A 57157-nucleotide genomic window follows, 5' to 3' on the forward strand; every position below is an offset into this window, starting at 1 on the left:
CTGTAATGTCTTGCTGTGCTTTTTGGAGTTTTGCTTGATAGCTGATACTTTGGTAGAGTTGCTGAAGTGTGGCGAGTTGTTTTTGCTTGTGTGAAAAAAACTGCGTGATTTGGGATTCAAAATGCTCCGTGATACTATCAAGATTTTGGAGCCATTCTTTAGAATCTGGCAAAACCATCTCCATACAAGCCGAAGGTGTCGGTGCGCGCAAATCAGCCACAAAATCGCTAATCACAAAATCTATCTCATGCCCTACCGCAGAGATTATAGGCGTTTTGGCGTTATAGATCGCATCAGCGACTATTTCTTCATTAAAAGCCCACAAATCCTCTTTGCTTCCACCACCACGCGCGATGATGATGATGTCAAAAGCCTGTTTTGTGCCAAAAAAACTATCAGCAAATTGGATATTATTTGCGAGCATAAATTTGGATTCTGCGCCTTGCACGAGCGTGTCAATAGCCACGATAGAGATAAGATTCCAGCGCGATTTTGCGACTCTTAGCATATCTTGGAGGGCAGCACCTGTGAGAGAGGTTAGGATAGCTATTTTTTTGGGAAATGGTGGAATGGATTTTTTATTTTCAAAATAGCCTTTGGATTTGAGTTTGGCTTTGAGGAGCTCGTATGCCTTGGCAAGATCGCCCGCACCACTTGGCGTAAGCGATGAGCAGAGAATCTGATATTCACCCCTTGGGCTATACACGCTAAGTCCCCCACAAGCGATTATTTTTTGTCCGTTTGTAGGCGTGAAATTTAGCGATTTGGTATTGCCTTTAAACATCACACATCGAATGCTGCTTTCTTCATCTTTGAGGCTAAAATAAATATGCCCGCTTGTGTGAATCGTGCAGTTGCTTATCTCACCTTCAACGCGCACTTCCAAAAAGGTGCTCTCAAGCAAGGCTTTGATTTGCGCATTTAGAGAGCTTACGCTAAGAGGCTTCATCGCATAAGCCTTATGATGTCATTATAAGTGCCTAGAATCATCAAAAAAATAAGTATGCCAAACCCAGCTGCACTTAGTCGATAAAGCATTTTTTGGCTGATAGGTTTGCGCATTATGCCCTCATACAGACAAAACAAAATCTGTCCACCATCAAGGGCAGGAATAGGCAGGAGATTAAGCACAGCAAGATTGACAGAGATAAGTGCCACAAGAAGCAAAAACGCGCTCATACCACTTGGCGCAATATCTGCCATTACATTTACAATGCCTACAACCCCGCCAACTTGCTCAAGTGGCACGACTCCGATGATGAGTTTTTGTAATCCTTGAAAAATAAGACTAGCGGATTTTTTGGTCTCACAAAACGCATACTCAAGAAGCTCAAATCCCCTAAAATGCAGCACGCCAATATCGCCATTTGATCGCACTCCAATCATTGGTCGATAAATGGTTTCATTAAATATCGAGGTGGCTTTCATAAGCTTTGGCGTTATGGTTGTGTGGATAATCTCTGTGCCTCGCTTGAGGGTGAGTGCTAGTGGGGTAGATTCTAAAAGTGGGGCAGAATCTAAAAAATGGCGAGCAGAATCTGAAGCAATAGAATCTGAAGTGAAACCAGAAGCAGAATCTAAAGTGAGGCTAGAGGCAGGATTACTAGAATCTATATGAGAATCTACACTAGATTTTTTGGATTCTATGATTTTAGATTCTGCAAATCCAGAATCTATGGAATCCAGACTAGAATTTGGCTTAGAATCTGTGTGGGCGGTTTTAGATTCTGCGTTTATTTTGGATTCTGCACCAGCCATGCTAGAATCTACACGAGTTGTTTGAGATTCTAAAATCGCTTCATTGAGATCCTCCCAGCTTTTGATTTGTCGGTTGTTGATGCTAATGATTATATCGCCTTTTTGGATTCCAGCAAGCTGCGCAGGAGAATTAGCACTCACTTCTCCAATCGTTGGCAAAAGTGTCTTTACGCCCATAAATCCAACGATACCATATAAGCCAAATGCTAAGATGAAGTTAAAAAATACCCCAGCAAAAAGAATGATGATTTTTTGCCATGTTTTTTTGGAGGTGTAGCTATCGCTATCAGGGTTTGATTCTAAAGGGTTAAGATCGTTTTGTCCTTTGAGCTTGACATAGCCACCAAGCGGAATGAGCGAGAGCGCGTATTGGGTATTTGCGATAGTTTTTGTGATAAGCTTTGGTCCAAATCCAATGCTAAAAGTCTCAACCCTAACACCAAAGATTTTGGCTGCGCTAAAATGTCCTAGCTCGTGAAAAAATATCAAAAAACAAAGAGCTATAATCGCTTCGACAAAACCCATTATTTCATACTTTTGTAGTATTTTATGCTGTAATCAATGCCCGAATAAAACGTGATAAAAGTCGCTAACCACAACAAAAAAGTGCCTCCGGGGAAAAAATCCGCAAGCAAAAACGCAATAGCGGCAATTTGTGCGCCTGTTTTGTATTTGCCAAGATTGCTTGCAGCGATTGATTGCCCAGAGCTAGCGACGACAACACGCAATCCTGTGATAAAAAACTCTCTACTTAAGATAATAAATACAGCCCAAGGGTTTGCCCTCTCTATCAACAAAAGCCCGATAAAAGCACTCAAAATAAGCATTTTGTCAGCGAGTGGGTCAAACACTTCGCCAAAGATTGATTTGAGATTGTAGTTTCTAGCGATATAGCCATCAAAAAAATCCGTCAATGAGGCGATACAAAAAATAATACACGCAAAAAAATTTACCCAGCTTGAATCCACCCAATGTGGCAAAAATAAATCACTATGCAGTAAAAATAAAAGAAGAAAAATAGCCAAAAAAATACGGCATAAAGTAAGAGCGTTTGGTAAATTTTTCATTGTTTTTTTATGATTCTTTCATTATTATTGATTTTATTTTTTTATTACTTTTATTTTTGACTGCCATTGCTAATAAATGCGACATTCTCAAAAGTCTCATTCTAATGCTATTTAAGCTTTGTTTTGTGTTTGCTTCATTGCTTCATGATGTGGATTCCAAAAGCACAAGAAAGCATAAGAAAAAGCACAAAAAGCAAAGCTTGGTTTAGTTCTCTTGCAGATTGTTTTCTTGCAAATCTATCTCTTGTGCCATAGACATAAATGTTTGCACATCATGTTCGAGGTTACTAATAATAGATGAGTCAATCAGCCCCGAGAATCTTTTTAGGATTTGATAGGTTTTAGAGTCTGCGCTTTGTCGGATTAGATCAAGCTGCTTTTGACTGATATTTGGCAGGGATTTAAATAGATTCCTTAAGTGTCTATACGGAATGCCTCTTTTTGTTTTCATTACAATCCTTTAAGCTAAATTTATTTAGAGTAGTAAAAAATGAATAGCATTGTATCTTTTTTATCTTAAATTTTGATTCTAATTTGGTCTGAATTGAGAATTTGTAAAGATTTTAGTGTTTTGTAGCGCGAGTTTATTGTTTGAGATTTTGTGAATTTAGCTTCAAAAATTATGACAATTTGATAAATTTTAATTATTTTTTAGCGTATAGATATTGTTTGTGCTATAATTCAAGCCTTACAGTTTTTGAGTCATATTATATATAGAGATAGAGTTTTTGGGATTTGGTAGGTTCTAAGCCATATCAGATATTTAAGGATTGCGTGATTTAAGGTAATAAACAAAAAAGGAATACAAAATGAAAAGTCTAAAATATATCGGTATTTGTATAGTTGTATTGGGGTTATTTATCGGCGGAATGCTTGCGAGTTATTTTATCGCATATCCAAAGCAAAATGCGATGATGGCACAAACGCAGATCCAGCAGACATTGCAAATCTCAACAGAGGTTGTTTATGAGGATTATGAAAGTAGCATTAGACTCAATGCGCTTCCTTTGCTTAGCACCAAAGCCACACTCACGCAGCAGGAAAAAGCTCAAATCCAGCAGCTTTTTAGTGATGTTTTAGAACATGCCAAAAAAGATAATTTTTGCCAAAAAGGAAACTTCAACCTTGCGCCAACTTTTGACTACAAAGATGGACAGCAAGTCCAAAAAGGACACAAAATCGAAGGCGCATTAGAATGTGAAATTAAACAACAAGATCTTACACAATACAATGCTTTGCTGAAAGATCTTGATTATCTCGCACTTAAAAGTCATTATGCAAGCCTATCAAGCTCTGGGCTAAGGGCAACCATAAAGCCTAGCCAAAAGTCAAAAGTGCTTGAGCAAAGCTATGATGAAGCATTAAAACAAGCCAATCAGTTTGCAGAGCATTATGCGACATTATTAAAGAAAAAATGCTCTGTTATAGCACTTGATTTGCGCTCAGATGCAATAAGCCCAATGAGCCCTAGATATAGCGCAGTTGCTTTGAGTGGCGATAGTAGCAATACAATGGAGATTATGAGTGAATTACCCCTTGATACAAAAACAAATATTAATTTATTAGCAAATATCAGCATTGCATGCCAGTGATTTAGGGGTTGGCATTACACAAAAGGAAAGAAAATGCGGTTTAATCAATGGTTAGAGAACATTGCTGTATATGAGGCAGGAAAGCCGATTGAAGAAGTTGTGCGAAAATTTGGAATCAAAGAAGAGGATATAATCAAGCTCGCAAGCAATGAAAACCCCTATGGAAGTTCACCAAAAGTCATAGAATCTATCAAACAAAATAGCACCAAAGCAAGCGTGTATCCTGATGATTCTATGCTTGATCTCAAAAATGCTCTTGCTACAAAAATGAATATTTCAGTAGAGAATCTTATCATCGGTGCTGGAAGCGACCAAATCATTGAGTTTTGCCTTGCAGCCAAGATTAATCCCCAAAGCAAAATCCTTATAGCGCGCACGACATTTGCGATGTATGAAATTTATGCGAAACATTTTGGCACAGAGGTGATAAAAACCCCAAGCCACCAGCATAACCTTCAAGAATTTTTGCAATATTATCACCAATACAAGCCAGATGTTATTTTTTTGTGTGCTCCAAATAATCCCATTGGTGAATGTTTAGATTCTGCAGATATTGTTGATTTTATCGCTCAAATAAATAATGATACTTTGGTAGTTATAGATGGCGCGTATCAGGAGTTTGCAGCACATAAAGATGTCAAGAAAAAAATAGAGCCAAATACACTTATCCAGTCTTTTTCAAATGTCTTATATCTTGGAACTTTTTCAAAAGCCTATGGACTTGGGGGTATGCGAGTTGGGTATGGAATAAGCTCTCAAGAAATCATACAAGCCCTTTATAAAGTGCGACCACCTTTTAATATCACGACTTTAAGCTTAGTAGCAGCTATTGCTGCACTTCAAGATCATGCTTTTGCACTTCAAGGCATTGAAAATAATTTCAAACAAATGAGACATTATGAAGAATTTGCGCAAGAAATGGATATAGAGTTTATCCCCTCTTATACAAATTTCATCACTTTTGTGTTAAAAGAGCCACATGATAGCACTTTGATTTGTGAGTATTTATTGCAAAAAGGTGTTATTATACGCAATCTCAAATCTTATGGAATGAATGCTGTGCGTATCACTATCGGCACGCAAGAGCAGAATCTAAAAGTTTTGCGATTACTGCGCGATATTTTTGAAGCTAGAGGTTGATTTTGGATATAAAAACATTTTTTGATCACATTACAAAAATCTATAACAAACTCAATAAAAAACAAAAAATTATTATTGGTTTAACCATTGTTGTATTGGTTGCTTTTTTTGTGTTTTTGGTGTTTTTTTCGAGCAAAAAAACTGATAGTTCGTATGGTGTGTTATTTGAGGGTATGGACGCGAGCGATAATGCGCTTATTGTTCAATATCTCAAAGACAATCAAATTCCCTATCGTATCCCAAAAAGTGATGTAATAGAGATTCCAGCGCATTTGGTAGCTGAAGAGCGCATATCTTTAGCTGCACAAGGTATCCCCAAAACCTCAAAAGTCGGATTTGAAATCTTTGATACAAATAATATCGCAGAAACAGATTTTACACAGCAAGTGAAGTTTTTGCGCGCGACTGAAGGTGAGCTTACAAGGACGATAGAAGCCCTAGAGCCAATCCTCAAAGCCAATGTCCAAATAGCAAACCCAAAAGAAAGCCTTTTTGTCTCAACTTCCATTCCACCCACAGCTGCTGTGATGGTGCAAATCAAGCCCGGAAGCACGCTCTCTCCATTTCAAATCACAGGTATCAAAAATCTCGTCTCCGCAGCCATACCAAAGCTCAATCCAGAAAATGTCAAGCTCGTTGATGGAAATGGAAATCCATTAGGAGAGGATAATGAGCTCACCGGGCTAAATGAGGTATTGAAGCAACAATACGCATTTGTGCATAAAGAAGAACAGAAAAAAGCTGATGATATTGTCCGCTTGCTTTCTCCTCGCGCAGGTGGGGCAAATAAAGTTGTTGCTATCGTGCATTTGCAGTATGACTTCAGCCAGCAAGAATCTGTCAAGCAAACATTTGATGGCTCACAAGTTTTGCCAAAATCTCAAAAAGATTATGAAAGAGAGAAAAAAGGACCCGGTGAAAAACAAATAGGCGGAATTCCCGGCGTTGAAAGCAATGTAGGACCAGTGCAGAATCTAGATTCTCAAGGCGAGGTTATAGAGCGAGAGTCAGAGACTATCGTCAATAACGAAATAGGCAATGAAACAATCAAGACAAAATTTTCTATCGGCAAGCCCATACGACTTACCGCATCAGTCCTTGTCAATGGCGAGCATCAGCTCATCAAGCAAGAAGACGGACAGGAAAAGCTAGAATATGTTCCGCTCACTCAAGATGAAATCGCTAAGCTTGAAAAGCTCGTCAAAGACGCGATTGGCTTTAATGCTGATCGGGGAGATTCTGTAACTGTTTCAGATTGGGATTTCTCAAAATCCGAAAAAGCGCAAGCACCACAAACATTTACCCAAAAAGTAACACAAATCATCGGACAATATGTGCCATTGCTTAAATATGTGCTGATTGCTATTGTGATCTTTATTTTTTACAAAAAGATCATTGCGCCATTTGCTGAGCGAATGCTTGAAGTGCAAGATGCAGAAGATGAGAAAATCGAGTCGCTCTTTGAAATCGATGAAGATGATGATGAAGACAGCTCGCGCTTTGGTGAGCTTAGAAAACGCGTGGAAGAACAGCTTGGCATTAGCGGTGGATTTAGCGAAGATGAAGTAAAATACGAAGTGCTACTTGAAAAAATCAAAGCAACAATTCAAGAAAAACCAGAAGAGATTGCCTCATTATTCCAAAAGCTCGTGCATGATGAAATTGGAATTGAGAAATCAAGTTAGGAGAGACAATGAGTTTGCAGTTAAACCCAAGACAACGTGCGCAATATGATGAATTGTCAATGTCTGAAAAAATAGCGATTTTGTTGATACAAGTCGGCGAAGATTTGACAAGTGAGATTTTTAAAAATCTTGATATAGATGGTATTACTGAAATCTCAAAGCAGATTATGCAGCTCAAAGGGACTGATAAGGCTATCGGTGGGGCTGTTTTGGAGGAATTTTATGCTATTTTTCAATCTAACCAATACATCAATAGCGGTGGGTTGGATTATGCGCGTGATTTATTGACAAAAGCATTAGGACCAGAAGAAGCGCGAAGGATTTTAGATAAGCTTGCAAAAACTATGCAATCTGCCAAAAACTTTGCATATCTAAGTAAAATCCGCCCGCAACAACTTGCTGATTTTATTATCAACGAGCACCCACAAACCATTGCTTTGATTCTCGCGCATATGGATCCAAGTAGCGCAGCAGAGACATTAGAGCATTTTAGTGATGATAATATGAAAGCAGAAATCGCGATTCGTATGGCAAATTTGGGTGATATTTCACCAAATGTCGTCAAAAGAGTCTCAACCGTGCTTGAAAACAAACTTGAATCACTCACAAGCTACAAAGTGGAAGTTGGAGGACCTCGAGCGGTGGCTGAGATGTTTAACCGCCTCGGACAAAAAGTTGCTAAATCAACCCTATCATATATCGAGCAAATCGATGAGCAGCTCGCAAGCGAAATCAAAGAAATGATGTTTACCTTTGAAGATATTATCAAGCTTGACAAAAACGCGATTCGCGAGATTCTCAAAGTCGTGGATAAAAAAGATCTCACTATGGCACTTAAGGCAGCAAATGATACACTCAAGCAAAAATTCCTCGATCAAATGTCTACGCGTGCAAGCGAGCAATTCATCGAAGAAATGCAGTTTTTGGGTGCGGTTAGAATGCGCGATGTAGAAGCAGCACAAAGAAAGATCGTTGAGGCTGTTCAGACCTTATCAGAGCAAGGATTAATCCAAGTTGGTGAAGAGGAGGATGTCGTTGAGTAGTTTTGATGATGATAGTTTGATTGTAAAAAACCAAGTCGATGAGCATCGCGTGTCTAAATTTGAGTTTCGCCCAATCACAAGTGATGAAAAGATTGTCCAATCTAGCCCAAAAGAAGCCACGCCCACTGAAACTGCACAATTGCATATCGATCACAAAGCGATAGAATCCTCTATCGAAAAAGAGCTCATTGAAAAACTTTTGCAAAAAACAGATGAGCTTTCAAGCTCTCTTGCAAAGCTTCAGATTCAGTTTGAAAAACAACAATCAGAAATGGAAGAGCAGATTAATACTGCTAGAAATGACGCGTATAAAGATGGGTTAAGAGATGGGGAGCAAAAAATCAAAGATGAGCTAGAATCTGATTTGCAAAAGCAAAAGCAAGCCTTAATCAATGCGACAATTACTCTAGATGGCGTAATGAAAAACTCTCAAGCCCATTTGCATGATCTCGAAAAAGAATTAAGCGCGATTGCAGTAGATATCGCTAGAGAAGTTATCGCCAAAGAAGTAGAGCAAGATAGCGCAGCCATAGCGACTGCTTTAGCAAAAGAATTGCTAGGCTCCATAGCCAATACAACAGATGTTTGCCTAAAAGTCAATAATCTTGATTATCCAGAGTTAAGCACAGCACTAAAAGATTATCAAAAGATAAAAATAGAAGCTGATAATGCAGTTACGCGTGGGGGTGTGATTATCTCAAATGGCGGAGGCATTATCGATGGAAGTATCTCTAGCCGTTATAAAGCACTCAAGCAAAGTGTATTAGACAATCTCAAAGATATTTAAGCTGTATTTTATGGAAGAGTATATCGCAAATAAAATTCCACAAATGAATATGCAAGAAATTGCGACTTTGTGCGAGCAAATCAGACAAAAAATATTAGAAGTTGTCAGCACAAATGGCGGACATTTAAGCTCGACTCTTGGGGCGGTTGAAGTGATTGTGGCTATGCATTATGTGTTTGATTGCAAGGCAAATCCTTTTATCTTTGATGTCTCTCATCAAGCCTACGCGCACAAGCTCCTTACAGGAAGGTGGAATGAGTTTTCAAGCTTAAGGCAATTTGGCGGGATAAGTGGATTCTGCAATCCACGAGAATCTGATTTGGATTATTTTATCGCCGGGCATAGCTCGACTTCTATTTCTCTTGGGGTGGGGCTTGCTAAAGCGATACACTTAGAAAAAAGACAGGGTATGCCTATTGTGTTTATCGGCGATGGAAGTATGAGTGCAGGACTTGTGTATGAAGCACTCAATGAGCTTGGAGATAGAAAATACCCGATGCTTATTATCCTTAATGACAATGAAATGAGTATTGCAAAGCCTATTGGTGCGATTAGCAAATACCTCTCTCAAATCACTTCGCACCCGATGTATCAAAGCTTTCGCTCAGCTACGAAAAAATTTTTAGGCAAAATGCCAGATTCTGCGACATATCTTGCTAAGCGATTTGAGGAGTCTCTCAAGCTCATCACACCCGGAATCTTATTTGAAGAATTGGGGGTAGATTATATAGGTCCTATTGATGGGCATAATGTAGAGGAGCTTATTTTGTGCTTTAAGCGCGCAAAAGAGCTTAAAAAGCCCGTTATGGTGCATATACAGACGATTAAGGGCAAAGGATACAAAATCGCTGAAGGTCCGTATGAGAAATGGCATGGCGTTGGTCCTTTTGATATACAAACAGGCAAATCTCTAAAAAAAGCCTCAATAAGTCCTACGCAAGTGTATTCTGATACGCTTTTAAGTCTTGCAGACAAAGATGAGAGAATCGTTGGCGTTACTGCAGCTATGCCCGGTGGTGTGGGCTTAGGACAGCTTATAGATAAATATCCTGATAGATTCTGGGATGTTGGTATTGCCGAGCAACACGCAGTAACTTCAATGGCAGCACTTGCCAAAGAAGGCTTCAAGCCATTTGTCAGCATTTACTCAACCTTTTTGCAGAGGGCATTTGATCAGATTATCCATGATGTCGGGATAATGTGCTTGCCTGTGAGATTTAGCATTGATAGAGCGGGGATTGTTGGCGAAGATGGCGAGACGCATCAAGGGCTTTTTGATATTGCATATTTGCGTATCATTCCGGGATTTACTTTGTTTGCGCCAAGAGATAATGCCACTTTACAAAAAGCCATTGAATATGCGTATAAGCATTGCGATTCGCCTTGTGCTTATCGCTATCCGCGCGGTCAATTTATCCTAAATGATGGGATTTTCAAAGCGAGTGATTTTGTTTTGGGTGAGTGTGAGGTTTTGCAAAATGGAGTAGATATTTTATTAATAGGATATGGAAATGGTGTCGGTAGGGCATATCTTGTGTGTGAGGAGTTGAAAAAACTTGGATTAAATCCTACGCTTCTAGATTTGCGCTTTGTCTCTCCACTTCCTTTGCGTCTCAAAGACTATCTTCTCTCTCATACGCATATTTTTATCTTTAGTGATAGCTACAAAAGCGGTGGCGTGGGAAGTGCGATTGGCGAATTTATGGCAAGTTGTGATATTGTCAAGCCATATTATAGCCTAGAGATAGAATCTCAATTTGTCAGACATGGAGATGTCAAAAGTGTGGAGAGATTTTTAGGCATTGATACGATAAGTTTGGTTGATAAAATCATAGCATATATACAATCAGACAAATCAAGCAAGCCAAAAAAGATATAGCATGCAAGATTTTAGTTTTAGATTCTCATCAGAGGCGTGCAAAACTTGTGGCGGAAAGTGTTGCACAGGAGAGAGTGGATATATTTTTTTGACATTGCAAGAAGCCCAAAACATAAGCGCATTTTTGCAGATTCCATTTGAGGATTTTGCATTGCGATACCTCAAAAAAGTCGGCTATCGTTTTTCGCTTATAGAAAAGCCATATAACGGACAATGGGCGTGTGTGTTTTTTGATGAGCAGAAGAAAAATTGCTTAGTGTATGAATACCGCCCAAAACAATGCAGAACTTTTCCTTTTTGGGAGAGCTATAAGCAAAAAGCCAATCTCAAAGAATTGCTTGAAATTTGCCCGGGCGTTAAATATATAAGCTAAATATAAAGGCTAAATGTGGGGATTAAAGATGAGGGTTAAACATATAAAAGTCAGATATGAAAGATATAGAAAGGAATTTATGAAAGCAAAATTTGCTTGTTTGGTTTTTTGTGTGGTTGGTGGATTTTATGTGCTTAGTGCGAGTGAAGTTAATGCCAATAACGCTAATGAAGATATGATGATTGTTATGGGATTAGATAGCTTGTATCATAATGACTTTGCAGAATCTAGAGATGATTTTTTATTGTTGTTTGAAGAGACCAAAAACCCATACTACGCCAAGCTAGCAGCACAAGCAGCCGCAGCGATAGGAGATTTGCAAACAAGTATGAATCTTGCATTGCTCTACCAAAAACTCACCGGCGATACAAATGATTTGCAGATAAATAAAGTCCTAGCTGATGGCTATACAAAAAATGGCGATATTAATAAAGCCATTGAGGTATTAGAAAAAGTCAAACAGCAAGAGCCTTCATTGCAAGTTTTAAAGATTCTAGCAAATCTTTATTTACTTCAAAAAAATCTTCCCAAATCATTGGAGCTTTTTGATGAGATATACAAAGAAGAAAAAGATGAGGAATCATTGGTGAAGATGATTTTGATACATATCACACAAAACCAGCCACAAAAAGCAATTGATATGCTTTCTGCTCATCTTCTTTCTTATGGTTGTAGTGATATGTTTTGTGAGGAGAGTTTAAAGATATATTCTGATTTGAATGCACTTCAAACAGCCAAAGAAGTGTTTAAGCAAATCTACACAAAAAACCCGACCATTCCAAATGCGACAAATTTTATGCGTATTTTGGTAAGTCTCAAGCAATACCAAGAAGCGCAAGGCATAGCAGAATCTTTTCCATTTGATAAGGGTTTGTTGCTTGATCTGTATGTGATGCAAGGGGATTACACAAAGGCATACAAGCAGGCTGAGAGATTTTACAAAGAGAGTAAAAATCCTAAATTTTTGGCATTGCAAGCAGTGTATGAAATCAGCGCAAATCAAAACATCTCAAAGCAAAAAGCCATAGAAGCGAGCAAAAAGCTAGAAAAAGCGATCAAAGAGAGAAAAAAAGAATTACAGCAAGCCAAACAAAAGCCAACGACACAAGATGCGTTTTTTTATAATTTTGTGGGGTATTTGATGATTGATTATGAGATTGACATCAAAAAAGGCATAGCTTATGTCAAAGACGCACTCGCACTAGAATCTAACTCTGTGGCATATCTTGATTCATTAGCGTGGGGGTATTATAAAATAGGGCAGTGCAAAGAGGCATTGAATGTGTTTTTGAGGATTCCTAAAAATGCGATAGAAGCAGATTCTGAGCTTAAAGCACACGCTGTGCAGATACAATCTTGCACGCAATAATTTTATTTTGAAATTTTTTAATTGAGATATTTTAAATTCTTAAACTTTTAAACTTTTTAAATCTTGCAAAACCTTGCTTTTTAATCATCATATAAAGAAAAAAAGCTATAATTTTGTTTTCTTTATATGAGATACATCGGAGTATAGCGCAGCCTGATTAGCGCGCACCCTTGGGGTGGGTGAGGTCGTGGGTTTGAATCCCGCTACTCCGACCATTAAATCTTTAATCTTTGACAATTTCAAGCCTTTTTACCTTAATCATTATAAATATCAAAATACATTCAAGCCAAAATTTAAAATTATTCTGCTTAATGGAATCTAATTGTCTTTTTATTTGCCACATAAGAACAAGTCTTGCTTGTAATTGTGTTTTATCATTCTTAAATGCGAGCAAAAATTCAGAGAGAATCAAACCAAAATCCATTTTAGATTCTAGAATCTCATTATCTCAACTCAAATCTAATCCTGCTTGTATTCTTGTGCCATACTTTCGACTTCGGCGACAAAGTTTTCGAGCAATTCATTTTCTGGAAGTTTTTTGAGCACTTCGCCTTTTTTTATGATGAGTCCGGATTTGTTGCCAAATGCTATCGCAATATCAGCGTGTTTGGCTTCTCCTAAGGCATTTACAGCACAGCCCATGACACTGATTTGCAAAGGGGTTGTGATGTGTTTGAGTCTTGTTTCAACTTGCCTAACCATGCTGACAAGATCAGCTTCAATGCGCCCGCAAGTAGGGCAGGAGATAATTGTAATGCCTTGTTTTTGACGCCCACTATATCGCAAAATAGCCCGAGCAAGCGCGATTTCTTGCTCTAATTCGCCTGTGATAGAGCAGCGCATCGTATCGCCAATGCCCTCCATAAGTAAGCCTCCAAGTGCCATTGAGGACTTGATAGTGGAGTGAAACATCGTGCCTGCTTCTGTAACGCCCAGATGAAAGGGGTATTCTACAAGCGGGCGCAACCCACGATACGCAGCCATTGTGCGCTCTACATCGCTTGCTTTGAGCGAGACTTTGATATTGTTAAAGCCAAAATCTTCCAAAAGCTTGATGTTATACAGCGCAGATTCTATCATTCCTTTTGGTGTAGGACCATATTTTTGCTCAAATTGCTTCTCTAAGCTTCCTCCATTGACGCCGATACGAATGGGAATCTTGCGCTCATTGCACGCATGAGCCACGGCTTTGATTTTTTCTTTTGAGCCTATATTGCCCGGATTAATGCGTATGCAATCCACAGATTCTGCGGCGATGAGGGCGTATTCATAGCGGAAATGAATGTCTGAGACAAGCGGGAGAGGCGAGACTTTTTTGAGCTCTTTGAGTGCGTGTGCGTCTTTGAGATCACTTACAGCCACGCGCACGATGTCAGCTCCTGCGAGAGCGAGTCTATCAAGTTGGGCTTTGGTGGCTTGTATATCGCGCGTTTTGGTAAAAGTCATACTTTGCACTGAAATAGGCGCATCACCGCCAATGGCGACATTACCGACAAAAATTTGCTTTGTTTTGTAGCGCGGATGGAGAGTGGAGCGGGCAGAATGAGTGGAATGGGTAGAATGGGTAGAGGAAGCAGAATGAGTAGAATCAGTAGTCGCAAATTGCGCAGAATCTAATGCAGAATCTTGCCTAGAATCTACCTTAGATTCTGCATTGTGCGCGGGGTTTGTAGTGTTTGTGTTGGCAGTATTTGTGTTTTGTTGTTGAGCCATATTATTCCTTTAAATTGTTTGATATGGTGGTGTTTTAGGCATTAAAATTTTGTGATTATATAGCAAACAGAGTAAAACTTTGATATTTAGTGTGCTAAAATTAATCAAAAAGTAAAAAAATGCACGAATATTCAGTGGTGAATGATTTATTAGAACAATGCGATATGTATGCTAGAGATAATAACGCACTTTGTGTGGAGCGCATTATTATAAGCATAGGAGAAAGAAGCGCGATAGAGCCTTCGCTTTTGTTGAGTGCATTTGAGACATTTAAGCAAGAGAGTAGATTCTGTGCAAAGGCAGAGCTTGAGATACAGATCCAAAAAGTCAAACTGCAATGTTATGATTGTGGTGCGGAGTTTGAAGTGGAGGCGTTGGATTATGCAAGCTGTAAGCAATGTGGCACACAAAATGTCAAAATCATCGCCGGATCTGATATGCTTCTTTTGAGTATAGAAATGAATGTAGAAGACAATGTAGAAAATATGTGAAGCTAGAATGCGAAATTAAGTTAGGAAAGAATATGGAAAAACATAACGCTAATCAAATACAGCAAGAAGTGCTAAAAGAAATCGCCAAAAAATCAGATACGATAGGCTTGCAAGACATCAAAGAGGGTTGGGAGATTATGAGTGCTATCAAAATAAAAAGCGATACTTTTGCCAAAGAAATCAAAAGTTATAAAGATGAAATCAATGCTTTGCAAAATCAGCTCAAAACAATGCGCAAAACCATCAAAACAACCCAGCAGCAACTCCTTACCCTCGAATCCCAAAAGCAAGCAACCACTGAGGAGCTTCAATCTTTGCAAAAAGACTTCAATATAAAAAAAATCCAAGCCCAGAGCAAAACCCAGCACCAAAAAATCCAAGAAAATCGCTCTGCAATCCTGCCCGGCGCACTCAAAAATGTTGAAATCTATCTTAAAGATGGCTCAATCACCAAAGCAAAACCCGCGCAAAAAGTTTTTGGCGAGGATTTGTATAAAAAATACAGAGTCGAACTCAAAGAAAATCGAGTTTTAAAAAATAAAATCTCTGAATTAGAGCTTGAAAACAAGCGACTTGAGATAGAGCTTAGAGATTTTTATGCTGAATTGCAGCTTGAAGGTATAGGCGCGCTAGAGCCACTACATAAGATACACAAAGAAATCACACACCAAAACCAGCAGTCAAATACCACAGCTTCAAGCTTTACACATCTTTTGGATTTGGAATTACAACTCTCTAAGCAACTCTCCAAACACCCTTCCAAATATCAGCAAAAAACACCCCAAACTGATACAATCCAATCGCTTGCTACATTAAATACGCATTCAGATACACATCAGGATAAACAATGAAACTGCTTGTGAGCGCATTAGAGCCAAGCTCAAATCTGCATTTAAAGTCATTAGTAAAATATTTAGGCAAAGATATTGAATTTATAGGGATTTTTGATGAGAGTTTGAGTGCGTTTGGCACGCCTTTGTATAGCCCAAAAGATTTTTCTGTAATGGGGTTTGTTGATGTGGCAAAAAAATTATCGTTTTTTTGGCAGGCACACAAGCAAATGTGTGATCTCGCACATAGCGCAGACAAAATACTTCTTATGGATTCTTCCTCGTTTCACATTCCTTTGGCTAAAAAGATCAAATCACTTCACATGCACGCGCCCGTGTATTATTATATTTTGCCGCAAGTGTGGGCGTGGAAAAAATGGCGCGCCAAAGGCATTTGGCAGCATTGTGATGCATTGCTTGCGATTTTGCCATTTGAGGTGGATCTCTATCCGTCCAAAGCACGATATGTAGGACACCCATTGCTTGATGAGATTCCAGAATCTAGGGTAAATACAAAAGGCAGTGGCGTGGTTTTTATGCCCGGAAGCAGAAAGGGCGAAATTAGGCGCATTTTTCCGGAATTTCAAAAAGTGGCAAAATCTTTAGGCAGAATCCAAAAAACGCTTGTTGTGCCACCATATTTTCAAACCCAGAATCTAGAATCTATTTATGGCGATATAAGCGATTTTGAAGTGTGCTTTGATAGCAAAGAAGCTTTGTGGAATGCAGAATTTGCTTTTATTTGCTCAGGCACTGCGACACTAGAATCCGCGCTTATTGGGACGCCATTTGTGCTTGGTTACAGAGCAGCGACACTTGATTATTATATCGCGAGAAGTTTTGTGCGTTTGCACTACATAGGATTGGCAAATATTTTTTTTAACGCGCTCAATAAAGAGCCACCCGGAAATGGCGCAAGTGCTATGCATATCGAGCTTATCCAAGAAAACCTCACAGCCAAAAATTTGCTTGAAGCTTATCAAAGCTTTGATAGAGAAAAGTTTTATACACATGCTTTGCAGTTGAGATCTTATCTCAAATATGGCAGTGCTGTAAATGTTGCAAATATTTTAAGGGGTTAAAAGATTTTTGGTATGATTAGGTTTTTATTTAGGAGTTTTTATGCAACCAATGAGCCCTTATGGATATGACAAAGTCTGTGCTGAATTAAAACATCTCAAAGAAGTTGAGCGTCCAAATATCGTCAAAGAAATCGATATAGCGCGATCGCATGGGGATTTGAAAGAAAACGCAGAATACCACGCCGCCAAAGAGCGACAGCTTTTTATCGAAGCAAGGATTAATGACCTTAGTCAGATTCTCGCGCAAGCTCAAGTTATAGATCCTGCGACTTTAGCGCATGATAAAGTGAGCTTTGGAAGCACGATTGAGATTTTGGATTTGGATTCTGACAAAAAAATGACTTATACGATAGTAGGCGGAGTGGAGAGCGATCCTGCGCGCGGGCTTATTTCATTTGCTTCACCCATAGCCAAAGCACTTATAGGCAAAAGTGTAGGCGATGAGGTAACAATCACCCTTCCACGAGGCGAGAGTGATTTTGAGATTTTAAAAGTATATTATAAGCCAATCACATTTGATAATAAGGAATAGAGTATGCCTAATATGCCTGTCTTAAAAATCAAGCGATTGCACGCAGATGCGATAATGCCAAAATACCAAACAGAAGGTGCAGCGGGCTTTGATTTGCACGCGCTAGAATCTCTTGTGCTTCAAGCAGGCAAAAGGGTAGCTGTAAAAACAGGGCTTGCTATTGAGATCCCAAAAGGCTATGAACTACAAATTAGACCACGAAGCGGGCTAGCTATAAATCATGGCATAAGCGTGCTTAACACACCCGGCACTATTGATTGTGATTATCGAGGCGAAATTATGGTGATTCTTATCAATCATTCTCAGGAGGATTTTCATATCCATAAGCATGATAGAATCGCTCAAGCAGTGCTGAATATCGCCCCGCAAGCCACACTCAAAGAAGTCCAAACTCTCTCACAAAGCGAACGTGGCGAAAAAGGCTTTGGTAGTAGTGGCATAAAACATAAGGAGTAAAAATGGCGATTAATAATGATTTGCAAGTGATCAAAAAAGAATTTGAAAATGATGAAAAGATTTTAGAGAGCGCATTTAGGATTGAGCGGTTTTTTAAGAAATACAAATATATTTTGATTGTCGTTGTGCTAGTGCTTGTGCTATGGGGCGTGTATATAGGCGTGTATTCGTTTTTGGAGGAAAAAAAGGCTGCTGAAATCAATGAGATTTATAGAGAATTAACACAATCGCCAAATAATGAAGTATTGCGCCAATCGCTAAAAGACAAAGCCCCAGAGTTGTATGATTTGTTTTTGTATGCGCAAATAATACAGCTAGCAAATACCCAGAATCTAAATGGATCAAATCTCGATTTTGAAGCGTTGCAAAATTCATCAAATCAAATTGTCAAAGAAATCGCAGAATACGAAATAGCTTCAAAAAGCCAAGATAGCGCAAAGCTTGATGCAATAGATTCTGCTTTTGGTGATTTGGCAAAGATTCAAGAGGCGTATTTGGCAATCAAAGCGCAAGATATAACCAAAGCACGAAAGATTCTTAGCACTATTCCAAAAGATTCTCAAATGGCAGGAAATGCCGAGCTTTTGAGGCATTATGGTATCACGACAATGCCTTTAGAATCAAACGATATGAGTATCGAAGAAATCGCTCCTGCCAAAAAGTAAAAATAGCAAGCCCCAAAAGTGAGTCAATAAATGAACCAAAAATCAAATCTAAAGAGTCAAATAAATGAATAAAATATATATCTTTTGTGTCGCGTTTGTTGTGTTTTTTGTCGTTGGCTGTGGAAGCAAAAAATATTATGAACCCACCGCAGTGAGCGGACAAATTATATTTGATCATTCTTTCAAATCCCCAATCGATCAAAACAATCGCTATGCAGCCACGCTCAAAGATGGCTCTTTGCTGACACAAAATGGAATCATTCCCTACACAAAAGAGATCCCAAAAGATTCAAGGTTTTTAAACGAGTCAGGCGGGTATTATATTTTTGCAAAGGGTTGTGAGTTGCTGATACTGCTTAAATCAAGCATTTTAGATTCTCGTGTGTTTGATTCTGATGTATGCCAGATAAAAGAGACAAACACAATCTGCACGCAAGATGAAATCCAAGTCAAAAATGATTTTTGCGCGGTATCTGCAAGCATAAAGGGTGATTTGCTTGCTGTTGTCGGCACTGATAATTCATCGACTTTGTATAAGATTCCAGAAGGTGAGGTGAAATTTTCACAAAAAGGTTCATCAGTTATTGCTGTTAATCAGCTTGTAGCCGCACCTTTGTTTTTGGATACTTTGGTTGTTTTTCCGACTCTTGATGGCAAACTTTTGGTGGTGAGTATCCAAAACTTTGAAATCCAACGAAATATTATTTTAGGAGGCGATAAGTTTTTTAATAACATCATCTATCTAGGCGGTGATGATAGCAGAATCTTTGCAGCCACTTCAAAGAAACTCATCTCAATTATTTCTGGTCAGGAGTTTAGCTATACTGCCGAGCTTATGGATGTATTTTTTGATAATCGCTACCTCTATGCGCTCACGCTTGAGGGCAGGGTGATCCAGCTTGATCATACATTGCGAGAGGTAAATGCGCTGAAGTTTCCATTTGCTTCATTGGAGGGCATCGTGATTGTCAATAATCATCTCTACACTTACGAAAAACAAGGCGGGTATATTATTGACATTATGCTTGATGATTTTTCATACAAAGTGTATCGCGTGCAAGATATGTTTGGAAAGCCACTCAATAACAAGCTGAATTTTTACACAAAAAATATATTTTATTATGACAGATATTATTTTGACTTCTCTAGGCTTCAATAATGGTGCTATGCGATATTGGAAATACACATTTTCATTTTTGGGATAATGGGCAGATTACACATATTTTGCCAAAGCATCTCAATAAGCACTTATTTGATCAAGAGATTTATTATATCAGTGTCAATAAGCAAAACGAAAAAATGCTTAATAAAACATTTAAAACCACTTATGATCTAGAATCTATCATCAATCTTCCGACAAAATATGTAGGGCTTGGCGTAGATAGAAAAGCAGCGTGCTTGTGTATAACAAATGGTGTCATCGTCGATGCAGGCAGTGCGATAACCATTGATGTGGTGGCAAATAGCAAACATCAGGGAGGATATATTTTGCCCGGACTTAGCGAATTTATACAAGCCTATGGCAGAATCTCTCCAGCCCTCAAAACAAATATAAATTTTGGGCTTGAGCCAATCGAGCTTCCACTCAATACAAAAAACGCGATAACTTATGGCGTGCTAAAGAGCATTATCTTAACCATTCAAAACACTATCGGCTCACAAAGGGCGTATTTCACAGGTGGTGATGGCAAATATCTTGCAAAATTTTTTACTCAAGCTATTTATGATGAAACCCTTGTATTTAGAGGAATGCGAATATCTATCGAGCGCGCACTTGAGCGCAGAAGGAATCAAAAATGATTAAAATTGCTTTACCAAAAGGACGCATCGCAAAAGAATCTTTGGAGATTTTTTCGAGGATTTTTGAGACAAAGATTGAGTTTGATGACAGGAAGCTTATCTTAGAGAAGCATAATTTTTTGTTTATGCTTGTGCGTAGTCAAGATGTGGCAACTTATGTGTATCATCAAGCCGCTGATATTGGCATTGTCGGGCTTGATGTGCTAGAAGAGCACCCGCTCAAAGTGGTAAAACTTATGAATTTAAATATAGGAAAATGTCGCGTAGTTGTTGGAGCGCGCGCAGATGGAGGGATTGACTATCTTAAGCCTAGAATCAAAATCGCTACAAAAATGCCTCATATCACCCTGCGCTATTTTTCGCAAAAAGCCATTCCAGTTGATGTCATCAAGCTGTATGGCTCTATCGAGCTCGCGCCTTTGGTGGGGCTATCTGATGGGATTGTGGATATTGTCGAGACAGGCGATACAATGCGACAAAATAATCTCATCGAGGTTGAAAAAATAATGGATTCTAGCGCGCATTTGATTTGCAATCTCAATAGTTTTTATGCGAAAAAAAATGAGATTCTAAGCCTATGCGCAAAAATACAAAAAGAGCTTTAGATTCTCCTTTGACTTTGGGTAGAATCTACAATAAATTATTTCTAAGGTTTTGATAAATATTTTATATTGCGACTTTTTGCTTTGCTATTTGAGTGGGTAACAAATAAAAAATCTAGAAAAATTTTTCATTGTAAAACAAAGTAAAACAAAACCAGCATTTATCAGAATCTAAAATTCTCTCTCTTTTTTTTTTTGATTGCCACAGCTCTAAGGGGTTTTGCAATGACGATCGAAGTAGATTCTGTGTTTTTCTTTATTGTTTTTGGATTCTGCGACAAGCCTAAGATATGATAATCAACCACTTGCAATAACAATCGCTAATCTTTCTTTATTATTCTTGATTATAAAGCAAATTTTCAGCACCGAGTTCTTTTCCATAAAATGGCTGCAAGGAAGCCTCATAAATCTGCATAAAAAACCCGTCTTTTTGGAGTGTATCCATTTCTTGATTTATCCATTTCAAAAGTGCCTTATCGCCCTTTTTGACTGCTGGGGCTATCATATAGTCATCGCCCAAGATTGGGATTGAGATTTTGAATTGTGGATTCTGGCGCACCCACGCAAACGCTGTGGCATTGAGTATGGCGACATTGATATTTCTGTCTTTTTGGAGTTTATCAAGGCATTCTTGCACGTTATCAAATTTGATAAGCTCGATGTTTGGGTAATTTGTCGTGAAATAATCCTCTAGCACAGTGTTTTTCTTTATCGCAAGTGGTGAGTCAAGCAAATCCTGCATACCTGAAGGATCGCTGTAATGATTGACAATGCTAATAGCGACTTTCATATATGGCGTGCCAAAATCCACGCGCGCTTCATCGCCACTGCGCGGTATAAAAGTCGCAAGCACAAGATCGACTTGATTAGATTCTAGTGAGGAGGCGCGCTCATTTGGAGAGATGATGATAAGCTCGGCTTTTGACTCATCGCCAAGTAGATCTTTGGCGATTTTTTTGGCAAGCTTTATCTCAAACCCATCAAGCTCGCCATTTTCATTGATATAGGCAATGGGCGGAACTTTTTCGGATACGCCTATGCGGATTTTGTCTTTTGACTTGATATGATTAAGGCTATTTCCCTCGCAGCCAAGCGATACAAATAACACAAACACAACGCACAAAATCCGAAAAATACTCATCTAGAATCCTGCTTCAAAGAATCAAAACGCGCTATTATACAAAAATAATTGTGAAAAAATGATAAAGAGGGCAAAGCCTAACTAAAGAATCCATAATGTTTGCATATAAATATTGTTGGATTTTCTTTATGGATTCTGAGTTTTAGGCTTAGAATGAGGATTCTTAAATCCTAAAACGCGTAACGCAAATCTGTGAAAAATTGTATCCCCGGAGCGTAGAGATAAGAATAACCTGTGATTTTATCGCTTGGATCGGAATTATAATAAGTAAAATAAGTCGCATCAAAGAGATTGCGCGCACCGATTGTAAATGTAAAATCCCCAAACCGAGAATCTAACCCCAAATCCGTAAGGATATATGGATCAAGCTCTTTATTAGCGACATCACGTTGCGCGCCTGTGAGAGAGTTTTGCGTCCAAAGGCTGAAGTGTTTGCCTATATCCCAATTTATACCAAGTGTGGCTTTGATGTTTGAGACATAGGGGATTCTGCGTCCGTCCATATTTGTGCCATTTCTTGAGCCATCAAGGATTCTAGCGTCTATATAAGTAAAGCTTTGATTAAATCTCAAACTGCGCTCAAAAAACGCTTCCTCGACAAATACCTCCACTCCTGCGCGACTTGTAAGCCCATAATTTCCGATAGAAAATACTTCAGTATGCGCGCTTCCATAGCTATAAAGCTCATTTTCTGTGAGTGTATAAAACACCGCGCCAGAGACAAACACATATCTTCCAAGTTGCGCTTTTGAGCCGATTTCAAATGTATGGTAGTATTCGGATTTGACATTTGTATCGACATAACGTGTTATGCCATTTCCTCCACCTGTGCTTTGTGCCATTGTGAGATTATCAGGATTTGGCGAGCGAAATCCCCTCTCATATTTTGCATATACATTGCTTGAGCCAAAGTCAAATTTTGGCGTGATTTCTAGTGCGAAGTTTGAGATATTTGCAGATATATCTTTATCAGGACGTAAGATAGCACAAGGGCTTGTTTTGCCATTTCTTGTGCACATCATAGCCACATAGCTTATACCACTATATTCCCTTTTGCCTGTGTAGTTGGCGTTTTCGTATCGCGCACCACCTGTGAGTGAGAATCTATCAGTGAAGTTGTATTTCTCTATTGCATAAATTGAGTTTGTCCATTTATTTGCAGTGAGGGGTATATGAAAGTCATGTCCCGCTGATTGCCCCGATATATTAAACCGATATGCCATATTCATCAGTCGCTCACCGATAGAATAAATAGAATCAACTCCAGCGATAAATAATCCCCTGCCACCATTATGTGTGAGATCATAGCGGGCTTGCGCGCCTACTTTGGTATCAAGAAAGTAAGAGCCATCTTGGCTAAAATCTGTAACCCACCAGCGACCATAATACAAATCCTGCCTATTGGTTAGATATTTATTCCTAAAGAAGTGATACAGGGCTTTTATTTGAAGCTTTTGGTTTTCTGTGAGCTTTGTATCATAAGTTATCACTGCATCGATTCTATCTTGTTGTGTTTTTATGTTGCCTAGCCCTGCGTCATATTGTTTGCTTTGGCTTGGTGCATTGCTTACAGCAGGACTCATCATAGCTCCTGTCCTACTTATTTCCATTAAGAGATTTGGCGAGGTATTGATAATCCCATGAAAATAACTCACATCAAATGAGAGAGAATTAGCATCATTAATATCCCAAGTGAGATTCCCGCCGATATTGCCTGCGTTGGTCTCATCACCTACGCGATAGCCGTATTTATACAGATACCGCCCGCTTATACTATAATACAAATTCTCGCCTATCTTGCCACCAAAGCGCGCATCAGTATTGACTTCAGAGCCAAAGATTTTAGAGCTTGGCGTGCCTTTGTAGCTTATGCCGACATTTGGTGAAAAACTCTCATATCGCTTTTTGGTGATGATATTAATCACCCCCCCCCCTTGTGCCATTTCCATACATTACCGCGCCACCACCGGGCAGAATCTCAATCCGCTCTATATCACTAGGAGAAATCGTATTTATGGGCGTTACACCATGGCTAGAATCTAGCATATTCATTTGCGTGCCATTGAGGAGCACTTGCACATTGACATTACTTGCTGCACCTTGCCCGCGCAAGTCGATATTTGTGCCAAGTCCGACATTTGCCTTGCCTGTGAATGGAATATAATCAAAGATTTCTTCTGTGGTTTTGAAGCCTTTGTTTTCGATCGTGGATTTGTCGATGATATAGACATTGCGATTAAGCTCATCAAGCTTGCTATCAAAGCTGCGAGCTTTGGCTGTAACTTTATCAAGCATATAGCTTTGACTTGTCGCACTCTGGCTTGTCGTATCGTAATCCGTCGCATCTTGGCTTGTTTGGGCTAAGGCGATAGAAGTGAGAAGAGACAAAATGAGAGATTTTTTCATCAAGTTTTTCATGGTATATACCTTTTTTTAAGTTTTAAGAATTATTATTACTAATAATTTATGGGCGTAATTAAATATGAAATTTGCTTAAATTTAAATTAATAATTATTCTTATAAGTGAAAATATTTGGATTTATCTTGCAATGACAAAATTTTTTTTGGATTGCAACGCGGACGCTTAAGATATGACGACTTAATGCGTCATTGCGAGCAAAATTTTCAAATTTTGCGTGGCAATCCACTTTTTGAGTTTTAGAATCTAGAATCTAAAATAGATTCTTATAGATTGCCACGCTCATTATACTCGCTCGCAATGACGACAAAAGGCTGGATTGTCACGCAGTTTTGCAACTGCTCGCAATGACGATTTTTTTTTTTTTTTTTTTTTTTGGATTGCAACGCGGACGCTTAAGATATGACGAGGTATTTTAGATTCTAGGATTCTATGGAAACAAAAAGAGCGTAAAAAAATTCTCTATTTTTAGCTTATTTTTGTAGTTTTGCAAGGTGAATGAATGAGTCGCGCTATATCGTGTGTCGCAATGAATGAGCTGAAGCAATCTGCAAAAAGAAGCAAAAAGAGAGATTTAGATTTTATGTAAAGCAGATTTTTGTTATATTTCGCACAAAATGAATAGATAGTCAAGTCATTGTTAATATAATTCCAGTGGATTGACAAAAGGAGTAAGGGAGTGAAAATAGCACATCAAAGCACAGACAAGCAAAAAATCCTAGAGATTGCCAAATATATTTTGCTTTTAAATGAGCGATTTTCTCAGCGATCGCAAAATGGCATAGATATAAGCGAGCAGGACGCGCCAGATGAGATAAGTAATCTAAAGCTTTTGAAGCTTGTTTATTATGCAAATGCTCTTAGTTTGATATATTTACATACGCCATTGTTTGATGAGAAAATCGAGGCTTGGAGGCATGGACCTGTGGTGCCTTCTTTGTATAGAGAGTTGAAAAAATACAAAGGAAAAAATCTGATGAATATCCAAGAATTACGCACTGATACATATCGCTACCTTAATGATAATGAAAAGCATATCATCACAATGGCTTTTAGGGAGTATGGGCGATACACAGCATTTAGACTGCGAGATATGACGCATACAGAAAGCCCATGGGTGGATTCTTTTCAAGAAGGGGCGCATAATGTAATTTCAGATGAAAAAATCATTGATTTTTTTGCAAAAAAACAACAAGAAAAGGCACAATACCTATATCAAAAAAGTGAAGATTATATATGTCTATTCAGGTAGTTACATCACTTATATGGGCGTTAAATGACTATTACAAACTAGGAGAGACTTTATACAAAAATCGGCATTATTTAGATAAGACTTTCTCTCATTTTGAGAGATTTGATGAAAAAGATGTGATTGAAATGATTGACAATATAGACAAAAAATTTTTTGAGATTTTTGAAGATGATGAGATAAAAGTCAAGGCGTTTATATTTACCATACTTAAATCACAATTTTAACCAAACCACAAAGGAGCAAATATGCAAACCAAACACAATCACTCAAGCCATTTTAGCCATTTATGCAAGGCATTTGGAATCTATCAGACAAATTGCTACATTATCCAAACCAAAAAGGGTGAATTTATCATCGATCCGGGCGAGAACTCTACACAATGGATTCTAAGTCAAGTCAAAAATCCACTCGCTATCCTCATCACACACGGGCATTTTGATCATATCTTTGGGCTTGCCACACTTCATCAAGCATTGCCAAATCTACCGATCTACGCCCCGCAAGCTGATGCGTTTATGCTAGAATCTGACTGCTTTGATACAGGGCTTACACCTTGCGCGCCTAGCTATATGGTAGCGTGCGACAAAAACGAGCAAGTGCTAGAGATTGAGGGCATTAAGGTGAGTTATTTGCACTTTCCGGGACATACGCCCGGCTGCAGTGTGATTGTGATCGGAGGGGCGATGTATAGCGGGGATTTTATCTTTAAGCGGAGCATTGGGCGATATGATTTTCCATATTCAAGCGCGAATGATATGCGCGATTCATTGCAGCGATTTAGCGAGCTTAAGCTAGAGGATATGGAGATTTTGCCCGGACATGGAGAATCCACGCGATTATGCTTTGAGCAAAATAACGCAAAACTTTGGTCCGAACGGATTTAGGGTTTATGGTTTGGAATTTGTGCTTTAGGTTATGGTGGTGATAATGGCAAGCTTTCTTTACTACCTTTACTACCTTTGCTGCAAACACTAAGAATGACAAAAATTAGATTCTAGGTTGCCACGACTTCTTGCGAAGTCTCACGATGACGATTAGTATAGATTCTGTGTTTTATTTCTGAAATTACCACGCAAAATTTTTAATTTTGCTTGTAATGACAAATTTTTGTTGCGTGTGGATTCTGGGAAGTTGCATTAAAAATCAAATAAGGAATCAAAATTGCTTAAAACTTACAAAGACTTATAAAAGACTTGTAAATTTAAGGAGATGAAAATGGCTTTAGGACGGCAGAAATGGATATGGCAGATGTGGAAAAACATAGCTGTAAAATTGCAGATATTTGCGTGGATTCTAGGCTGTGTGGGCGCGCTAAGCACGATACATGCTGAAAAAATCGGCGATATAGCAAGCATTGTCGGCGTGCGTGGGAATCAGCTTATCGGCTATGGGCTTGTGATAGGGCTTAATGGCACAGGTGATAAGACAAGCTCGAAATTCACAATGCAATCCATAGCCAATATGCTTGAGAGTGTGAATGTCAAAGTCGATCCAGAAAGTATAAAATCCAAAAATGTCGCAGCGGTGCTTGTAACTGCGGATTTACCGCCATTTGCAAGGCAGGGTGATAAGCTTGATGTGCAGATCTCTTCAATCGGAGATGCCAAATCGCTAGAATCCGGAATCTTAGTAATGACACCGCTTAGCGCAGTCGATGGTAATATTTATGCAGTCGCGCAGGGAGTGGTGAGTGTTGGGAATTCAAGTAATGCGCTTAGTGCGAGTGTCTCAGGAGGTGCGGTTGTCGAGCGGGAAGTGGCGTATAATATCTATGGGCAAGATGTTGGCACATTGAGTCTGAAGTCTTCAAATTTTCAAAACGCCATAAAAGTGCAAGATACCTTAAACAAAATCTTTGGAGCGCAAACAGCAATCGCGATAGATTCTAGGACGATAAAGCTTGCTAAGCCGGAGCGATTAAGTATGGTGGAGTTTTTGGCATTGGTGCAAGAAGCGGAGATTGAGTATTCTAATGCTGATAAAATCATCATCGATGAAAAATCAGGCACAATCGTGGCAGGGATTGATGTGCCTGTGCGCCCTGTCGTGATTACAAGTGGCGATATAACGATAAAAATCACAAATGAACCGCTTGAGGGCAAAGACGCTCAAAAGCTAGATTCTACAAGTAGCTTTGATCAAGCAGCAGGGACGATAAGTGCAAGTGAAAAAACAACAACGCTTTCAAGCGTGGTGCAGGCATTGCAAAAAATGGGCGCAACACCAAAAAATATGATCTCAATCCTTGAAGCAATGAGGCAGAGTGGGGCGATTTCTATTCCGATTCAGGTGCTGTGAGTTATAATAATTACTTCGCGATGTAATGTGGTTATGTGATTTGATGATGATGAAATGTAAGGAGCAAAAATGAAAATAGATTCTACAAATGCGCTTTTGCAATACCAATCAAGCAAAACGTCAACAATCAACAAAAACCAAAAAGATGATGAAGCACTCAAAGCGCAGACAGACGCGTTTGAGTCGATATTGCTTAAATTTATGCTTGATACTTCGCTCAATCTTGATGATCCTTTGTATCCTAAGCAAGCTGGAGCAGAGATCTATCAAAGTATGTATAAAGATACGCTCTCTCAGCAGCTTAGTGGGAATTTTGGGTATTCTCAAATGCTTTTTGAATGGCTTAAACAACAACAAAAAGGCTAGATTTGGCACGCAAACATCACAAAACCATCACAAACACTAAAAACACTAATGCAAGCAAAAGCGCAAATACAAGCATAGGTGGAAGCGAGAATAAAAAAGAAAATAAAAATGAGAGCAAAAATGAGATTTTGATTGAGGATTTTAGTGAAAATGATGAGCGATTGGGTAGGGAGTTTCTCGCAGAGATTGAGTCAAATCCGCAAAACATCAAGCAGCTTTTGGAAGAATTTATCACAATTAGCTATCGCTATGAAAAAGATGTCAAAGACGCAAAAGCCCTGTATGAATGGCTGATAGAGACGCTTCCTCAAGCTATATGGGTGTATAATAGCGATGGGAGCTTTTTTTATCGCAATTCTTTGGCTATCAATCTCTCCGAGATTCTAGAATCTTTGCAGCCTCAAGCCTCAAACCAAGAGCAAACGCAAGAAATCGAATACAAACAACGTACATATTTGATACAGATAAATTCTTTTCAAAATCGCCAGCTCATCACTGCAACTGACATCACAAACCAAAAACGACAAGAACGACTTGCTTCAATGGGGCAAATATCCGCGCATTTAGCGCATGAGATACGCAATCCTATCGGCTCTATGTCGCTTCTACTCTCTACACTTGCCAAAAAATCAAACCAAGCGCAGAATCTCATTATCGCAGAATTGCAAAAATCAATTTTTCGTGTGGAGCGGATTATAAAAGCGACTTTGCTTTTTTCTAAAGGTGTGAGCGCAAATAAGCAACCTACGAGTATTGCAAGCTTGGAGGAGGATTTGTGGGATTGTATAAAAACTTATAGCTATACAAAAGATATTGTTTTTAACTTTGAATTTGTTGATAAGGTGTGCTTGCTTGATCGGGATTTGATGGCAATGGCGTTGCAGAATTTTTTGTTTAATGCGATTGATGCGATAGAAGAGAGCGAGCTAGAGAATGGAGTAAGCGGGGAAGTCTCTATAAAGGCAAGCATAGATAAAGATGAGATAATCTTTGAGATACAAGACAATGGTAAGCCTTTTGAGAATCCAGATATATTGTTTGAACCTTTTGTAACGACAAAACTTAAGGGCAATGGGCTTGGATTGGCACTTTCATTGCAGATTATTTATGCTCATCAAGGCAGGATTAGTATTGATGCACCAAATAAAAAATTTAGCATTGTGATTAAGAAATTTTGATAAGCCCAAAAGCGAAGGGCGAGGGGAATGCAGAGGTGAGAGTAGCGAGATCAATGAGAGCAGCGAGGAGTATTATACAGATTCTGCTCTTGTGCGGGGTGTGTAGTTTTGGCGTGGCTGATGTGATGCTTCTTGTGCCTTATAAGCAGGAATTGCTAGAAAATGGATCATTAGAGGGCTATCTTGTCAGCGAAAAGCTTGATGGCGTGCGGGCTGTGTGGAATGGCAAGCAGCTTCAGACAAGGCAGGCAAACCCAATCTTTGCACCACAATGTTTTACGCAAGATTTTCCAGATTTTGCGCTTGATGGCGAGCTGTTTATCGATCGCGGGAAGTTTGAAGAAGTCCTAGCAATCGTTAGCAAAAAGCAATCACAATGCGAAGAATGGCGCGATGTGGTGTATTATGTGTTTGATGTGCCTACTTGTGGTGAAAACAACACAAGCACAAATAGCACAGATAGCGCGCAAGATAAAGCCCAAATACCACAAAATCAAATCCTAGATTCTCATATACAATCAAGTGTAGCAAACGCAGAATCCAACCTAGAATCTAAAAATACGCAACCCAAGAAAAAATCTCACAAATCCAATCAACAACCAAAAAGCGCAGAATCTAACCAAGAATCTAATAAAACTAATGAATCCAAAACCAACCCAGAATCTAACTCTAATTTTTGCACGCTTACAAAGCGATTGAATGTGCTTGAACATTATTTAGATTCTGCTTCTAAAACTCTGCCTATAAAAATCATTCCACAGTGCAGGCTTACTTCACAAACTTCACAAAAAGATTTGCAAAAAATGCTTCAAGAGCTCATCAAGCAAGGTGGTGAAGGGCTTGTCGTGCGTAAGGATAATGCACCTTATGAGCCATTTAGGACGACAAATGCTCTAAAGCTTAAATCCTATGATGACGCAGAGTGTAAAGTCGTAGGATATACCAAAGGTAGAGGACGACTTAGTGGCAAAATGGGCTCGATTCTGTGCGAGCAAGAAACGCCAGATGGGAGGATTTTGCGATTTAAAATCGGAAGTGGATTTAGCGATAAAATCCGCGAGAATCCACCAGCAATAGGCAGTTTTATCACTTATAAATATTTTGGCTATACCAAAAACAACATTCCACGTTTTGCAAGTTTTTTGAGAATCTATCATCAAGAATGATACAAATCAAGAAAGATAGCGACAAATCAAAAGGAATATTTGCAAGAATTTAAGTTTAGATTCTGTGTTTTTTTGCTAGAATCCTAAATTTCATTACATACATACTAATTCACAAAGGTGCAATATGGCAAAAAGATGTTTTTTTACGGGCAAAGGACCTATGGTTGGCAATAATGTAAGCCACGCAAATAACAAAACAAAAAGACGATCGCTTCCAAATTTGCGAAGTGTCAAAATCAAATTAGCCGATGGCTCATCACTTCGTATCAAAATCGCTGCTTCTACACTAAGGACCATGAAAAAATATTCGTAAATATTCTTGGATTCTGCTTGAATGTTTGTTTTGCGCCATATATTTGGGTTATCTATGGATTCTATGGGTTTAGTGATTTATTTATAGAGCGCAATTCTTTAATCTAGTGTTTTTCTAGCTTTTAGATGGTTTGGGATTTTTATTTTAAATTTTAAAAACAGCCCTAGAATTTTATCAGAATCTCGCTTATTCAGAATTTACAAACAAAAGGACATCAAATGCGCAATATACTTCATAGTATCAATAGCTTCAATGAAGCAAAGCAAGTCATTCCGGGCGGGGTGAATTCTCCTGTGAGGGCATTTAAAAGCGTAGGAGGCACGCCTCTTTTTATCCAAAGAGGTGAGGGGTATAAGATTTTTGATATTGATGAAAATGAATATATCGATTTTGTGCAGAGCTGGGGACCGCTGATTTTTGGGCATTGTGATAAAGATATAGAATCTTGTGTGCTTAGCGCACTTCAATGTGGGCTTAGCTTTGGTGCGCCAACAGCAAGAGAGACAGCCCTTATCAAAGAAATTTTGCCTTGTTATCATGGCATTGAAAAAATGCGACTTGTCAATTCCGGCACAGAAGCGACAATGAGTGCTATACGATTAGCAAGGGCGTTTAGCAAAAAAGATGATATTATCAAATTTGATGGCTGCTATCATGGACATAGCGATGCATTGCTTGTGAGTGCTGGGAGCGGGTGCGCGACTTTTGGCACGCCTAGCTCGCCGGGCATTCCAAATGACATAAGCAAGCACACTTTGGTAGCGCGATATAATGATATAGATTCTGTGAGAGAGTGCATGCAGGCAAGTGGGAATGTCGCGTGTATTATCATTGAGCCTATTGCTGGCAATATGGGGCTTGTGCCGGCGGATAAAGAGTTTTTGCTCTCTCTTCGTGAATTATGCGACAAACATCATATCGTGCTGATTCTTGATGAGGTGATGAGCGGGTTTCGAGCGGGGCTTAATGGCGTGCAAAGCTTTGTGGAGATTGAGGCGGATTTGGCGACATTTGGGAAGGTTATCGGCGGGGGAATGCCACTAGCAGCCTTTGGTGGCAAGCAAGAAATCATGGATATGCTTTCACCCGAAGGTGGCGTATATCAAGCAGGCACACTAAGCGGGAATCCAATCGCAACAGCCGCTGGTTTGGTGACTTTGTGCAAAATCAAAAATACCCCAAATCTTTATACGCGACTTGAGCAGTTGGCGCATTTTTTGGTTAATGGCTTACAAAGCATTGCGCATAGGCATAATATCGCTTTGCAAACGAGCGTGCGAGGCAGTATGTTTGGGTTTTTCTTCAATCAAAATCAAGTAAAAAATTTTGATGATGCCAAAAAGTCTGATACACAGCTTTTTGCACGCTTTCATCAAGAAATGCTAAGACGCGGGGTGTATTTTGCATGCTCGCAGTTTGAGACTGGGTTTATTTGCACTCCTATGGATAAGGGCGTGATTGAAAGAGTGCTTGAATGCGCAGATGAAAGCTTTGCAGCTATCAAAAAATAATGAAAAAATTCTCTCAACATTCACAAAACTTGCAAGATTCTCAAAATACACACAATATACCAAATCCTAAGAGTGATTTAGAGCAAGATAAGCAAGATAAGCTACTTTTAGAAGTAGCAGAATCTAGCGAGGTAGAATCTAGTCAAGATTTATCTCTTGCAACATCTCCTACGACATCTTCTGCAACTTCAGCGAGTGTGGATTTCAAAGATTCTCAAGATGCTCAACACAAAGATTCTCATCGTAGGCAAAGAATGCAAAAAATCATTCATGGTGCGTATGATTTGAGTTTGGGGATTTCAATCGTTGTGGCTATTTTGCTAGGTGTGGGGATTGGGTTTTTGCTTTGGAAGGCGTTTGAGAGTCAGTGGTTGCTATTTTTGGGGATTTTTTGGGGGGTTGCAGCAGCAGGGCTTAATATCTACAAAGCCTATAAACGCACCAAAAAAGAGCTTGATATGCTTGCCAAAGATCCCAAATACAACTACAAAAAGCCAGAAGAATCTAGCGATGATAGCGATGAATGGAGTTGGGAGAAATAAATGACAATTGGGTTTATATTGTTTCATCGTGGCATTGGAGATTATTGCGTTGCGTTTAAGGCATTGTATTTGATGAAGCACATATATGGAGCAAGGATTGTGGTATTTGGCAATAAAGCGGTATGCAATCTTTTGGAATATGCTTCATATATCGATCAATGCGAGGACATCGGGGAGCTTAATCAAAAAAGTGTAGAGTGCATTAATTCATACCATTGTGATTGTGCTATTTTGGTGCAAGCACGATCAAAATCTATCAAAGCACTAGAATCTAGCAATATCAAAAAAGTTATTACACCACTTAAATTGCGATCGCTTATCTCACCAAAATGTCGCACTTCTATATGGCTTTTTTTACGACATAGAATGATAAGTATGACAGATGTGATGTGTGAATTAGCGCGGTATATCAATCCTAAGCTCTATGATAAACATATCGCTGAGATTAAGATTCCAGCTAAGCTTATATCCACAGCCCCAAAGCATAAGAAGGCTATTAGTGAGTTTTTAACGACAAATTGCCCTAATCGAGAATTTGTCATTATTAATCCTTTCAGTGTTTCTGCTTTTAGTTCGCTTTCTTTAGAGGGGTTTTTGGAGTTGATAGAGCGATTTGAGAAGCGATTTAGCAAGTATGTACCATTAGTTATCACTTATCCTGCGGTGCATACGCAGTTTATGCAGAATCTAAAAGATTCAAAGCGATCTTTTTCCTCACTTGTTGTGTTTGAAAACAATGATGATCTGCTCTATCTTGTCGAGATGGTAGATCGTGCAAAATGTGTAATCAGCCCTAGCACAGGCGTAATTCACATCGCTTCATGTTTGCATATCCCAACTATCGGGCTTTTTTCAAAACGCGATATAGTGCATTGGGGGACATTAGATAAATGTTATGTAGAGATTCCAAAGCCATTATCTACGATAAACAAGCAAGAAGAAGAAATAATAATCGAGGAGACTTTAAGGGTATTTGGTGAATGTTGTGCAAAATAATCAAGCAATAAAAATTAGCCATAAAACTTAGCATATCAAGTCTAAGAAGTCTTTTTAATCACACAAATCTATGCCAAAAATCCAGATTTTGGCTATAATTTCTCATATTTTAGGGTTTATAAGATACAAAATAAGCACAATCAAGGATCAATAATGCGAAGTGATATTATCAAAGTTGGGGCGCAAAAAGCACCACATAGAAGTCTTTTGCGTGGAGTTGGACTCAAAGATGAGGATTTCAAAAAGCCTTTTATAGGGATTGCAAATAGTCATATTGACATCATTCCAGGGCATTATTTTTTGGCAGAATATGGCAGAATCATCAAAGAAGAAATCCAAAAAGCCGGTGGTGTGGCATTTGAGTTTAATACCATTGGTGTTGATGATGGGATCGCTATGGGTCATCAAGGTATGCTTTATTCGCTTCCAAGTCGCGAGCTCATCGCTGATAGCATTGAGACGGTGATGAATGCTCATAGTCTTGATGCGCTCATTTGCATTCCAAACTGCGATAAAATCACGCCCGGAATGGTTATGGGGGCATTGCGAGTTAATGTGCCGACAATTTTTGTCAGTGGCGGTCCTATGAAAGCAGGCACTATGCATGATGGCTCAAGGATTGGATTATCACAAGTATTTGAGGCTGTCGGTGCGTTTGAAGCGCACAAAATCGATGAGCAAAAGTTGTATGAGTTTGAATGCCAAGCATGCCCTAGTGGCGGAAGTTGTAGCGGAATGTTTACTGCAAACTCGATGAATACGCTTTGTGAAGCAATGGGTATAGCACTGCCTGGAAATGGCACAATCCCAGCACTCACAGAGCAACGAGAAAAGCTATTGCGCACAGCAGCGCGAAGGATCGTGCAAATCGCACTAGATTCTGCGCTCACAGAGCAGTTTAGACTCAAAAACATACTCAACAAAAACGCCATTCATAACGCATTTGTCGTAGATATGGCAATGGGTGGAAGCACAAATACGGTTTTGCATATGCTTGCAATCGCCAAAGAAGCGGAGGTTGAATTTGATCTCAAACACATCAATGAAATCGCCAAAAATGTCGCACATCTAACCAAAATCGCCCCTGCTGTCGATAATGTCTATATGGAGGACATCAATAATGCCGGCGGTGTGAGCGCAGTAATGAATGAAATCCACTCGCAAAATAACGCGCTAATAGATAATCTCACAATCACAGGCGAGAGGCTATATCAGAGAATCCAAAATGCCAAAATCAAAGACACACAAGTCATTCACCCCAAAGACAAAGCTTTTTCGCAAACTGGTGGCTTAAAAATTTTATTTGGCAATATCGCTAAAGATGGCGCAGTGATAAAAGTCGGCGCAATGGCTGAAGGTATGAAAGATTTTGTTGGCAAGGCGGTTGTGTTTGATTCGCAAGAGCAGGCGATTAAGGGGATTTCAAAAGGTGAGGTTAAGGCTGGGGCTGTTGTTGTGATCCGCTATGAAGGACCAAAAGGAGGACCCGGAATGCCTGAAATGCTAAGCCCGACAAGTCTTATTATGGGAATGGGATTGGGAGAATCTGTCGCGCTCATCACTGATGGAAGATTTAGCGGGGCGACAAGAGGAGCGTGTATCGGGCATATCAGTCCTGAAGCGGCTGAAGGTGGCGAAATCGCGCTGATAGAAAACGGCGATGAGATTCGTATCAATATCAATGAGGGGGTTTTAGAGCTTCTTGTAGATTCTGCGACTTTGCAAGAAAGACGCGCCAAATGGCAACCCATCAAAAAACATATCACAAGTAAATGGCTCAAACGTTATTCATTGCTTGTCAGCAATGCCACAAATGGAGCGGTTCTTAAAACAGAATTATAAATTGAGTGAAGCATTTACTTTTTGGTTTTAGACTAAGCCAAAAGATTAATATATCTTTCGTGATTTTTAGTGCTTCAAGGAGTAATGATGAAAAATATTTTTGTTGCTATGGTGTTTGGGGCTCTTTTTGGGGGGTTGCTAGCTGGCTGTGCGAAATTTGAGATTCTGCCACAAAATATCACGCTTTATTCAAAAGGTGTGAAAATCATTCAATCACAAAAGCAAGATTCTAAAGTCCAGCTCGAAATCGCCCAAAGAGATACGTTAGATGATTTGCTTGTGTTTTATGTCTCCGCACAGCTTAATTCACCCAAAGCGATACTTTTTAGCACCGATAATGTGCGGGCGTCTTTTGATAATCAAGCACTAAAAATCTATACATACAAGGAAATAGCAGAATCTGATTATAATTTTATCGATATATTGCAAGATTATAATATTCCCACGCCAACGCCATCAGCAGGCTCTTCTATGGCATATAATATCGCGCCATTTTATTATTATGCATATCCGGGTTTTATGTATTTTTCGCCGATGTTAAGCCCATTTTATATTAATAATTCTCAAGACATAGCCTTTAGGCAAGAAAAGCGAGGCGCGCTTAAGGTTTTGCTTATGAATTATTTGCGTGAAAGCACATTAAGCCACGAGATAAGCGCGCAGGGCGGATTTGTAGCTATTTCTAAAAAGCAAATCAAAAAAGATGGATTATTAAAACTTGAAGTGCAAATCAATCACGATATACACACTTTTGCAATCGATATGAAAAGTTTTTAGCAATTACAAAATAAGTTATAGCCAAATTGCTATTTTACTCAGCATTTCAAATCACTAAAAATAATTAAATGGCAAAAATTAATCGCCAAAAGCCAAATCACAAAACGCTTATAGCTTTGGCAATATCGTTAGTGTTTGTCGTGGAATGCGATATTGGAGTGATATCAACAATGTTTATTATTAATATGTAGCCTCAATCAATCCACACAGAATATGGATAACCAAAATATGAGCTTCTTGGATTCTGGGTGTATGATTGCTTGGGATCACAAGATTAAGATCGCAAACCTCATTCATACTTCCACCGCCCTTTCCGCTTAGCCCCATACAAAAGCAGCCGATTTTTTTGCCCTCTTTGAAAGCATTAAGCACATTTGGCGAATTACCACTTGTCGAGATTCCAAATAGCACATCACCACAATTTGCGATCGCTTGCACTTGGCGAGAAAACACAAACTCAAATCCATAATCATTGCCAATAGCACTCATGGCTGAAGTATCTGTTGAGATTGCGATTCCGGGCAGTGCGACTCGCTCTTTTTTGTATCGCCCGCTTAGCTCTGCTGCGAAGTGTTGCGCATCAGCGGCACTTCCACCATTGCCAAATAAAATAACTCTATTTCTTTTTTCTAATGTCTGGCTTAGAATCTTTGCAGCTTGCGCAATGTTAGATTCTAGTAATTCTTTTGTTTTGCTTAGGATTTGGATACTTTCTTGTATCTCAGAATCTATAAAATCCTTCATCTTAGCTCCTTATTTTTTCTATGATTTTTGTGCTTGATTTGCCCTCGATGAAATCTACCAATTTAACTTCTTTTGCAAACTCACTTCCAGCAATAGCCTTTCCTTGATAATCACTTCCTTTGACAAGCACATCGGGAGCGATGAGGCGCACAAGATCGCGTGGCGTCTCTTCATCAAATATCACGATATAATCCACACATTCAAGTGCCGATAAAATCGCTGCTCTGTCGTCTTGCGAATTGATAGGGCGAGATTCTCCTTTGAGCTTTTTGACTGAGCTATCGCTATTTAGCCCGATGATGAGTATATCGCCAAGCTCTTTTGCTTTTTGAAGGTATTCAATATGCCCGCGATGCAAAATATCAAAACAGCCATTTGTAAAGATGATTTTATGCTCCCTTAATGAAGGTAACAAAGTCTCTAGCTCTGCATGTTGCAGAATCTTAGAATTTGCATACGCGCCATTATGCAAAAAGCTTATGATCTCACTCAAAGTCGCCGTAGCGCTTCCGACTTTACCTACGACCACAGCTGCTGCGGCATTAGCAAAAGTTGTCGCCTTAAAAATATCAAGCCCGCTACTTAGCCCAAATGCAAGAGCAGCGATCACCGTATCACCCGCACCTGTTACATCATACACTTCTTGAGAAATCGTTGGAGATTTGATGAGCTTTTTTTTACTATCCAAAATAGCGATTCCATCTTCGCTTAAAGTTACTAAGCAAATCTCTAAATTGCACATTTTTTTGATTTTAAGCATAGCTTCTTTGAGGCTTTCATCATCTTTGATTTGGATTTGTGTGGCTTGCATTGCTTCTGTTTTGTTTGGGGTGAGCAGTGTGGCGTTTTTGTATTTGGTATAATCACTTCCCTTTGGATCGACAAGGATAAATTTATTTTCGCTTCTTGCAAGGTTTATGATTTCTTTTGTCAAATCATCTCGCAAAACGCCCTTTGCATAATCAGACAATATAATCGCATCAAAAGTATTCATCTTGTATGAAAGCATCGAGAGAATCTCATTTTTGAGCTCATCATCAATGTGGTTATTATCCTCCCTATCGACACGCAAAACTTGCTGATTTGCGACTAAGATTCTGCTTTTTTGGGTTGTCGGACGCTTTTTGATAGGCACAACAAACCCAACATCAATACACAATCTATCAAGCTCGCTTATAAGCCATTTTCCCATATCATCATCACCGATGACTCCGCATATACTCACTTTTGCGCCAAGACAGCTTAGATTTGCAGCGACATTGCATGCACCGCCAAGTCGATTGCTCTCGTTTTTGATATTGACAACTTGCACAGGAGCTTCGGGTGATATGCGATCGCATTTTCCCCATACATAATGATCAACCATCAAATCTCCGATTACGAGAATCTTTGGTTGTTTGGTATTAAAATTAAACATCTGTGCTCCTTGAGTTATTTTCTTTATTTTGTGACTTGCTGTCGTGATTTATCTGGTGGCAAAACTCTTTATTAAAAATTGCTTTGATTTCAGGTATATAGGCTTTTATGCCTTTTTCGAGGCTAAATTGTGGTTTGTAGCCCAAATCACTTTGCGTAGAGGCAATATCAGCTTCTGTGTGCGTTTGAAAAAATTGATATGGATTTTTGATATATGAGACTTCAAAATCCCCAAGCTCTTGTTTGAGGATTGATACAATGTCATTATAGCTTCGCGACAAGCCATAGCCGACATTGTAGATTCCGCCTTTTGTAGCTTGCATAGCAGCGACATTTGCAGCCACGACATCATCGATATAGACAAAATCCCTTTTTTGCTCGCCAAATTCAAACAACTTAATATGCTTATCTTTGAGGGCTTGAAGTCCTAATTGCAAAATCATCGAGGCGGTTTTGCCTTTGTAAAACTCTCTTTGCCCATATACATTAAAATACCGCAAGCCAACGATTGGCAGATTTTCATTGCTCTCTAAAATCTTACGCACACTCATATCCATAGCAAGCTTTGAGAATCCATAAATATTCTCCGGCTCTTCCCCAAAACCTACTTTATTTGGTGCTTGCGTATTGCCATAAGTGCCAGCAGATGAGGCATAAATCATTCTGGCATTTTTTTTGAGCGTGATATGCAAAAGCTCCAAAAACGCGTGGTGGTTGGTTTGGATCATTAGTTTTTGGTTTGTTGCTGTTGTGTCAGAAATCGCTGCTTGATGAAAGACATAATCAAAATGTATATTTTCTAGCACCTCCAAGCCATCATTTATATCAAGTGCCAAAATATCGCCCTTAAAGCCGATAAGATTTTTGAAATGCCCTAGAGATGTGGGGTTTCCACTTGGAAAGTGTGTGCCATCTCGAAATTTATCAAGCACGATTACATGTGTGTTTTTGTGGTTGTTTTGAAAGTAAAACGCAAGTGAGCTTCCGATAAATCCAGCACCACCTGTGATGAGAATTGTTTTTCCGTCTAAATGTAAATGACTCATGTCTATCCTTTTTAAGTTGTTAAAATCCTCTCCATAACTTCGCGCACTTCGCTAATCTGCGTAACAATATGCAAATGATCTAGCCCTTGTATCGTGCTTCCTGCTTGTTTGCCTACAAGGATTTTGTGCTTGATTCCGGCATTTTGCCCAGCTTGCACATCGCTTATTTTATCGCCTATAATAAAACATTGGCTTAAATCAAGATGATAATCTTTTTTGGCTTGCTCTATCATACTGATTTTTGGCTTACGACATTGGCAGTCAGATTCTGGGTGGTGCGGACAAAAATAAATACTATCAAATCCAAATTTGAGGGTTTTTTTGAGCTCTTGTTGCATATATGAGGTGATAGATTTAAAATCCTCAATACTATAATACCCCCTGCCGATGCCACTTTGGTTGGTTACAATGATGAGCAAAAATCCTTTTTGTTTGCAATATTGCAATAGCTCAAAAATCCCCGCGACAAATTCGAAATCCTTTTGCTGATACACATAGCCAAAGTCCTTATTGACAACACCATCTCTATCAAAAAAAACAGCCTTCATTGATGATTGATACTCCATTTTGGTAGAGATTTTAATTGTAAGCATCTCTTGATAAAAATTCAATGTAGAATTCTAACCTAAAATACTGCAAATACATTGAAAATTTTAAAATTTGAGAATAATTTTTTGCTATTGTGGTTTTGTCATTTTTAAGTATTAGCGCGGTAATTCAAAAAAGAGTCGCTATTGCGAGCAAGGTTTGCCTGCGTGGCAATCCAGAATCTACTTTGCCTCTTTTTGTCATTGCGGTATTTGCAAACTTTACATTTTTGGATTCTGCATTTTTTACTTAATGTATTTTCTGGATTCTTCGGCAAGCCTTAGAATGACGAAAGGTTGTTTTGTAGTGAAGTGGCACGAAGTAGATTCTATGGATTGCCACGCAGTTTTACAACTGCTCGCAATGACGATTTATTTTTGGCTGTCGCTTAAGAATGAAAACTCTCATTGTGAAATCTATTTTACAAATTTACAAATACCGCACGGCTTTTTTGAATATTTTTTTCCAATACGAGTTTGAAAGATTGGCGATTTTTGCCCCACCTTTTGTGGATAAATGCATAAAATCCCCATTTTCTAAATAAATACCGACATGATAGTCATGCTCGCCACGACCTGTTTTGAAAAACAATAAATCCCCTGCCATGAGCTTTGATGTGGAGGTGTGCTTTCCACCGATTGTTTTGCCTTTATCCATTTGGGTGATTGTCGTGCGCGGAAGCGAGAGATTAAAACTCTCATTAAAAACGCTCATCACAAATCCGCTACAATCAGCTCCTTTTTTGGTCGTGCCGCCTGATACATAAGGGGTGTGCTGCCATTTTGTTTGCTGTGTGAGTAGGATTTGTAGGGTTTTGTCGTTGGAGTAATGCTTTGTAGGGCTTTGTTTTGAGGTGTTTGATGATTTTAGAGATTGTGATGTGGTAGATTTTGAGGTGGATTCTGATTTGGAATTAGTGTGCGTGCTTGTGTGGGGGTTAGCGTTTGTGTATGAGGCAAGCCTTGCTTCTTTGTTGAAGTTTTGGATAAAGCAACCTCCAAGCGCAAATCCAATGACTACAAGCATACAAAGATGATAATAATGTTTCATTGCTTGTCCTTTTATCTTTTTGTCATTCTTTATAGGCTTAATTGCTCGTTTTTCTCAAGGCGATTGAGCCATACAAACACTTCAACCACTGCTTCATAGAGCTCAACTGGAATCTGATCATTTATCTCTACATTGATAAGCATATCTACTAATTGCGCATTCACAAACAATGGAATGTCTAAATCCTTTGCCTTTTGGATAATCTTTTGTGCTATTGCGCCTTTGCCACTTGCTATGACTTCTGGAGCTTTGTTTGTAGCGGGGTCATACGCGAGTGCGACAGCTTTTTTTGTCTGATTCATTTTGTGCCTCTTTGATTTTTGCGCTATTTATAGTTTCTTATGCTTTTATGCCTTAATAACGCATAAGAATCTCATCAATCTCACTCCATTTAGCTATGTTTGTGGTGCTATGTGGCACATTTGGATTGGCTTGTAGTGATTCTTTTTTGCTAAGTATATGCGCTACGCTTCGGACGATCATATCTGTTTCGATATTGACTCGGCGACCGATTGTGTAAGTGTGAAAAAGCGTGTGATTAAAAGTGTGGGGAATAATCGTTAAAAAAAAGCTCTCATCTCTAACATCAGAGATTGTTAGGCTTACGCCATCGATTGTGATTGAGCCTTGCGGAATGGCAAGTAAAAGCGTCTGTTTTGGGGCTAGGATTTCAAAGTGGATTTGGTTGACGTGCTTTTTGATTGATTTTATCGTGCCGATTGCATCGATATGCCCTTGCACAAAATGCCCATCAAGCCTAGAATTTGCAAGCAATGCCGGCTCTATATGCACCATACCTTGATAATTTTCAATCGCGACTTTTTGGCTTGAATGCTTTGATATTTCAAGGCAAAACCCTTGAGAATCTAGCGCGATAACCGTTAAGCACATTCCATTTACTGCGATACTGTCGCCTATCTCTGGCGTATAAGAGCAATCAAGCGAGAGGATATTATTTTGCAATGCCCTCACTTTAGCTATTTCTCGAATTAATCCGCTAAACATTGAATCCTAACCTTAAATCCTAACTTTTGATAAAGAATAATTTTATATAATGCGATTGTAGCTTGATGCCTTAAACTTGTAATTTTAACATAAAAAATTATCTCTATAAGGAAAATCAAAACATTTGAGAGAAATCAAATAGAGGAATCGAAAAGCCCTAAAATCTAAAAACAAAAAATAAAAATCGCAAGAAGTGCCAATGACATAGAGGACATAGAATGAAAAACACACCAAATCACACAAGAGACATAACTTTTATTGATACGCATTGCCATTTAGATGATGAGCGATATATTCATGATTTAGATTTTGTGATAGATAATGCGCGAAGTTTGGGCGTAGCGCAAATAATCATTCCTGCGGCAAATCCCGATACACTAGAGCGTGCTAAAAATATCGCAAACAAATATGAAAACATTTATTTTGCGTGCGGAATCCACCCTTGCGATATTGACAATGACAAAGATTATTTGCAATTTATCGATGACAAAAAATGTGTCGCCATAGGTGAGTGTGGGCTTGATTATTATCATTTGGCGCATTTAGATTCTGCCAAAAAAGAGCAGCAAAAACAGCGACAAAAAGAATCATTTATCACACAAATCAAGCTCTCCATAAAGCACAACCTTCCACTGATAGTGCATATCCGCGAAGCAAGCAATGATGCGTATGAGATTTTGAGTGAGTTTAAAGAGGCTAGGGGAGTGTTGCATTGTTATAATGCTGATAGAATCTTGCTTCAATTAAGCGATAGATTCTGCTATGGAATCGGCGGTGTAGCGACATTTAAAAACGCAAGGCGATTACTTGAAGCACTGCCTTTGATCCCAAAAGATAGAATCGTGCTTGAGACAGACGCGCCATATCTCACGCCTCACCCGCATAGAGGCGAGCGCAATACACCTGAATTTATCCCGCTTATCGCGCAAAGAGTCGCGGAGATTTTGGAGGTGGATATTCAAGATTTTGCGGATTGTGCGACACGAAATGCAAAAAATTTGTTTGCTTTAAGTTAGGATTGAGTATAATCTAACCTTTTATTTCAAGGGGGCATATTTGAAACAAAAAATATTTCTTTTGACAAGCCTTATATTTTTAAGCACTGCTCGGGCAGATTCTGGCGGATTTAATATCGATAATTTTAATGTCTCAACACTGCATTCTTTTGGCATTGGTGTGGAGTTTTTGCCAAAGCTTAAGACAAGCACGATTTTGTATGCTGATAATACAAACACAAGGTGGGCGTATTTTGTCAATCAATTTGACTCAAGTTATGAATTTATCCCTATCATCAGATCAATGATCGCTCAAGCTGGAATCCCGCAAGAATTTTTATTTTTGGCAATGGTAGAATCTGGATTCTCCGCTCGCGCATATAGCAAGAAAAAAGCTGTGGGTATTTGGCAGTTGATGCCATTTACTGCTAAGGATTTGGGCTTGCAGATTAATGATTATATCGATGAGCGCAGAGATCCCATCAGAAGCACGCAAGCAGCGATAAAATATCTACAATATCTCTATAACTCCACAGGCGAATGGTATCTTGCTGCTATGGCGTATAATTGCGGCTTGGGGCGATTGCAAAAAGCCATAGCAAAGGCTGGAAGTAGCGATCTTGAAGTCTTGCTTGATGAGGAGAAAAAATATTTGCCTTCTGAGACACGCCAATATATCCGCTCAATTTTGAGTATGTCATTGGCGTTTAATGATGTGCGTAAGCTTCAGGGTGTAGATAGAGAATATCTGCTAAATCGCGGGGCTATGGATACGCTTGTCGAAGTGCCTATCCGTGGCGGAACGCTTCTGGCAAATATCGCTGTGGGGGCTGGAATGAGCCTAGAAGATCTCAAAAAATACAATCGCCATATCATTTATAATTTTCTTCCGCCAAATGCTCGCGAATACGCGGTGTATATTCCTTATGAAAGGCTTGCGTATTTTAAGCAAAACTTTGATGCAAATGTGATTCCAAAGTCTGTTTTTGTGCTTCACACTGTCAAAAAAGGAGAATCTCTAGCCTCTATCGCCAAGCATTATAAAATCACCATTCAAGAGATAAAGCTCACTAATAGCCTCCATAAACCGCTTATTTTTGCAAATCAAAAATTAGTCATTCCAATTATCCGAAAAGATTCGCAAAAATTAGCACAGAAATGATGTGGGGCAATATGAGGCAATGTAAGTTAAATGTTAGAGAATCCAAATGAGCGTAGAATCTAAAAGCAACAATCTTAAAAGTAGAATCAAAGGGCAAAGTCAAAGACACAGAATCTAAAACATAAAACAGAATCTAAAGGCACGAAATACAAAATGAGGGCAAAATAAGGACAAACAACAAAACAAATATAAAAAATACAAAAAGGCGCAAAATAAAAAGGTGTAAGGCATAGCGATGAGATATTTAAAACTTTTTTCTGTATGTATTTTGGGGATTGTTTTTGCAAGCTGTGCGAATGAAAGCGTGTATCGTGGCGGTATTGGGGCGTTTAGTGATTATGATTCGCTCAATTTGTATCGCTCTGTTGGCAAAGCTCAAGGCTATCAGCCTCAATCTTTTAGCGGAGATGTGTTTGAGAGTCGCGATATATTTGACAATATAGGCAAAAATTTTGGTGCGAGCAATGCGCCTATTGATTCTTTTAGTGGTGGAAGTGCATCTTTGATGGCGGGAATGAGGGATTCTGAAGCGATACAGCGAGCGACTATGAAGCCTTATCAAATCGCTGGCAAGTGGTATTATCCTACGAGGGTAAATGTCGGCGAAACATTTGATGGGATCGCAAGCTGGTATGGTCCAAACTTTCACTCCAAAGCTACTTCAAATGGCGAAACTTACAATATGCACGCTCACACTGCCGCAAGCAAAACACTTCCTATGAATACGATTGTCAAAGTGCTTAATAAAGAAAATGGCAAAACCACTATCGTGCGTATCAATGATAGGGGTCCATTTGTCGAGGGGCGCATTATTGATCTCTCAAATGTCGCTGCAAAAGATATTGATATGGTCGGAAATGGCACTGCAAAGGTAAGAATCGAGGTAATCGGCTTTGGTGGCGTTGTCGATAAAAACTATCAAAACTCACTGCAAATCTCTTCAGAAGAAATCCAAGATGAGTTTGAGGTTGGCGAGAGCAAAGAGAGCGTTCAAGGCGGTGTATTTTCGCTTCAAGTTGGGGTATTCCGACAAAAAAGTGGTGCAGAATCTACAAAACAAACATACCAATCGCGTGCTAAAGGGTATAATATTTTTATTAAAGAAGAAGATGGCTTGTATAGGGTATTTGTGCAAGGATTCAAAAGTGAAGATGAAGCGCAAGACTTTGCGAAATCAAATGCCCTCACTCCAATTATAATCAGAGAATAAAGGATACTAAATATGAAAGAATTGCAACGAAATACAAAAGAAACGCAAATCACTGCGAGCTTAGAAATTTATGGCAGTGGCAAAAATGACATCACAACGGGCATAGGGTTTTTTACCCATATGCTTGAGGCTTTTAGTAAGCACGCGCTTTTTGATCTTCATCTTGTATGCAATGGCGATTTGGAAGTGGATTATCATCATAGCGTGGAGGATTGTGGGATTGTGATAGGCTCACTACTGAAGCAAAGTATTTATCCTATTGAGGGGATTGAGCGATTTGGCAATGGCGCAGTTGTCATGGACGAGGCGTGCGTGGAATGCGATATTGATGTGAGTAATCGAGCGTTTTTGGTGTTTGATATGGGGGATTTTGGAGGGAAAATAGGTAATTTTGATGTGGAGCTTGTGGAGGAGTGGTTTCGAGCGGTGTGCTTTAATGCGAATTTGAGCGTGCATGTTTATGCCAAACGAGGCAAAAATCTACATCATCTCACAGAAGCAGCATTCAAAGCCTTTGGACTTGCATTGCGAAGGGCATTGACAAAAAATCCACGCGTTTTGATTCCAAGCACAAAGGGTTGTTTATGATAAAGCTTTTACTTTTAGATGTTGATGGGACGCTTACAGATGGCAAAATCATTTTTCTTGAGTCAGAGGGAAGGGCGTATGAGGGCAAAAGTTTTAATATTCAAGATGGGCTTGGGATTGTAACTTGGCTTAAAATGGGTAGAGAAATTGCAATCATTTCAGGACGAGAATCTAAAAGCGTCCAAATGCGCGCAAAAGATTTGGGGATAACGCGCGTTTTTATGGGTGTTGGTGATAAGTCAAATATCGCTCGCAATATCATCTCTGGCTTAGGACTCAAAAAAGAAGAGGTCGCATGTATCGGTGATGATTTGAATGATTTGGGAATGTTTAAAGAAGCAGGGCTTAGATTTGCGCCAAGTAGTGCAAATGCCTATCTCAAGCAAAAAGCGGATTTTGTGCTGAATCACGCTGGTGGTGATGGTGCGGTGCGAGAGATGATAGATTTTATCATCAACAAAAGCCAAGATGATCTCAAGGAATTTTTGTCGTTTTATGAAGCACACTAGAATCTACACATTTTTTTCACCTTTTTTGTCAATTTGCTCGCTTAGCTATGCGTTGCATTGGTTTTTTGGGGTGCTTTTGGTGCTGATTGTGCTTTTTTTGGTCGCTTTCACAAAAGACACGCAAGCTATTTTATTGCAGCAATCTCAAATGCCACTTATGGAGTTTCACAACTTTAATATTTATGAGGTGAATACATCATTTGTGCAGACAAATGTCAAGGGCAAAAAAGCCTTGCGCTATCAAGAATATGAAGTGGCGTATGATATGGTGATGAGCAAGATAAGCGACAAAAAAACAAATGACAAAAAACAACCTTTTATCGAATATATGTATGGCGAGGAGATTACAAAAGTCGGCGATGTGTATAGCTTCCACAAAGGTGGCGTATATGCGCGAGATGATGGACAGAGCTTTTGGAGTGAAAAAGGCATATACAATACACAAGATTCTATCTTTAGAGGTAGCGGGAAGTTTTGGCTTATGAATCTAAGTGGCGAAATGAATGGGCTAAATATCATCTATAATCAGAATCTACAAACCATGCAAGCAGAGAGTATCCAAGCTAAAATTAATCTTGCTTCTGCAAAACAAGATTCTACACATCAAGACTTTACACATCAAGATTCTGGGCGAGAACAAAAAAGCGCACAAGATAAACAAACAACACAACAGAAGCAAACACAGGAGATATGATGAGAATTTTTGCAAAAATGATGAGATTTGGTGTGAGTGTGGCATTTTTTTGCTCTGTGGCTTTTGGTGATGAGCTTCATATCGATGCCAAAAAAGTATATACAGATGAAAAAAAAGGCACAATCACTGCGGAGGGAGAAGTGCATATCACCAAAGACAAAGATATTCTTGATGCAGACAAAGTGATAATTTATTCAGATTCTAACCGCAAACCATTTAAATTTGAGGCAATCGAAAATGTCAGATTTGACTTATTTACGCAGGATAATCGCGAGCTCAAAGGCAAATGTGATAAATTGATTTATTGGATCGAAAAAGAAGAATACCACCTCATCGGCAGGGTAGAAGTCCAAGAAGTTGGCAAGCCAAATTTCATCAAAGGTGAGCGCGTAGTGCTTAATCGCCAAAATGGCTTTGCAAATGTCGAGAGTGCCAAAGATGAGCCTGTGCGCGTGATTATCGACCTTAATGATGTCCAAAAAGATAAGTCAGATGATTTGACAGATAATGCCACAAAAAGCACCGACACAAAAGATACTTCTAGCACAGACAAAGAGGCGCAATGATCAAAGTCAAAAATGCCAAATTTATCACATCAGCAAGTCGCATCACGCAAGCACCGCCACCGATTTTGAGCGAGGTTGTGTTTATGGGGAGGAGCAATGTTGGCAAAAGCACATTGATTAATACGATTTTAGATTCTAATCTCGCCAAAAGCTCATCGACACCGGGCAAAACAAGGCTTATTAATTTTTTTGAAACTTGTTGGGAAGATATGCAAACCAACCAGAATCTAACTTTTAATATCATCGATTTGCCCGGGATCGGATATGCCAAAGTCAGCAAAGCAGAAATGGAGCAATGGAAAAAAAGCTTGTGGGAATTTATCACCAAGCGAAGCAATATTAAGCTTTTTATTCATTTGATTGATTCAAGGCATTTGGGCTTAGAGATAGATGAGAATCTCTACAATGTGCTTGAGTCATTTTTGCGTAATGATCAAAATATTTTGCGCGTTTTTACCAAGGCTGACAAACTCAAAAAAAACGAACTTGCCAAACTTTATCAAAAAAACGGCGTGATTATGGGAAATAAAGAAGGAGAAATCCGCCCCCAAAATGGAGGCAAAAACACATTGCGAGCGCACATTTTTCAAGCTATTTTGCATACACAAAGCCCTTTGCAAAACCTTTCACAAAATAATCTCCAACAAAGTCATTTGCAAAATGATTCACAAAAAAAATTGCAAGATTTGCACCAAGATTTACCCCAAAATAAGCCACAAATTAAAAGTCAAAAAAATAGCGCGCAAGAAGAGTTACAAAATCTTTTGTGCTCATCTTTATCATTATCTTAGTATTATCATAGGAGAGATTGTGTATTTTTCGAAAAAAACCAAAAAAACCTCAAGAGAAATCTTACAAATCTTTGTGTTTTGTTTGTTGTATTTTTTGTATGCGGCATGTTATGGAGTTTTTTTAGTGTTGCCACCATTGCTTGGCACGCTTTTTGTTGTATTTTCAGATGTTTATGAGAAGCGCGATACAAATGCAGTCATTGGTGTTGTGCTTTGTCTTATTCTTTTTGAAGCGATAAATCAGCTTCCGCTAGGGATTTTGCCTATTATGTTTTTGTGTGTGCAGTGCTTTGTAATCAAAAAATTCAATATTATGTTTGGTTATAGTGTGTTTTTTGTGTTTTGGTATGTTGGCATTGTCTATTTTGCGTATTTTTTGGTGATTTATATCATCAAAATGTTTGGCTCAGGTTTGGGCTTTAGTCTGAATTTTATTTTTGTGTATTATTGGATTGTTGAGTCGATTTTGGGGCTTTTGTATGAAAAATTCCAAAGCAGACCAAAGGCATTGTGATGAAAAATTTCACTATCCAATACAAAATCGTAATTTGTATTTTTGTCATTGTGTGGGTTTTGCTCCTTTTTAAGCTCTTTGTTATCACGATAAAATGGCATGATCATTACGAAAAAGTCGCAGAGCGCAATTCATTCAAACAAGAAGTTTTGGTGCCAGCAAGAGGACATATTTTTGATAGACAAAATACACTACTTGCGGTAAATCAGATATTTTTTAGTATTTATTTATCTCCATTGCTAAGTGATGAAAAGCTTGAAAATGTAGCGCAGATTATTGTAGAGCATATCAATAACCAAGACAAACAAAAAATCATTGAAACTTACAAAAAGCAAAACTCCGCTTATAATCACGATATAATCAAGGTTGTTGATTATGTAGATTCTGATGAAATACAGAATCAATACACTTTGCTAACCCAGCAAGATGATATTTTTATCAAGCCAACATTTAAGAGATTCTACCCAAATAACGAGCTTGCTTCGCATATCATCGGCTATGTCGGCGCAGCAGATAAAAATGATGTTTTTTATGATCCTGTGAGTAAATACACAACAATCATCGGCAAAGAAGGAATCGAGAAGCAATATAATACGATTTTACAAGGGCAATTAGGCTTTCGAAATAGTATCGTTAATGCCTACAATCAAAAAGTCTCTCAAGGCGAGGAGTTTAAACCACAAGTCCAAAACGACATTATGCTAACAATAGATTCTCGATTGCAGCAGGCTATCGATAGAGAATACGTCGATAAAAATGGAGCTGTTGTTGTGATGGATGTCCATAATGGCGAGATTCTCGCAGCAGGCAGCTATCCAGAATACAATCTCAATGATTTTGTTGGGGGGATTAGCGTAGCGAAGTGGAATGCGCTCACAGATAATACCTTTACCCCACTTATCAATCGCTTTGTCAATGGGCAATATCCACCCGGATCTGTTATAAAAATGGGCGTGGCGATGTCAATCCTTGAGTATGGCGACATCAATGAATACACCAAAATAGACACGCCAGAATCTGTAAAGATAGGGGATTGGTATTTTCGGGATTGGAAAGTCGGGGGACACGGGCAAACAGATATGTTTAAGGCGATTAGAGAATCCGTAGATGTGTATTTTTACAAACTCTCACAAGTTGTTGGGATTGACAATATGGCAAAAGTGCTTGCGCAAATGGGATTTGGGCAAAAAACAGGCATTGATTTTCCGCGAGAATCCGCAGGGATTTTGCCTACTCCAAATTGGAAAGCAAGACGTTATGGGCAATTATGGTTTGCAGGCGATACCGTGCAGACTTCAATAGGGCAGGGATCATTTCTTGCAACTCCTATGCAAATCGTTCGTTATACGGGGCTTTTGGCTTCAGGCAAGCTTCCGACACCGCATTTTCTCAAAAAGCAAAATGACGAAGAAGTGTTTTTTGAGCCAGAAGATGTGCTTAATGACTTTCAAAAATCAAAACTTTGGGTGCTCCAAAAAGGTATGATTGAGGCTTGTAATGCGACAGGTGGCACAGGGACAAGAAGAGTGTATAGCGCAAAAGTAAAAATTGCTTGCAAAACAGGGACAGCGCAAGTTGTGTCGATTCCGCAAGAGACAAAAAAGCGACTTAAAGAAAGTGAAATGGCTTATTTTTATCGATCTCATGCTTGGTTTACTGGGTTTGTGCCTGCTGATAAGCCCAAATACGCGGTTACAATTCTCATCGAGCATGGGCAAAGTGGCGGAAATGGCGGTCCTATAATGGTAGCGATTACAAATGAGTTATATAGGCTTGGGTATTTGAAGTAGATTTGTTTTATGGTGATTTTGTATGGAATCTAGATTCTAAAAGTAGGTTCTATGGATTGCCACGACTTTTTGCAAAGTCTCGCAATGACAAATCCGCCTTGTCATTGCGAGGACGATAGGACGAAGCAATCTAGTCAAAAAAAGATTGCCACAGTCCTAAGAGGCTTTGCAATGACGACAAGGGACAAGGGCGACAGATTCTAGTAGATTCTATGCAAACACAAGCGAGCGTAAAAAATCTAGATTTTGACAAGTCTTAATGATTAGAAACTATACTCCACATAGCCCCTAAAAATCATATAATCTTTGCCGCCAAATCGGCTTGGGGCGTCAGCTTTGTTATCCATACCAATGGCAGCAAGCCCCATTCTAATATTTGGAATAGGCATAATATCTACCTTGCCTTCCCAATTTAAGACATTTCGTCCATTGATAAAACTTATACGAAACGCCCCATACGCGGTAACATAATTCCAAAAGTTAGCTGACACAAACGCGTATGGCGTTGTGGAGTTATAATAAAAAATCCCATCACTTCGCTCAAAGGGCGTATGCTGACCAAATGCATCGATATAAGTCGCACCACCTGCAGGCACATTTACGATCCCGCCACCAAACCGAAAACCCGCCAAGTCCGCACTACCTTCAAGCCATATGATTCCACCACCATTATTATTGAGAGCTTTTCTTTGCTCATTAAGCTCGACATAGGACATAAGGTGGATAAGGGCGTGCAAGGAGATTTTGTTATTGATTGGAATACTAAGATCGCCCTTCAAGCCGGGTGCGATGAAAAAATCCGGAACAAGATACACATAAGGCGTGATGACAAGAGGTGCTTGAGGTATAGTGATTTCGGCTTTGAAATTAAACGCTCCTCCTGTCCATTTTGCGTTGATATAGCTTCCAAAGACTTCAAAATTTCGACTAAAATAATTTGTGATATACGCGTTGCGTAACGCCCATGCAAAAGACAATCTGATATTATTAAATCGATCATAGTTTGCGCTTAAGCCCTCAGAGTAGTTTGTCATCCATTCTTCATTGATTCTATATCTTCCGACTGTGCCTCCAAATTTTTCGTATTGGTTGTAATAATCTGCATAAAGCTGTGGCATATCAAAATACATTTGTCCTCTGGTAAAATCACCCTTATTGCCCTCATAGAGCTTTGGGATAAGCCATGCTTCAGCTCCAAATTTATAGCCCATATATCGCCTTGATTCATAGCCTAGGCTTAGATTAATATCACCATATGTTGGAGAATCTTTGATTGATTGTTGAAACAAAAGTCCAGCATGCCCATACACTAAGCCTCTTTTGAATGCATCTGCAAATGAGTTTGCAGGCGCGTCATTGAGCTTTGTTGGCTGATTTGCTCCATACAGCATTAATGCTACGCTTACAAAAACGAAGATAAGCTTCCTTAGCATTCCAATATCCTTATTTGAAGTTTCATACTATGCCAGCAAAAACAATACCATTATTTTGTTTTTTAGAAAATTTTTAATAGAATCTATCATTTTTAAATGCAAAGAAGTGAGGAGTGGAGATGAAAATATTATTTTTGTGTTTGTATTGCTTATGGTTAGTTTGTATGGAGATAATTTGCAAGAGAATACATCTGCTAATGTCACCAAAACTAATTTAAAAACTAAATCCACAAAACCTATCCAAACTCATTCTAGCCACCAAAAGCCTCAAACGCTCTCTATCATTATGGCAGGAGATGCCCTGCTTCATACAAACGTGTATAAAGACGCCCAAATCGCACCCACAACCTCACAGCTAGATTCTAGTGTGCTAGATTCCAAGATAGATTCTAAATTAGATTCTGCCAAAAAGACATCAGAATCTAAAATACCAGAATCTAAGACATCAAAAACTTTTGCGCCAGATTCTCATATAATGGATTCTCACATATCAGATTTTAGCACGATAGAATCTGATCTATCTATAAGATATGATTTTGACAAAATGTTTGTTTGTATCGCGCCCATCATCAAACACTATGATTTAACGTTTTATAATCAAGAGACGATTTTGGTGGGCAAAGAGCTTGGGTTAAGCTCATATCCTATGTTTAATTCACCTCAAGAATTTGGAGATACGATGCTAAAGCTAGGATTTAATCTCATCTCTGCCAATAATCACACGCTTAATAAAGGCGAGAGAGGGGTTGTATCAATGCTTGAGTATTGGCATAAGCAGCAGACAAAATATCTAGAGCTCTATATTGCAGGAAGTTATCAGAGCTTTGAAGATCGCAATACACCAAAGATTTTTGAAAAAAATGGCATAACTTATGCGATGCTTGCTTATACTTATGGCATAAATGGCATTATGCTTCCACTTGGCAAGGAATATCTCGTCAATGTCTATACAAAGCAAATGCTTCAATCAGATATAGAATCTATCCGCCCAAAAGTGGATTTGCTTATCGTTTCTATGCATTGGGGGATTGAGTATGAGTTCGCGCCAAGTGAGGAACAAAAAATATCGCCAAAATGCTCGCTTCTTTGGGTGTGGATCTTATCATCGGCAATCACCCACATGTCATTCAGCCTATTGAGTGGATAGATCATACCCTTGTAGTGTATTCGTTAGGAAATTTTATATCAGGGCAAAAAGGCACAAACAAACGCATAGGAATACTTGCTTCTGTAAAAGTTGAGAAAAAACATGGAGCATCAAACTTCATAAGCCAAGAGCTGATTTGATTTATACATATTATGATGAAAATATGAAAAATTTTGTGGTTTATCCTTTTTCTAAGCTCAATAACACATTGCTACCAAATTATAAAAGTATCTACAAAGAATATCTCAACATCATCAAATCAAAATCTATTCACATTGGCTTGTAAGCTTTAAGTGATTAGGCTTTAAACGTGTTAAGCTTGATCGCAAGAGCGCAGAATCTAGTGCGAAAAACAAACAAAAATAAGGCAAAACCATAAAAACTATGGTGCAAAAGTGAGTGTAGCAGATTTGTATTTTTGGTAGAAGTTTGGGGCTAAAGTCTTATAAAAATACTCCTCACCCTTTGAAGTAAGCCTCATAAAAATAGAATCTAGATTCCATGTTTTTGGGTTGTCAAAATCTATCGCGTGAGATTCTATTTTAGATTCTATCTTGGAATTTATCTTAGATTTTGGCACACTAGATTCTAGCGCGCGAGAATCTAAATCCCCCATAATGCGTGATTTTTGCATAAAGATTTGATGATAAAAAAAATGATCGCGAAAATAAATCCACACTTGTTGTTGCAATGGCAAGCTTAAAAGCGTTGGCAGGCTTGGTTGTGATTGTGTAGAATCTTTTGTGAGATTGGTATCACAAAAGCAAATATCAATATATCCGCTCAAAAATAGCGACCCAAACATTTCAATCATCTCCGCATCATAAGAAAATGCAAGCTCTAAGTCATTTTTGTATGGAAAGCAAAGCTCGCTACTTTTAAGCCAAAAGCTTTTTAGATTCTGCAAAATAAGGTATTCCAAAACCTCCAAAATCTCTAACTTGCTTGCTTGCGGATACAAACTCAAAAACAAATCAATCACATTATGCGCAGGACTTGCACCGACAAAAATCGCACCGCCTTTGTGATGAAGCATCTGCATTGTCGCAGGCTTGATAAATTTAAGCACATAAAGCTTGATATACTCTCGTATGCGAACATTTATGTATAATTCAAGATTCATAATACTAAGCTTAAAGCCAAAATGTTCAAGCTTGACTTCATCTTTTTGTGTAGTCAGTATGGAAGTGGCTTTGGTGCTTGTAAGCAGAGAGTTAATGTGCTGTTTATTAAAATCGCTATGGTCTTTTAAACAAATTTCTTTTGTGATGTGATGTGTGATGTGTGGTGGCAGAAATTGCTTGAGTCTTTGGGGGTTGGCAATGGCAGTAAGGAGGAGCATTTTTGGTGTTTGGTTTGTGATTGTAACGATTCTAAAAAAATCCCGCTCTTCTTGTAGAATCTTTGCGAGCGGATTTGCTTGGAAAGTGTGGTAGAGTGCTGGATTCTCGCGATATATACCACTAGGCAAACAAAAATCAAAATATGGCTTTTCTTTAGGGCGCAAGATAAAATCTAGCTTTGCAAATCCAAACCTTAAACCATCATCTAAAAGTATGATTTGTGCTCCGGATTTTATCGCCTCTTTGATTGCAAACTCTCGATTTTTGCAGACAAGCACACTTATGTCTTTACAACTTTTTGCGATCAAATATGGCTCATCGCCACTTTTTTTGACATCACAGAGTATGTCTCCATTTTTGCTTACCCATACAAGCCCTGTGCTTTTTCTTTTGTAGCCTCTTGAGATGACGCATATTTCGCCATATTGGCATTCTGAAAGAAAATTCGCTATATGGATTAAAAACGGCGTTTTGCCACTTCCGCCTGCGATGAGATTGCCAACAGAAATAATAGGAATCCCAAAATCTTGCTTCTTTGCCAATCTCCGCTTCAAAGTCGCTATCAGACAATAGCACACGCTAAATGGCAACAAACACACACTTAGTGCTTTTTGCCATACATTTGGCTTATAAAAATACCTATACCAAAAATCCATTTATGCTCTTTTTTGCGTTTTTTGAGTTGTTTTGTATTGCATTTGCATATCGCGCGTGTTTATATTTATTACATTTTTATTATATTGCATCACATATCGCGCATTGCAAAAATGCGAGGCAATTCTCGCTTAAATAGATTCTGTTTGATTCGCGTTACAACCATTTCGACTAAATTTGGATCAAAGCCTTTTTTGATGAATGGCTTTTTGTGGATTTTGCGAAGAGATTTGCTTGAGTTGCCATATTTTTTGTAGATTTTATATAGCAGTGCATCAATGTGCGCATAGCTGAATCCAAGCTCTTGCTCATCACTTTGGTTTTCGTAAAGATCCGCGCTTGGGGGTTTGCTGATGATAGATTCTGGAATCTGTAAGAGTTTGGCGATGTGAAATATTTCTGTTTTATATAATGTGCCAATAGGATTTATCGCGCAGGCAAGATCCCCAAAAATCGTGCCATATCCTAGCATTAATTCTGATTTATTGCTTGTGCCAACTACAATGCCATTGTATCGACTTGACATATTATAGAGCAATGCCATTCTGATTCTTGCGCAAAAATTGCCAATTTGCAATGGGCTAGATTCTGGATTTTGCTCGCGAAAGAGTGTGTCATATTGTGCGATTGGAATCTGCTTCAAAGCAAAATTAAAGCTAGAAGCTAGAATTTTAGCGTCTTTGAGTGAGTGAGGAGAAGAAGTTGATGAAGGCAAATTTATGGTTATGAGATTGTTTGGAAATGCTTTTTGGCAGAGTATGGCGACAACTGCTGAATCAATCCCACCACTTAAACCTACAATAAGATTCTGGGCTTTTTTGGATTTGAGCTCATCGCGCAAAAACGCAATGCTTTTTTGTATGTATCGCTGATAGTATTTTGGAGATTGTAATTTAAATGTAGGCGTTGCAAGCGATGTGTGTGGTGTGGATATTGCAGGCATTATATTCCTTGATGTTGATTTTGTTTATTGATTTATTGATTTGCTGTACAAAATATAAAATCTTAAATAAAATTTATATAGTATAATACAACATTTTGTGCAAGCAACTTAAATCAAGGAACTTCGATGAAAAACCTAAAAGAAAATTTTATGAAAGATAAAAATCGCTATATTACTGCTTTGGTTTTAATTTGTGCCCTTGTGGCTTTGCTTTGGATAAATAATACAATCCTTGTATGGCTTGTTTTGGGGATTTTATTTCTGATTGGACTGAAAGAAAGCCTAAAGCTTTATCATATCGATG

General features: G+C 38.8%; 62 protein-coding genes, 1 tRNA gene and 1 pseudogene (2 of these 64 running past the window's edge). 45 read left to right on the forward strand and 19 right to left on the reverse strand.

The annotated features are described in order from the left end of the window. The 4 genes from xseA to DY109_RS06285 all read right to left on the reverse strand — a co-directional run. Positions 1–949: the 5' portion of an exodeoxyribonuclease VII large subunit gene (xseA, locus tag DY109_RS06265; RefSeq protein WP_023948823.1), read on the reverse strand. 305 nt of this gene lie to the left of the window's left edge; 949 of the gene's 1254 nt are visible here — the first part of the coding sequence; it begins with the start codon at positions 947–949; its stop codon lies off the left edge, out of view. Next, complete coding sequence (rseP, locus tag DY109_RS06270) at positions 946–2283, reverse strand: RIP metalloprotease RseP (RefSeq protein WP_023948825.1); 1338 nt, start codon at positions 2281–2283, stop codon at positions 946–948. Before rseP ends, xseA begins: the two co-directional genes overlap by 4 nt. Beyond that, entirely contained in the window at positions 2283–2825 is a 543-nt protein-coding gene (gene pgsA, locus DY109_RS06275; RefSeq protein ID WP_023948827.1) for a CDP-diacylglycerol--glycerol-3-phosphate 3-phosphatidyltransferase, read from the reverse strand. The genes rseP and pgsA overlap by 1 nt, the downstream gene beginning before the upstream one ends. 205 nt (positions 2826–3030) lie before the next feature. Continuing rightward, positions 3031–3276, reverse strand: a complete 246-nt coding sequence (locus DY109_RS06285; RefSeq protein WP_023948831.1) for a hypothetical protein — start codon at positions 3274–3276, stop codon at positions 3031–3033. Between the two features lie 358 nt (positions 3277–3634). Here DY109_RS06285 and DY109_RS06290 point away from each other — a divergent pair, with 358 nt between their 5' ends. The 9 genes from DY109_RS06290 to DY109_RS06330 all read left to right on the forward strand — a co-directional run bounded on the left by DY109_RS06290 (position 3635) and on the right by DY109_RS06330 (position 12908). Then, positions 3635–4417 (forward strand): SIMPL domain-containing protein, encoded by a 783-nt coding sequence (locus DY109_RS06290; RefSeq protein WP_023948833.1) that lies wholly within the window; start codon positions 3635–3637, stop codon positions 4415–4417. A gap of 33 nt (positions 4418–4450) precedes the next feature. After that, positions 4451–5557: a histidinol-phosphate transaminase gene (gene hisC, locus DY109_RS06295; RefSeq protein ID WP_023948834.1), complete on the forward strand. Its 1107-nt coding sequence runs from the start codon at positions 4451–4453 to the stop codon at positions 5555–5557. 2 nt (positions 5558–5559) lie between these two features. Next, a complete protein-coding gene (gene fliF, locus DY109_RS06300; protein WP_051404652.1) occupies positions 5560–7242 on the forward strand; it encodes a flagellar basal-body MS-ring/collar protein FliF in 1683 nt (560 codons plus the stop codon). Between the two features lie 8 nt (positions 7243–7250). Continuing rightward, positions 7251–8285 (forward strand): flagellar motor switch protein FliG, encoded by a 1035-nt coding sequence (gene fliG / locus DY109_RS06305; RefSeq protein WP_023948838.1) that lies wholly within the window; start codon positions 7251–7253, stop codon positions 8283–8285. Then, positions 8278–9072: a flagellar assembly protein FliH gene (gene fliH, locus DY109_RS06310; RefSeq protein ID WP_112058533.1), complete on the forward strand. Its 795-nt coding sequence runs from the start codon at positions 8278–8280 to the stop codon at positions 9070–9072. The genes fliG and fliH overlap by 8 nt, the downstream gene beginning before the upstream one ends. Before the next feature lie 10 nt (positions 9073–9082). Continuing rightward, complete coding sequence (gene dxs, locus DY109_RS06315; RefSeq protein ID WP_023948844.1) at positions 9083–10951, forward strand: 1-deoxy-D-xylulose-5-phosphate synthase; 1869 nt, start codon at positions 9083–9085, stop codon at positions 10949–10951. Between the two features lies 1 nt (position 10952). Further along, entirely contained in the window at positions 10953–11324 is a 372-nt protein-coding gene (locus tag DY109_RS06320; RefSeq protein ID WP_023948846.1) for a YkgJ family cysteine cluster protein, read from the forward strand. A gap of 28 nt (positions 11325–11352) precedes the next feature. Then, positions 11353–12693, forward strand: a complete 1341-nt coding sequence (locus tag DY109_RS06325; RefSeq protein WP_034550079.1) for a tetratricopeptide repeat protein — start codon at positions 11353–11355, stop codon at positions 12691–12693. A 137-nt stretch (positions 12694–12830) separates the two neighbouring features. Continuing rightward, a tRNA-Pro gene (locus DY109_RS06330) sits at positions 12831–12908 on the forward strand. Positions 12909–13152: 244 nt separating this feature from the next. On the opposite strand, the gene ispG is transcribed toward DY109_RS06330, so the two are convergent. Beyond that, a complete protein-coding gene (gene ispG / locus DY109_RS06340; RefSeq protein WP_023948852.1) occupies positions 13153–14406 on the reverse strand; it encodes a flavodoxin-dependent (E)-4-hydroxy-3-methylbut-2-enyl-diphosphate synthase in 1254 nt (417 codons plus the stop codon). Positions 14407–14525: 119 nt separating this feature from the next. Here ispG and hypA point away from each other — a divergent pair, with 119 nt between their 5' ends. The 9 genes from hypA (at position 14526) to hisG (ending at position 20867) form a co-directional block, all read left to right on the forward strand. Beyond that, on the forward strand, positions 14526–14897 hold the full coding sequence (gene hypA, locus DY109_RS06345; protein ID WP_034550034.1) for a hydrogenase/urease nickel incorporation protein HypA: 372 nt from the start codon (positions 14526–14528) through the stop codon (positions 14895–14897). A gap of 32 nt (positions 14898–14929) precedes the next feature. Then, positions 14930–15748, forward strand: coding sequence for a nickel-binding protein Mua (gene mua / locus DY109_RS06350; RefSeq protein WP_023948856.1), 819 nt, complete (start codon positions 14930–14932; stop codon positions 15746–15748). Further along, positions 15745–16809 (forward strand): lipid-A-disaccharide synthase, encoded by a 1065-nt coding sequence (gene lpxB, locus DY109_RS06355; RefSeq protein ID WP_023948858.1) that lies wholly within the window; start codon positions 15745–15747, stop codon positions 16807–16809. The genes mua and lpxB overlap by 4 nt, the downstream gene beginning before the upstream one ends. A gap of 40 nt (positions 16810–16849) precedes the next feature. Then, a complete protein-coding gene (gene greA / locus DY109_RS06360) occupies positions 16850–17341 on the forward strand; it encodes a transcription elongation factor GreA (RefSeq protein ID WP_023948860.1) in 492 nt (163 codons plus the stop codon). Positions 17342–17353: 12 nt separating this feature from the next. Continuing rightward, complete coding sequence (dut, locus tag DY109_RS06365) at positions 17354–17797, forward strand: dUTP diphosphatase (protein ID WP_034550084.1); 444 nt, start codon at positions 17354–17356, stop codon at positions 17795–17797. Between the two features lie 2 nt (positions 17798–17799). Beyond that, entirely contained in the window at positions 17800–18462 is a 663-nt protein-coding gene (locus tag DY109_RS06370) for a hypothetical protein (protein WP_023948864.1), read from the forward strand. Between the two features lie 64 nt (positions 18463–18526). Further along, positions 18527–19621 carry a hypothetical protein gene (locus DY109_RS06375; RefSeq protein WP_023948865.1) on the forward strand — a complete coding sequence of 365 codons (1095 nt, stop codon included), beginning with the start codon at positions 18527–18529 and terminating at the stop codon, positions 19619–19621. Continuing rightward, positions 19621–20262, forward strand: a complete 642-nt coding sequence (locus DY109_RS06380; protein ID WP_023948866.1) for a type III pantothenate kinase — start codon at positions 19621–19623, stop codon at positions 20260–20262. The genes DY109_RS06375 and DY109_RS06380 overlap by 1 nt, the downstream gene beginning before the upstream one ends. Next, a complete protein-coding gene (gene hisG, locus DY109_RS06385; RefSeq protein WP_023948867.1) occupies positions 20259–20867 on the forward strand; it encodes an ATP phosphoribosyltransferase in 609 nt (202 codons plus the stop codon). Before DY109_RS06380 ends, hisG begins: the two co-directional genes overlap by 4 nt. Before the next feature lie 161 nt (positions 20868–21028). Here hisG and DY109_RS11490 read toward each other — a convergent pair whose 3' ends face one another. The 4 genes from DY109_RS11490 to DY109_RS06400 all read right to left on the reverse strand — a co-directional run bounded on the left by DY109_RS11490 (position 21029) and on the right by DY109_RS06400 (position 24423). Next, positions 21029–21181, reverse strand: a complete 153-nt coding sequence (locus DY109_RS11490) for a hypothetical protein (protein ID WP_181894623.1) — start codon at positions 21179–21181, stop codon at positions 21029–21031. A 17-nt stretch (positions 21182–21198) separates the two neighbouring features. Further along, positions 21199–22005 carry a transporter substrate-binding domain-containing protein gene (locus tag DY109_RS06390; RefSeq protein WP_023948869.1) on the reverse strand — a complete coding sequence of 269 codons (807 nt, stop codon included), beginning with the start codon at positions 22003–22005 and terminating at the stop codon, positions 21199–21201. Between the two features lie 170 nt (positions 22006–22175). Then, positions 22176–23954 (reverse strand): TonB-dependent receptor, encoded by a 1779-nt coding sequence (locus DY109_RS06395; RefSeq protein WP_115737824.1) that lies wholly within the window; start codon positions 23952–23954, stop codon positions 22176–22178. Further along, entirely contained in the window at positions 23923–24423 is a 501-nt protein-coding gene (locus DY109_RS06400) for a TonB-dependent receptor plug domain-containing protein (protein WP_023948872.1), read from the reverse strand. The genes DY109_RS06395 and DY109_RS06400 overlap by 32 nt, the downstream gene beginning before the upstream one ends. A gap of 680 nt (positions 24424–25103) precedes the next feature. Here DY109_RS06400 and DY109_RS06405 point away from each other — a divergent pair. The 13 genes from DY109_RS06405 (at position 25104) to DY109_RS06465 (ending at position 36665) form a co-directional block, all read left to right on the forward strand. Beyond that, positions 25104–25676, forward strand: a complete 573-nt coding sequence (locus tag DY109_RS06405; RefSeq protein WP_023948878.1) for a Panacea domain-containing protein — start codon at positions 25104–25106, stop codon at positions 25674–25676. Further along, positions 25661–25900, forward strand: coding sequence for a hypothetical protein (locus DY109_RS06410; RefSeq protein ID WP_023948880.1), 240 nt, complete (start codon positions 25661–25663; stop codon positions 25898–25900). Before DY109_RS06405 ends, DY109_RS06410 begins: the two co-directional genes overlap by 16 nt. A gap of 21 nt (positions 25901–25921) precedes the next feature. Continuing rightward, a complete protein-coding gene (locus DY109_RS06415) occupies positions 25922–26560 on the forward strand; it encodes an MBL fold metallo-hydrolase (RefSeq protein ID WP_023948882.1) in 639 nt (212 codons plus the stop codon). A gap of 364 nt (positions 26561–26924) precedes the next feature. Continuing rightward, entirely contained in the window at positions 26925–27974 is a 1050-nt protein-coding gene (locus DY109_RS06420; RefSeq protein ID WP_034550092.1) for a flagellar basal body P-ring protein FlgI, read from the forward strand. A gap of 69 nt (positions 27975–28043) precedes the next feature. Then, complete coding sequence (locus DY109_RS06425) at positions 28044–28340, forward strand: hypothetical protein (protein WP_023948886.1); 297 nt, start codon at positions 28044–28046, stop codon at positions 28338–28340. 2 nt (positions 28341–28342) lie between these two features. Then, entirely contained in the window at positions 28343–29518 is a 1176-nt protein-coding gene (locus DY109_RS06430) for a sensor histidine kinase (protein ID WP_023948888.1), read from the forward strand. A 53-nt stretch (positions 29519–29571) separates the two neighbouring features. Then, the gene (locus DY109_RS06435) at positions 29572–30684 is read left to right on the forward strand and encodes an ATP-dependent DNA ligase (protein ID WP_147291175.1); all 1113 of its coding nucleotides are present in this window, start codon (positions 29572–29574) and stop codon (positions 30682–30684) included. A gap of 124 nt (positions 30685–30808) precedes the next feature. After that, positions 30809–30997, forward strand: a complete 189-nt coding sequence (rpmB, locus tag DY109_RS06440; protein WP_023948892.1) for a 50S ribosomal protein L28 — start codon at positions 30809–30811, stop codon at positions 30995–30997. A 218-nt stretch (positions 30998–31215) separates the two neighbouring features. After that, a complete protein-coding gene (gene hemL, locus DY109_RS06445) occupies positions 31216–32508 on the forward strand; it encodes a glutamate-1-semialdehyde 2,1-aminomutase (RefSeq protein WP_023948894.1) in 1293 nt (430 codons plus the stop codon). Then, on the forward strand, positions 32508–33050 hold the full coding sequence (locus DY109_RS12030) for an AtpZ/AtpI family protein (protein WP_023948896.1): 543 nt from the start codon (positions 32508–32510) through the stop codon (positions 33048–33050). The genes hemL and DY109_RS12030 overlap by 1 nt, the downstream gene beginning before the upstream one ends. Continuing rightward, positions 33051–34046 carry a glycosyltransferase family 9 protein gene (locus DY109_RS06455; protein ID WP_023948898.1) on the forward strand — a complete coding sequence of 332 codons (996 nt, stop codon included), beginning with the start codon at positions 33051–33053 and terminating at the stop codon, positions 34044–34046. Positions 34047–34199: 153 nt separating this feature from the next. Further along, positions 34200–35888, forward strand: coding sequence for a dihydroxy-acid dehydratase (ilvD, locus tag DY109_RS06460; protein ID WP_023948900.1), 1689 nt, complete (start codon positions 34200–34202; stop codon positions 35886–35888). Positions 35889–35975: 87 nt separating this feature from the next. Beyond that, positions 35976–36665, forward strand: coding sequence for a hypothetical protein (locus DY109_RS06465; protein WP_023948902.1), 690 nt, complete (start codon positions 35976–35978; stop codon positions 36663–36665). A gap of 180 nt (positions 36666–36845) precedes the next feature. Here DY109_RS06465 and DY109_RS06470 read toward each other — a convergent pair whose 3' ends face one another. The 4 genes from DY109_RS06470 to gmhB are packed head-to-tail and all read right to left on the reverse strand — an operon-like array spanning position 36846 to position 40419. Then, complete coding sequence (locus tag DY109_RS06470) at positions 36846–37409, reverse strand: D-sedoheptulose 7-phosphate isomerase (protein WP_023948906.1); 564 nt, start codon at positions 37407–37409, stop codon at positions 36846–36848. Between the two features lies 1 nt (position 37410). Then, on the reverse strand, positions 37411–38826 hold the full coding sequence (gene rfaE1 / locus DY109_RS06475) for a D-glycero-beta-D-manno-heptose-7-phosphate kinase (RefSeq protein ID WP_023948908.1): 1416 nt from the start codon (positions 38824–38826) through the stop codon (positions 37411–37413). Next, positions 38819–39871, reverse strand: coding sequence for an ADP-glyceromanno-heptose 6-epimerase (gene rfaD, locus DY109_RS06480; protein ID WP_023948909.1), 1053 nt, complete (start codon positions 39869–39871; stop codon positions 38819–38821). The genes rfaE1 and rfaD overlap by 8 nt, the downstream gene beginning before the upstream one ends. Positions 39872–39882: 11 nt before the next feature. Further along, complete coding sequence (gene gmhB, locus DY109_RS06485; protein WP_034550039.1) at positions 39883–40419, reverse strand: D-glycero-beta-D-manno-heptose 1,7-bisphosphate 7-phosphatase; 537 nt, start codon at positions 40417–40419, stop codon at positions 39883–39885. Between the two features lie 140 nt (positions 40420–40559). Here gmhB and DY109_RS11495 point away from each other — a divergent pair, with 140 nt between their 5' ends. Then, the gene (locus tag DY109_RS11495) at positions 40560–40712 is read left to right on the forward strand and encodes a hypothetical protein (protein WP_023948911.1); all 153 of its coding nucleotides are present in this window, start codon (positions 40560–40562) and stop codon (positions 40710–40712) included. A 176-nt stretch (positions 40713–40888) separates the two neighbouring features. Here the strand turns inward: DY109_RS11495 and DY109_RS06490 are convergent, their stop codons facing one another. The 3 genes from DY109_RS06490 to ribE are packed head-to-tail and all read right to left on the reverse strand — an operon-like array spanning position 40889 to position 42514. Further along, the gene (locus DY109_RS06490) at positions 40889–41509 is read right to left on the reverse strand and encodes a C40 family peptidase (RefSeq protein WP_244916660.1); all 621 of its coding nucleotides are present in this window, start codon (positions 41507–41509) and stop codon (positions 40889–40891) included. 29 nt (positions 41510–41538) lie between these two features. After that, positions 41539–41811 carry an EscU/YscU/HrcU family type III secretion system export apparatus switch protein gene (locus tag DY109_RS06495; RefSeq protein WP_023948914.1) on the reverse strand — a complete coding sequence of 91 codons (273 nt, stop codon included), beginning with the start codon at positions 41809–41811 and terminating at the stop codon, positions 41539–41541. A 52-nt stretch (positions 41812–41863) separates the two neighbouring features. Next, positions 41864–42514 (reverse strand): riboflavin synthase, encoded by a 651-nt coding sequence (gene ribE, locus DY109_RS06500; protein WP_023948916.1) that lies wholly within the window; start codon positions 42512–42514, stop codon positions 41864–41866. A gap of 218 nt (positions 42515–42732) precedes the next feature. Here ribE and DY109_RS06505 point away from each other — a divergent pair, with 218 nt between their 5' ends. The 11 genes from DY109_RS06505 (at position 42733) to DY109_RS11500 (ending at position 51537) form a co-directional block, all read left to right on the forward strand. Further along, a complete protein-coding gene (locus DY109_RS06505) occupies positions 42733–43530 on the forward strand; it encodes a TatD family hydrolase (RefSeq protein ID WP_023948918.1) in 798 nt (265 codons plus the stop codon). 40 nt (positions 43531–43570) lie between these two features. Next, positions 43571–44671: a lytic transglycosylase domain-containing protein gene (locus DY109_RS06510; RefSeq protein ID WP_023948920.1), complete on the forward strand. Its 1101-nt coding sequence runs from the start codon at positions 43571–43573 to the stop codon at positions 44669–44671. A gap of 235 nt (positions 44672–44906) precedes the next feature. Beyond that, positions 44907–45881: a septal ring lytic transglycosylase RlpA family protein gene (locus DY109_RS06515; protein ID WP_034550041.1), complete on the forward strand. Its 975-nt coding sequence runs from the start codon at positions 44907–44909 to the stop codon at positions 45879–45881. A 12-nt stretch (positions 45882–45893) separates the two neighbouring features. Further along, positions 45894–46469 (forward strand): imidazoleglycerol-phosphate dehydratase HisB, encoded by a 576-nt coding sequence (hisB, locus tag DY109_RS06520; RefSeq protein WP_023948925.1) that lies wholly within the window; start codon positions 45894–45896, stop codon positions 46467–46469. Continuing rightward, positions 46466–46978: a KdsC family phosphatase gene (locus tag DY109_RS06525; protein ID WP_023948927.1), complete on the forward strand. Its 513-nt coding sequence runs from the start codon at positions 46466–46468 to the stop codon at positions 46976–46978. The genes hisB and DY109_RS06525 overlap by 4 nt, the downstream gene beginning before the upstream one ends. Then, entirely contained in the window at positions 46965–47672 is a 708-nt protein-coding gene (locus tag DY109_RS06530) for a hypothetical protein (RefSeq protein WP_023948929.1), read from the forward strand. Before DY109_RS06525 ends, DY109_RS06530 begins: the two co-directional genes overlap by 14 nt. Beyond that, entirely contained in the window at positions 47672–48238 is a 567-nt protein-coding gene (gene lptA, locus DY109_RS06535; protein WP_023948931.1) for a lipopolysaccharide transport periplasmic protein LptA, read from the forward strand. Before DY109_RS06530 ends, lptA begins: the two co-directional genes overlap by 1 nt. Beyond that, on the forward strand, positions 48235–49029 hold the full coding sequence (gene yihA, locus DY109_RS06540; RefSeq protein WP_023948933.1) for a ribosome biogenesis GTP-binding protein YihA/YsxC: 795 nt from the start codon (positions 48235–48237) through the stop codon (positions 49027–49029). Before lptA ends, yihA begins: the two co-directional genes overlap by 4 nt. Before the next feature lie 19 nt (positions 49030–49048). Beyond that, positions 49049–49543 (forward strand): hypothetical protein, encoded by a 495-nt coding sequence (locus DY109_RS06545; RefSeq protein ID WP_023948935.1) that lies wholly within the window; start codon positions 49049–49051, stop codon positions 49541–49543. Continuing rightward, positions 49543–51333 carry a penicillin-binding protein 2 gene (gene mrdA / locus DY109_RS06550; protein ID WP_023948937.1) on the forward strand — a complete coding sequence of 597 codons (1791 nt, stop codon included), beginning with the start codon at positions 49543–49545 and terminating at the stop codon, positions 51331–51333. Before DY109_RS06545 ends, mrdA begins: the two co-directional genes overlap by 1 nt. Positions 51334–51384: 51 nt before the next feature. Then, the gene (locus DY109_RS11500) at positions 51385–51537 is read left to right on the forward strand and encodes a hypothetical protein (protein WP_158413026.1); all 153 of its coding nucleotides are present in this window, start codon (positions 51385–51387) and stop codon (positions 51535–51537) included. Positions 51538–51596: 59 nt separating this feature from the next. Here the strand turns inward: DY109_RS11500 and DY109_RS06555 are convergent, their stop codons facing one another. After that, the gene (locus DY109_RS06555) at positions 51597–52766 is read right to left on the reverse strand and encodes an outer membrane family protein (protein WP_112058549.1); all 1170 of its coding nucleotides are present in this window, start codon (positions 52764–52766) and stop codon (positions 51597–51599) included. Between the two features lie 286 nt (positions 52767–53052). Between DY109_RS06555 and DY109_RS06560 the strand changes: the two are divergent. Beyond that, positions 53053–54053: pseudogene (locus DY109_RS06560) on the forward strand (CapA family protein). Positions 54054–54295: 242 nt separating this feature from the next. On the opposite strand, the gene DY109_RS06565 reads toward DY109_RS06560, so the two are convergent. Together DY109_RS06565 and DY109_RS06570 are read right to left on the reverse strand one after the other, a co-directional pair. After that, positions 54296–55912: a tetraacyldisaccharide 4'-kinase gene (locus DY109_RS06565; protein WP_023948949.1), complete on the reverse strand. Its 1617-nt coding sequence runs from the start codon at positions 55910–55912 to the stop codon at positions 54296–54298. 89 nt (positions 55913–56001) lie between these two features. Beyond that, the gene (locus DY109_RS06570) at positions 56002–56853 is read right to left on the reverse strand and encodes an NAD+ synthase (protein ID WP_023948951.1); all 852 of its coding nucleotides are present in this window, start codon (positions 56851–56853) and stop codon (positions 56002–56004) included. Positions 56854–56979: 126 nt separating this feature from the next. On the opposite strand from DY109_RS06570, the gene DY109_RS06575 reads away from it, so the two are divergent. Then, on the forward strand, positions 56980–57157 hold the 5' portion of the coding sequence (locus tag DY109_RS06575; protein WP_023948952.1) for a phosphatidate cytidylyltransferase. Its footprint extends 641 nt past the window's final position; the window shows 178 of its 819 coding nt (coding positions 1–178); it begins with the start codon at positions 56980–56982; the stop codon falls past the right edge of the window.

This window comes from Helicobacter fennelliae (assembly GCF_900451005.1).
Taxonomy (GTDB): domain Bacteria; phylum Campylobacterota; class Campylobacteria; order Campylobacterales; family Helicobacteraceae; genus Helicobacter_B; species Helicobacter_B fennelliae.

What these genes read in the sequence shown, in the direction of transcription:
- rseP (WP_023948825.1), bottom strand. Translation starts at nt 2,283, where the DNA reads ATGGGTTTTGTCGAAGCGATTATAGCTCTTTGTTTTTTGATATTTTTT.
- pgsA (WP_023948827.1), bottom strand. Translation starts at nt 2,825, where the DNA reads ATGAAAAATTTACCAAACGCTCTTACTTTATGCCGTATTTTTTTGGCT.
- DY109_RS06285 (WP_023948831.1), bottom strand. Translation starts at nt 3,276, where the DNA reads ATGAAAACAAAAAGAGGCATTCCGTATAGACACTTAAGGAATCTATTT.
- DY109_RS06290 (WP_023948833.1), top strand. Translation starts at nt 3,635, where the DNA reads ATGAAAAGTCTAAAATATATCGGTATTTGTATAGTTGTATTGGGGTTA.
- hisC (WP_023948834.1), top strand. Translation starts at nt 4,451, where the DNA reads ATGCGGTTTAATCAATGGTTAGAGAACATTGCTGTATATGAGGCAGGA.
- fliG (WP_023948838.1), top strand. Translation starts at nt 7,251, where the DNA reads ATGAGTTTGCAGTTAAACCCAAGACAACGTGCGCAATATGATGAATTG.
- dxs (WP_023948844.1), top strand. Translation starts at nt 9,083, where the DNA reads ATGGAAGAGTATATCGCAAATAAAATTCCACAAATGAATATGCAAGAA.
- DY109_RS06320 (WP_023948846.1), top strand. Translation starts at nt 10,953, where the DNA reads ATGCAAGATTTTAGTTTTAGATTCTCATCAGAGGCGTGCAAAACTTGT.
- DY109_RS06325 (WP_034550079.1), top strand. Translation starts at nt 11,353, where the DNA reads ATGAGGGTTAAACATATAAAAGTCAGATATGAAAGATATAGAAAGGAA.
- ispG (WP_023948852.1), bottom strand. Translation starts at nt 14,406, where the DNA reads ATGGCTCAACAACAAAACACAAATACTGCCAACACAAACACTACAAAC.
- hypA (WP_034550034.1), top strand. Translation starts at nt 14,526, where the DNA reads ATGCACGAATATTCAGTGGTGAATGATTTATTAGAACAATGCGATATG.
- mua (WP_023948856.1), top strand. Translation starts at nt 14,930, where the DNA reads ATGGAAAAACATAACGCTAATCAAATACAGCAAGAAGTGCTAAAAGAA.
- lpxB (WP_023948858.1), top strand. Translation starts at nt 15,745, where the DNA reads ATGAAACTGCTTGTGAGCGCATTAGAGCCAAGCTCAAATCTGCATTTA.
- greA (WP_023948860.1), top strand. Translation starts at nt 16,850, where the DNA reads ATGCAACCAATGAGCCCTTATGGATATGACAAAGTCTGTGCTGAATTA.
- dut (WP_034550084.1), top strand. Translation starts at nt 17,354, where the DNA reads ATGCCTGTCTTAAAAATCAAGCGATTGCACGCAGATGCGATAATGCCA.
- DY109_RS06370 (WP_023948864.1), top strand. Translation starts at nt 17,800, where the DNA reads ATGGCGATTAATAATGATTTGCAAGTGATCAAAAAAGAATTTGAAAAT.
- DY109_RS06375 (WP_023948865.1), top strand. Translation starts at nt 18,527, where the DNA reads ATGAATAAAATATATATCTTTTGTGTCGCGTTTGTTGTGTTTTTTGTC.
- DY109_RS06380 (WP_023948866.1), top strand. Translation starts at nt 19,621, where the DNA reads ATGGTGCTATGCGATATTGGAAATACACATTTTCATTTTTGGGATAAT.
- hisG (WP_023948867.1), top strand. Translation starts at nt 20,259, where the DNA reads ATGATTAAAATTGCTTTACCAAAAGGACGCATCGCAAAAGAATCTTTG.
- DY109_RS06390 (WP_023948869.1), bottom strand. Translation starts at nt 22,005, where the DNA reads ATGAGTATTTTTCGGATTTTGTGCGTTGTGTTTGTGTTATTTGTATCG.
- DY109_RS06395 (WP_115737824.1), bottom strand. Translation starts at nt 23,954, where the DNA reads ATGGAAATGGCACAAGGGGGGGGGGTGATTAATATCATCACCAAAAAG.
- DY109_RS06400 (WP_023948872.1), bottom strand. Translation starts at nt 24,423, where the DNA reads ATGAAAAACTTGATGAAAAAATCTCTCATTTTGTCTCTTCTCACTTCT.
- DY109_RS06410 (WP_023948880.1), top strand. Translation starts at nt 25,661, where the DNA reads ATGTCTATTCAGGTAGTTACATCACTTATATGGGCGTTAAATGACTAT.
- DY109_RS06415 (WP_023948882.1), top strand. Translation starts at nt 25,922, where the DNA reads ATGCAAACCAAACACAATCACTCAAGCCATTTTAGCCATTTATGCAAG.
- DY109_RS06420 (WP_034550092.1), top strand. Translation starts at nt 26,925, where the DNA reads ATGTGGAAAAACATAGCTGTAAAATTGCAGATATTTGCGTGGATTCTA.
- DY109_RS06425 (WP_023948886.1), top strand. Translation starts at nt 28,044, where the DNA reads ATGAAAATAGATTCTACAAATGCGCTTTTGCAATACCAATCAAGCAAA.
- DY109_RS06435 (WP_147291175.1), top strand. Translation starts at nt 29,572, where the DNA reads ATGAGAGCAGCGAGGAGTATTATACAGATTCTGCTCTTGTGCGGGGTG.
- rpmB (WP_023948892.1), top strand. Translation starts at nt 30,809, where the DNA reads ATGGCAAAAAGATGTTTTTTTACGGGCAAAGGACCTATGGTTGGCAAT.
- hemL (WP_023948894.1), top strand. Translation starts at nt 31,216, where the DNA reads ATGCGCAATATACTTCATAGTATCAATAGCTTCAATGAAGCAAAGCAA.
- DY109_RS12030 (WP_023948896.1), top strand. Translation starts at nt 32,508, where the DNA reads ATGAAAAAATTCTCTCAACATTCACAAAACTTGCAAGATTCTCAAAAT.
- DY109_RS06455 (WP_023948898.1), top strand. Translation starts at nt 33,051, where the DNA reads ATGACAATTGGGTTTATATTGTTTCATCGTGGCATTGGAGATTATTGC.
- ilvD (WP_023948900.1), top strand. Translation starts at nt 34,200, where the DNA reads ATGCGAAGTGATATTATCAAAGTTGGGGCGCAAAAAGCACCACATAGA.
- DY109_RS06465 (WP_023948902.1), top strand. Translation starts at nt 35,976, where the DNA reads ATGAAAAATATTTTTGTTGCTATGGTGTTTGGGGCTCTTTTTGGGGGG.
- DY109_RS06470 (WP_023948906.1), bottom strand. Translation starts at nt 37,409, where the DNA reads ATGAAGGATTTTATAGATTCTGAGATACAAGAAAGTATCCAAATCCTA.
- rfaE1 (WP_023948908.1), bottom strand. Translation starts at nt 38,826, where the DNA reads ATGTTTAATTTTAATACCAAACAACCAAAGATTCTCGTAATCGGAGAT.
- rfaD (WP_023948909.1), bottom strand. Translation starts at nt 39,871, where the DNA reads ATGAGTCATTTACATTTAGACGGAAAAACAATTCTCATCACAGGTGGT.
- gmhB (WP_034550039.1), bottom strand. Translation starts at nt 40,419, where the DNA reads ATGAAGGCTGTTTTTTTTGATAGAGATGGTGTTGTCAATAAGGACTTT.
- DY109_RS06490 (WP_244916660.1), bottom strand. Translation starts at nt 41,509, where the DNA reads ATGAAACATTATTATCATCTTTGTATGCTTGTAGTCATTGGATTTGCG.
- DY109_RS06495 (WP_023948914.1), bottom strand. Translation starts at nt 41,811, where the DNA reads ATGAATCAGACAAAAAAAGCTGTCGCACTCGCGTATGACCCCGCTACA.
- ribE (WP_023948916.1), bottom strand. Translation starts at nt 42,514, where the DNA reads ATGTTTAGCGGATTAATTCGAGAAATAGCTAAAGTGAGGGCATTGCAA.
- DY109_RS06505 (WP_023948918.1), top strand. Translation starts at nt 42,733, where the DNA reads ATGAAAAACACACCAAATCACACAAGAGACATAACTTTTATTGATACG.
- DY109_RS06515 (WP_034550041.1), top strand. Translation starts at nt 44,907, where the DNA reads ATGAGATATTTAAAACTTTTTTCTGTATGTATTTTGGGGATTGTTTTT.
- hisB (WP_023948925.1), top strand. Translation starts at nt 45,894, where the DNA reads ATGAAAGAATTGCAACGAAATACAAAAGAAACGCAAATCACTGCGAGC.
- DY109_RS06525 (WP_023948927.1), top strand. Translation starts at nt 46,466, where the DNA reads ATGATAAAGCTTTTACTTTTAGATGTTGATGGGACGCTTACAGATGGC.
- DY109_RS06530 (WP_023948929.1), top strand. Translation starts at nt 46,965, where the DNA reads ATGAAGCACACTAGAATCTACACATTTTTTTCACCTTTTTTGTCAATT.
- lptA (WP_023948931.1), top strand. Translation starts at nt 47,672, where the DNA reads ATGAGAATTTTTGCAAAAATGATGAGATTTGGTGTGAGTGTGGCATTT.
- yihA (WP_023948933.1), top strand. Translation starts at nt 48,235, where the DNA reads ATGATCAAAGTCAAAAATGCCAAATTTATCACATCAGCAAGTCGCATC.
- mrdA (WP_023948937.1), top strand. Translation starts at nt 49,543, where the DNA reads ATGAAAAATTTCACTATCCAATACAAAATCGTAATTTGTATTTTTGTC.
- DY109_RS11500 (WP_158413026.1), top strand. Translation starts at nt 51,385, where the DNA reads ATGGATTGCCACGACTTTTTGCAAAGTCTCGCAATGACAAATCCGCCT.
- DY109_RS06555 (WP_112058549.1), bottom strand. Translation starts at nt 52,766, where the DNA reads ATGCTAAGGAAGCTTATCTTCGTTTTTGTAAGCGTAGCATTAATGCTG.
- DY109_RS06565 (WP_023948949.1), bottom strand. Translation starts at nt 55,912, where the DNA reads ATGGATTTTTGGTATAGGTATTTTTATAAGCCAAATGTATGGCAAAAA.
- DY109_RS06570 (WP_023948951.1), bottom strand. Translation starts at nt 56,853, where the DNA reads ATGCCTGCAATATCCACACCACACACATCGCTTGCAACGCCTACATTT.